General features: G+C 68.7%; 47 protein-coding genes (1 of these 47 running past the window's edge). 30 read left to right on the top strand and 17 right to left on the bottom strand.

Annotated features, from left to right (window positions below):
- The 3 genes from ACFYWS_RS36130 to ACFYWS_RS36120 form a co-directional block, all read left to right on the top strand.
- Nucleotides 1–428, top strand: partial view of a hypothetical protein gene (locus ACFYWS_RS36130; protein WP_389283546.1) — the 3' portion only. The gene continues 226 nt to the left of window position 1, outside the view; only the last 428 of its 654 coding nucleotides appear in the window; its start codon lies beyond the left edge, outside the window; its stop codon occupies nt 426–428.
- A gap of 74 nt (nt 429–502) precedes the next feature.
- Entirely contained in the window at nt 503–1312 is an 810-nt protein-coding gene (locus ACFYWS_RS36125) for a hypothetical protein (protein WP_389283544.1), read from the top strand.
- 6 nt (nt 1313–1318) lie between these two features.
- Entirely contained in the window at nt 1319–2050 is a 732-nt protein-coding gene (locus ACFYWS_RS36120) for an SMI1/KNR4 family protein (protein WP_389283542.1), read from the top strand.
- A gap of 37 nt (nt 2051–2087) precedes the next feature.
- Here the strand turns inward: ACFYWS_RS36120 and ACFYWS_RS36115 are convergent, their stop codons facing one another.
- Both ACFYWS_RS36115 and ACFYWS_RS36110 read right to left on the bottom strand, forming a co-directional pair.
- The gene (locus ACFYWS_RS36115; protein WP_389283541.1) at nt 2088–2774 is read right to left on the bottom strand and encodes a hypothetical protein; all 687 of its coding nucleotides are present in this window, start codon (nt 2772–2774) and stop codon (nt 2088–2090) included.
- A gap of 80 nt (nt 2775–2854) precedes the next feature.
- Entirely contained in the window at nt 2855–3373 is a 519-nt protein-coding gene (locus tag ACFYWS_RS36110) for a hypothetical protein (RefSeq protein ID WP_389283539.1), read from the bottom strand.
- Between the two features lie 530 nt (nt 3374–3903).
- Here ACFYWS_RS36110 and ACFYWS_RS36105 point away from each other — a divergent pair.
- The 4 genes from ACFYWS_RS36105 (at nt 3904) to ACFYWS_RS36090 (ending at nt 7203) form a co-directional block, all read left to right on the top strand.
- Nucleotides 3904–4677: a hypothetical protein gene (locus ACFYWS_RS36105; protein WP_389283538.1), complete on the top strand. Its 774-nt coding sequence runs from the start codon at nt 3904–3906 to the stop codon at nt 4675–4677.
- Nucleotides 4678–5255: 578 nt separating this feature from the next.
- Nucleotides 5256–5915 (top strand): hypothetical protein, encoded by a 660-nt coding sequence (locus ACFYWS_RS36100; RefSeq protein WP_389283537.1) that lies wholly within the window; start codon nt 5256–5258, stop codon nt 5913–5915.
- A gap of 182 nt (nt 5916–6097) precedes the next feature.
- The gene (locus ACFYWS_RS36095) at nt 6098–6757 is read left to right on the top strand and encodes a hypothetical protein (RefSeq protein ID WP_389283536.1); all 660 of its coding nucleotides are present in this window, start codon (nt 6098–6100) and stop codon (nt 6755–6757) included.
- 95 nt (nt 6758–6852) lie between these two features.
- The gene (locus ACFYWS_RS36090; protein ID WP_389283534.1) at nt 6853–7203 is read left to right on the top strand and encodes a hypothetical protein; all 351 of its coding nucleotides are present in this window, start codon (nt 6853–6855) and stop codon (nt 7201–7203) included.
- A 232-nt stretch (nt 7204–7435) separates the two neighbouring features.
- Here the strand turns inward: ACFYWS_RS36090 and ACFYWS_RS36085 are convergent, their stop codons facing one another.
- Genes ACFYWS_RS36085 through ACFYWS_RS36070 form a run of 4 tightly spaced genes read right to left on the bottom strand, consistent with a single transcriptional unit; the run spans nt 7436 to nt 10548 of the window.
- Complete coding sequence (locus ACFYWS_RS36085; RefSeq protein ID WP_389283533.1) at nt 7436–8215, bottom strand: hypothetical protein; 780 nt, start codon at nt 8213–8215, stop codon at nt 7436–7438.
- Nucleotides 8216–8251: 36 nt separating this feature from the next.
- Entirely contained in the window at nt 8252–8938 is a 687-nt protein-coding gene (locus tag ACFYWS_RS36080) for a hypothetical protein (RefSeq protein WP_389283531.1), read from the bottom strand.
- A gap of 11 nt (nt 8939–8949) precedes the next feature.
- A complete protein-coding gene (locus tag ACFYWS_RS36075) occupies nt 8950–10230 on the bottom strand; it encodes a putative T7SS-secreted protein (protein ID WP_389283530.1) in 1281 nt (426 codons plus the stop codon).
- 3 nt (nt 10231–10233) lie between these two features.
- On the bottom strand, nt 10234–10548 hold the full coding sequence (locus ACFYWS_RS36070; protein ID WP_389283528.1) for a hypothetical protein: 315 nt from the start codon (nt 10546–10548) through the stop codon (nt 10234–10236).
- Nucleotides 10549–10989: 441 nt separating this feature from the next.
- Here ACFYWS_RS36070 and ACFYWS_RS36065 point away from each other — a divergent pair, with 441 nt between their 5' ends.
- From ACFYWS_RS36065 to ACFYWS_RS36050, 4 genes are all read left to right on the top strand, one after another.
- The gene (locus ACFYWS_RS36065; RefSeq protein ID WP_389283526.1) at nt 10990–11430 is read left to right on the top strand and encodes a hypothetical protein; all 441 of its coding nucleotides are present in this window, start codon (nt 10990–10992) and stop codon (nt 11428–11430) included.
- Between the two features lie 65 nt (nt 11431–11495).
- Nucleotides 11496–12902 (top strand): WXG100 family type VII secretion target, encoded by a 1407-nt coding sequence (locus tag ACFYWS_RS36060; RefSeq protein WP_389283524.1) that lies wholly within the window; start codon nt 11496–11498, stop codon nt 12900–12902.
- A 92-nt stretch (nt 12903–12994) separates the two neighbouring features.
- Complete coding sequence (locus ACFYWS_RS36055; RefSeq protein WP_389283522.1) at nt 12995–14368, top strand: S8 family serine peptidase; 1374 nt, start codon at nt 12995–12997, stop codon at nt 14366–14368.
- A gap of 123 nt (nt 14369–14491) precedes the next feature.
- Nucleotides 14492–16018, top strand: coding sequence for a S8 family serine peptidase (locus ACFYWS_RS36050; protein WP_389283521.1), 1527 nt, complete (start codon nt 14492–14494; stop codon nt 16016–16018).
- A gap of 12 nt (nt 16019–16030) precedes the next feature.
- Here ACFYWS_RS36050 and ACFYWS_RS36045 read toward each other — a convergent pair whose 3' ends face one another.
- The 4 genes from ACFYWS_RS36045 to ACFYWS_RS36030 all read right to left on the bottom strand — a co-directional run bounded on the left by ACFYWS_RS36045 (nt 16031) and on the right by ACFYWS_RS36030 (nt 19843).
- On the bottom strand, nt 16031–16462 hold the full coding sequence (locus ACFYWS_RS36045) for a PIN domain nuclease (RefSeq protein ID WP_389283700.1): 432 nt from the start codon (nt 16460–16462) through the stop codon (nt 16031–16033).
- Nucleotides 16459–16680, bottom strand: a complete 222-nt coding sequence (locus ACFYWS_RS36040; RefSeq protein WP_389283519.1) for a type II toxin-antitoxin system VapB family antitoxin — start codon at nt 16678–16680, stop codon at nt 16459–16461. The genes ACFYWS_RS36045 and ACFYWS_RS36040 overlap by 4 nt, the downstream gene beginning before the upstream one ends.
- Nucleotides 16681–16907: 227 nt before the next feature.
- Nucleotides 16908–18458: a PQQ-binding-like beta-propeller repeat protein gene (locus ACFYWS_RS36035; protein ID WP_389283517.1), complete on the bottom strand. Its 1551-nt coding sequence runs from the start codon at nt 18456–18458 to the stop codon at nt 16908–16910.
- Nucleotides 18455–19843, bottom strand: a complete 1389-nt coding sequence (locus ACFYWS_RS36030) for a hypothetical protein (protein WP_389283516.1) — start codon at nt 19841–19843, stop codon at nt 18455–18457. The genes ACFYWS_RS36035 and ACFYWS_RS36030 overlap by 4 nt, the downstream gene beginning before the upstream one ends.
- Nucleotides 19844–20394: 551 nt before the next feature.
- Here ACFYWS_RS36030 and ACFYWS_RS36025 point away from each other — a divergent pair.
- The 4 genes from ACFYWS_RS36025 (at nt 20395) to ACFYWS_RS36010 (ending at nt 23057) form a co-directional block, all read left to right on the top strand.
- The gene (locus ACFYWS_RS36025) at nt 20395–20709 is read left to right on the top strand and encodes a hypothetical protein (RefSeq protein WP_389283515.1); all 315 of its coding nucleotides are present in this window, start codon (nt 20395–20397) and stop codon (nt 20707–20709) included.
- The gene (locus ACFYWS_RS36020; protein WP_389283513.1) at nt 20709–21731 is read left to right on the top strand and encodes a WXG100 family type VII secretion target; all 1023 of its coding nucleotides are present in this window, start codon (nt 20709–20711) and stop codon (nt 21729–21731) included. Before ACFYWS_RS36025 ends, ACFYWS_RS36020 begins: the two co-directional genes overlap by 1 nt.
- On the top strand, nt 21728–22348 hold the full coding sequence (locus ACFYWS_RS36015) for a hypothetical protein (protein ID WP_389283511.1): 621 nt from the start codon (nt 21728–21730) through the stop codon (nt 22346–22348). Before ACFYWS_RS36020 ends, ACFYWS_RS36015 begins: the two co-directional genes overlap by 4 nt.
- A 91-nt stretch (nt 22349–22439) precedes the next feature.
- Nucleotides 22440–23057: a hypothetical protein gene (locus ACFYWS_RS36010; RefSeq protein ID WP_389283509.1), complete on the top strand. Its 618-nt coding sequence runs from the start codon at nt 22440–22442 to the stop codon at nt 23055–23057.
- A gap of 142 nt (nt 23058–23199) precedes the next feature.
- Here ACFYWS_RS36010 and ACFYWS_RS36005 read toward each other — a convergent pair whose 3' ends face one another.
- Entirely contained in the window at nt 23200–25881 is a 2682-nt protein-coding gene (locus ACFYWS_RS36005) for an SUKH-4 family immunity protein (RefSeq protein ID WP_389283507.1), read from the bottom strand.
- 185 nt (nt 25882–26066) lie between these two features.
- On the opposite strand from ACFYWS_RS36005, the gene ACFYWS_RS36000 reads away from it, so the two are divergent.
- From ACFYWS_RS36000 to ACFYWS_RS35975, 6 genes are all read left to right on the top strand, one after another.
- Nucleotides 26067–31208, top strand: coding sequence for a toxin glutamine deamidase domain-containing protein (locus ACFYWS_RS36000; protein ID WP_389283505.1), 5142 nt, complete (start codon nt 26067–26069; stop codon nt 31206–31208).
- Between the two features lie 53 nt (nt 31209–31261).
- Complete coding sequence (locus ACFYWS_RS35995; protein WP_389283503.1) at nt 31262–33436, top strand: SUKH-4 family immunity protein; 2175 nt, start codon at nt 31262–31264, stop codon at nt 33434–33436.
- A gap of 86 nt (nt 33437–33522) precedes the next feature.
- Nucleotides 33523–35745 carry an SUKH-4 family immunity protein gene (locus ACFYWS_RS35990; RefSeq protein ID WP_389283502.1) on the top strand — a complete coding sequence of 741 codons (2223 nt, stop codon included), beginning with the start codon at nt 33523–33525 and terminating at the stop codon, nt 35743–35745.
- 53 nt (nt 35746–35798) lie between these two features.
- Nucleotides 35799–38054, top strand: a complete 2256-nt coding sequence (locus ACFYWS_RS35985; RefSeq protein WP_389283500.1) for an SUKH-4 family immunity protein — start codon at nt 35799–35801, stop codon at nt 38052–38054.
- Between the two features lie 55 nt (nt 38055–38109).
- Nucleotides 38110–38679 (top strand): hypothetical protein, encoded by a 570-nt coding sequence (locus tag ACFYWS_RS35980; protein ID WP_389283499.1) that lies wholly within the window; start codon nt 38110–38112, stop codon nt 38677–38679.
- Between the two features lie 54 nt (nt 38680–38733).
- Nucleotides 38734–39105: a hypothetical protein gene (locus ACFYWS_RS35975; protein ID WP_389283497.1), complete on the top strand. Its 372-nt coding sequence runs from the start codon at nt 38734–38736 to the stop codon at nt 39103–39105.
- 34 nt (nt 39106–39139) lie between these two features.
- Here ACFYWS_RS35975 and ACFYWS_RS35970 read toward each other — a convergent pair whose 3' ends face one another.
- The 4 genes from ACFYWS_RS35970 to eccCa all read right to left on the bottom strand — a co-directional run bounded on the left by ACFYWS_RS35970 (nt 39140) and on the right by eccCa (nt 45306).
- Nucleotides 39140–39616, bottom strand: coding sequence for a hypothetical protein (locus ACFYWS_RS35970; protein ID WP_389283495.1), 477 nt, complete (start codon nt 39614–39616; stop codon nt 39140–39142).
- Nucleotides 39617–39642: 26 nt separating this feature from the next.
- On the bottom strand, nt 39643–40665 hold the full coding sequence (locus ACFYWS_RS35965) for an SUKH-4 family immunity protein (protein ID WP_389283493.1): 1023 nt from the start codon (nt 40663–40665) through the stop codon (nt 39643–39645).
- A gap of 139 nt (nt 40666–40804) precedes the next feature.
- Entirely contained in the window at nt 40805–41077 is a 273-nt protein-coding gene (locus ACFYWS_RS35960; protein ID WP_389283491.1) for a hypothetical protein, read from the bottom strand.
- A gap of 287 nt (nt 41078–41364) precedes the next feature.
- Nucleotides 41365–45306, bottom strand: a complete 3942-nt coding sequence (eccCa, locus tag ACFYWS_RS35955; protein WP_389283489.1) for a type VII secretion protein EccCa — start codon at nt 45304–45306, stop codon at nt 41365–41367.
- 284 nt (nt 45307–45590) lie between these two features.
- Between eccCa and eccD the strand changes: the two genes are divergently transcribed.
- The 6 genes from eccD to ACFYWS_RS35925 all read left to right on the top strand — a co-directional run bounded on the left by eccD (nt 45591) and on the right by ACFYWS_RS35925 (nt 52712).
- Nucleotides 45591–47060 carry a type VII secretion integral membrane protein EccD gene (eccD, locus tag ACFYWS_RS35950; RefSeq protein WP_389283487.1) on the top strand — a complete coding sequence of 490 codons (1470 nt, stop codon included), beginning with the start codon at nt 45591–45593 and terminating at the stop codon, nt 47058–47060.
- Between the two features lie 203 nt (nt 47061–47263).
- Nucleotides 47264–47551, top strand: coding sequence for a 30S ribosomal protein S15 (gene rpsO / locus ACFYWS_RS35945; protein WP_326023811.1), 288 nt, complete (start codon nt 47264–47266; stop codon nt 47549–47551).
- 292 nt (nt 47552–47843) lie between these two features.
- Nucleotides 47844–50060: a polyribonucleotide nucleotidyltransferase gene (locus ACFYWS_RS35940; RefSeq protein ID WP_389283486.1), complete on the top strand. Its 2217-nt coding sequence runs from the start codon at nt 47844–47846 to the stop codon at nt 50058–50060.
- Complete coding sequence (locus tag ACFYWS_RS35935; RefSeq protein ID WP_389283484.1) at nt 50057–51433, top strand: M16 family metallopeptidase; 1377 nt, start codon at nt 50057–50059, stop codon at nt 51431–51433. Before ACFYWS_RS35940 ends, ACFYWS_RS35935 begins: the two co-directional genes overlap by 4 nt.
- Before the next feature lie 61 nt (nt 51434–51494).
- Nucleotides 51495–52250, top strand: a complete 756-nt coding sequence (gene dapB / locus ACFYWS_RS35930; protein ID WP_389283482.1) for a 4-hydroxy-tetrahydrodipicolinate reductase — start codon at nt 51495–51497, stop codon at nt 52248–52250.
- A gap of 9 nt (nt 52251–52259) precedes the next feature.
- Entirely contained in the window at nt 52260–52712 is a 453-nt protein-coding gene (locus ACFYWS_RS35925; RefSeq protein ID WP_389283480.1) for a hypothetical protein, read from the top strand.
- A gap of 4 nt (nt 52713–52716) precedes the next feature.
- On the opposite strand, the gene ACFYWS_RS35920 is transcribed toward ACFYWS_RS35925, so the two are convergent.
- A complete protein-coding gene (locus tag ACFYWS_RS35920) occupies nt 52717–53271 on the bottom strand; it encodes a hypothetical protein (protein ID WP_389283478.1) in 555 nt (184 codons plus the stop codon).
- Nucleotides 53272–53387: 116 nt separating this feature from the next.
- A complete protein-coding gene (locus tag ACFYWS_RS35915) occupies nt 53388–53627 on the bottom strand; it encodes a hypothetical protein (RefSeq protein WP_389283476.1) in 240 nt (79 codons plus the stop codon).
- A gap of 220 nt (nt 53628–53847) precedes the next feature.
- On the opposite strand from ACFYWS_RS35915, the gene thyX reads away from it, so the two are divergent.
- The 3 genes from thyX to ACFYWS_RS35900 all read left to right on the top strand — a co-directional run bounded on the left by thyX (nt 53848) and on the right by ACFYWS_RS35900 (nt 57540).
- Nucleotides 53848–54588 carry an FAD-dependent thymidylate synthase gene (thyX, locus tag ACFYWS_RS35910; RefSeq protein ID WP_327661216.1) on the top strand — a complete coding sequence of 247 codons (741 nt, stop codon included), beginning with the start codon at nt 53848–53850 and terminating at the stop codon, nt 54586–54588.
- Between the two features lie 219 nt (nt 54589–54807).
- Nucleotides 54808–55707, top strand: coding sequence for a 4-hydroxy-tetrahydrodipicolinate synthase (dapA, locus tag ACFYWS_RS35905; protein WP_389283474.1), 900 nt, complete (start codon nt 54808–54810; stop codon nt 55705–55707).
- A gap of 147 nt (nt 55708–55854) precedes the next feature.
- Entirely contained in the window at nt 55855–57540 is a 1686-nt protein-coding gene (locus tag ACFYWS_RS35900; protein ID WP_389283473.1) for a ribonuclease J, read from the top strand.
- The last annotated feature ends 131 nt before the right edge of the window (nt 57541–57671 follow it).

Below are 57671 nucleotides of genomic sequence, written 5' to 3'. Positions count from 1 at the left end.
GACGCAGAATGCGCGAACAGGCCGCCGCGCGAGGGGACTTCAACCAACGCACCGGCGGTCGGACCGAATACGACGCGGAAATGGTCCTCGACAGGAACAAGTACCCCGAGTCCGCGCAGCACATCGAGGACGCCCAGAACGGCACCAACTGGCGTGGCGACCGCCAGCGAACGGGCCCTGCCCAGCCCGACATTCTCACCATCGACAGAAGTGGGGCGGACGACAACCGGGCCGACTCGCTCCGCGGGATTCCGACCGACAGCCCGCGAGACCGGGACGAATACCCTCCGGCCATGTACAAGGAGGGAGGAACGGGCGCGAGTGTCCAGTACATCGCGGCAAAGGACAACCAAGGGTCGGGGTCGGCCATGGGAAGTGCTGTACGTGGCTTACCGGATGGCACCAGAGTCAAGATCTCGGTGCGTTAGGCAGGGCCCGGAGGAGAAGGCGCCCCACGCACCAGGAAGCTCCCGTTCCGGAGGCCGAAGGAGAGAATGACCTCATGAACTCTGCCGAAAAGCTGATCTCATATGCCCGTGAGGGGCACTTCCAAGAGGCACTGCCACAACTGCTCGAGATCGCTCGCCGGCCTGGTGGCGCGCGCGGCCCCGTCTGGGAAGCCGCTGCCGCGTCGATCCAGATCCTGCTGTGGCTGGACCGCCCCGGCGAAGCCGCGGATCTGGCCGAGTCGCTGATCCGTGCGGACGCTCCGAGCGGTGGGGAGTTGTGCGACCAGGACATGCCGTTCGACGAGGCGCTCCTGGCGACACCGGAAGCCTCCTCAGAGGCCGTCGCCGGCCGCCTTGCCGCGGTGGCGGGGGCCGTTCCCACCGGGCGCGTCCTGCGGGAACGGCTGAATTGGCTTTCCCAGCAGTTGACGCAGCGCCCATTGGCGGAACTGACGCCCGGGTTCGAGCCGTGGGGTGTACCGCTTCCGCCGTCAGGCGCCAAGCATCGCTCGCCACTCGTGGAGCGTGATTTCGAAACGCTTACCGCAGACGAACAGCGCGTCGTATGGAAGTCGCTCAGGACAGCCAACGACTTCCCGCGCGCGCACGAACTCGTCGCACAGGGTGGGCACACCCCTCCCCAGTACGCCGAGTGCTCCTGGATGGCAGGATGGTACGCGGTCCAGGGAGACATGGAGGGCGGCGAAGCAATGCTGCTCGCCGCACACGGCCGATGGCACCCGTACATGAAATGGGACGCCATCCCGACGGATCCTGTTCTCCAGCCCACTCTCCGCCTGGTCGTCACCGACCGAGTGCGGGAGCACTATCTGACACGGCCCATCGGCCCGGAAGCGAAGTGATTCGGAATGTCCGACGACACAACGCCCGAGGACTCAACGCCTGATGGCGCGACGCCCGAAGGCGCGACGCCCGACGGCGCGACGTCCGAAGGCGCGACGTCCGAAGGCGCACTGGAACAGCTCCTGAGCCGCGCCCGCGGCCCCATGGGCCCGGCCATCGACCTCGACTTCGGCTGGGAGACAGGCCCCCTCGCCGAACTCGGCACGGTCCTCTCCAGCATGAACGGCTTCTTCCTCTTCAACGCCGGCGTCCAGGTATTCCGCGCGGGTGACGAGGGCCTCGGCCCCGACCTCCTTTCCTGGAACGCAGAGGACACCTGGAAAGACACCTACGACGATCTCGCCGACGATATCTTCTGCTTCGGCCAGGACATCTTCGGTACGCAATTCGGCGTCGTCGACGGCGCGAAAGTCGTCACGCTCAACCCGGAATCCGCGGAACTCACGGAACTCGGCACCAGCCTCAACGACTGGGCGGCCTGGCTCCTCGACGACCCCGACGTCAACGGCACGGCGAGCTTCGCGTACGCCTACCAGAAGGCGAACGGCGCGCTGGACCCGGCCGAGCGCCTGATCCCCCGCCGCTTCTTCGTCGCGGGCGGCGGCTACGACTTCGACAACTTCAAGGCCGTCGACGCGGCGACCGCGATGCGGATCCGGGGACCGATCGCACAGCAGGTGTTCGACCTTCCCGACGGAGCGACCCTGCGCCTGCCGAACCCGAACCCCTTCGGCTGACCCGGCCTCTCGGCGCCTGGGGCGACCGTTACGACGCTTACGTAGAAGGCCGTCCTGATGACGACCCCCGCACGTCCATCAGGTAGCGCTGGGTGTGAGCGTGTGCCTCCTGGGCGTCGAGCGTGCCTGCATCCACGCTCAGAACGTGCCACGGGGTCCGCTCCAGGAGACGACAGGTCAGGTCGGCCTCGAAACGGAGATGAGCGGCGGCCGACGCCAGGTCGTGAACGGACCGAGTACCAGGGGAGCCCGCGAGTTTCCGCACGTACCAGTCTTCCCAGTCGTCGCCTTCTCGCTCGACCGCGCGCCGCAGTGCCGTCTCCGGATCGTCGTGGACGTAGACCACGGTGACCTGCGCCGGCTCCACGGCCCGGACCAGCTCTTCCATGACGTGGACGAGAGTCCCCTCGTCATGGCCCCACGCCACAAGGGACGGAACGAACGGCACAAGGGCATCCGTCACCAGGTAGTCCTTGCCCGCCGCGAGCGACTCCGCGACGTAGGCACGCGTGCACTCCACGAGGGTGGCGGGCCGGACGGCGGAATCCCCACCGGCGAACTCTTCCACCACGGGCTGGAACGCCGCCCGCGTGAGGATGTCGGCCTCCTCGAAGTGGTCGACCGATGCGCTGACGCCAGTGAGCCACTCGGCCACCGAACGGCACAGGGTGGACTTGCCGACGCCGGGGCTGTTTCCGATGACGGAGATGAGGTGCATGGGCATGGGGGTAGTTTCGCAGCGAGAGCGAGAGCGATCGCGACGGGCCTGGGCGGGAATCCGGAGGCGGTACGCGGGGTGCGTCCCTAGGTGAACCTGGGCTTGGGCCACTTGCCACTGTCCAGCCCGGGTTGCCGCGCCAACTCCGCTGCCGCAGGCCCACGTTCTTGACGCCGGGGCTCGAACTTGTCCCCACTCAGCCGCATCGTGGCGGGATTTGAATTGTCGGCGCTCATGGTGAGTAATTTCCCTTTAGGCTCGGGCTGTGTCGGCGGCTTGATACCTTCCTCACTTCCATGAGGTTCCCCCCCCGCCGGGAAGGGCCAGGACCCCCGGGCCCCAGTCGTGCGCTTCAGGTACAGCTGACAGAGGTAGACCAGGTAGACCAGGAAGACCACCGCCCCGACCGGGCCGAGCAGGTTCCGGAATTCGTCGAGCAGGCTCACCGCGATGAACGAACCCACCCAGAAGACCGTCCAGAGCGTGAGGCGTACCCGCACCTTGCGTCTGGTTCGCGTCCAGGTGGCGCGGGTGGCGGGATCCTCGAAAGCGCCGTCTGCCAGGGGGAGTTGTACCCCTTGAGACCCGCTGGACGCCGCGTGCATGCTTGACTCTCCCCGTCGCTCGACATCATCGGCACCGGGCAGAGTGGCTCAAGCCGGTACCCGGGCCGTGCGTGATCAATCAGCGGCCGTCGCCGCCACGAAACCCTGTCCAGATGGGGAAGCGAGTCCGTGAACCCTGACCACAGCGGCCTCTGACCTCTGACACCCAAGGGCACGTGCTTCGGCGTGACTCGTGCCTCGGCGCAAACGCTCGTGGCCGTGAGGGCGCGTGCTCTTCGTTCTCCTTCGGATTCACCATTTCAAGGCACAAGGGGGCTCGTCCCGACGTTCGCCGCAGTCTCGCTGTCGTCGAGCCGGGCGCAGTTGTAGGCGGGAGCGCCCATGGGGCCGTGCCCGGCCGGCCGACGCATCCGAACCGGGGTCCGCGCCCCACCCCGACAGGGCCGCGAAAGATTCACACCGTGGTGACCGGGCCTCCTCGGAATCGACGAGACGTCACCCGCCCCGCTGATTGAATGACACGCGCCATTCACGGCAACCGCACACTCACGGGGAACAACGGGGAACTCATGAAGAACACGCACGTCCTGTCTGCCCGCCGCGCCGCCACCGCACTCACCTGCACCGCCGCCCTGCTGTCGCTGGCTGCCTGCGGCAGCGGCAAGGACAAGGCCGCGGACAGCAAGCCGTCGAAGGCATCCGCCGACAGGCCGGCCAAGGCCGACGCCAAGCCGAACGGTGCCGAGAAGCTCGCCGCCACCGCGCTGCGTGCGAAGGGCCTGGAGACGAAGGCCGCCGCAGGTTCGGTCCACGAGGTCATGTCGCGCTCGGACGCGAAGTCCGACCTCCGGCTCTCCGCCACGGAGTGCGCCGGTACGGTCGACCTCAAGGACATGGGAACGTTCGAGGTCATCCGCAAGGGCAACGACGTCTGGGGCAAGGTCGACTCCACGTTCTCCACCTGGGCCAAGAAGAACGGGGCCGGCACCATCCGGGCCGGTCAGTGGATGCACGGCTCGCCGACCGCTTCGCTCACGAAGGTGCTCGTCAGCTACTGCCACGGCGAGCAGTTCGGCCAGCAGGAGAAGGGTTCCCTCAAGCTGACGAAGGGCTCCGCCGCCGAGGTGACGGGGCAGCCCGTCGCAACGGTCGTCGGCAAGGGCACGGACCCGACAAAGAAGGCCACGTACAGCATCGCGACCATGGGCGAGCCCTACTTGCTGCAGCAGGAGACCCCGTACACCGACGGGACCGGCACGCAGACCATCACGTGGTCCGAGTTCGGCACGACCGTCGGCGCGAAGGCACCGACCGGCAAGGTCACGGTTGCCCCGAACATCTGATTCCGGACAGCTACCCGCGGCCGAGGGCCGTGCTCTCGGCCGCGGGTAGCCGGATCGGTCTGATCGCTGGCCTGGGGCAGAGCCTGCCCATGCTCCCCTGGATGGCGAGGCAGCGGCGGAGGGCTACAGACGCCGAGATTGCCCAGCAGGGGCACGCGCAACAGCCCGCGCACGAAGCACTGTTGTCCGAGCCAGGAACCCAGGAGCTACTGCGACGACAGTCAAGCCGGCTCCTCGACGTGGTGGCTGTTCGTGGCACACTCGCTGATCACTACGATCGACTTGCATCGCTCACCTGCGGCGACTGGTCCGCCCGAGGTCTGCTCTCTTCCAGAGCCGTCCGGAACTGCTGGCGAATTCGAGATCTCCCGGCGCCGCAGGCTGCTCAGCGGTCAGAGTCATGGCTTCATCGGTCCGCCTCCCGGGACGCCGTATTTCAGGGCGGAACGTGCACGGTGGCGTTCACCACCAAGTGCCCCCGCGAAGCCGCCGCCTCGGCGTCAACGCCCTTCGGCTAGTCGCGCCCAAGGACCACCCGAACTCGCTCATTTCGAACGCACAGGAGCTGCACCCAGACCATGGATCCCTTCGCAGACGGGAACGTCGATGCGGTGCGCCCGCGTGTTGTCGCCCTCCTCCCGCCGGGAACTCCCGTCACCGGCCCCTTCACCGTCAGCCGCCTGGATTGGTCGAGAGAAAGGGAGCCTGTTGCTCCGTCCGACCGGCGGCCGGAGGTATTCGGTGACGCCTACGGCCCCGTAGGCACGGGCCAGAAGGCCAAGTTGGTGGTCACGACATTGTTCTGGGGAGATGAGAACACCCCGAAAAGTGGACCGAGGAACATCTGCGACGACCCGGAGAAGCGTGAGAAGTTCAAGCGCCGGAATCGTGGCTTCTGGGGAGGCTGGGACAGTTTGGCCGGACAGCTGGAAGCCGCGATTCAGCCCCGTTCCCGCTGGTGGTACGTGTACTCGTTCCTCGTCTTGACCCCCGACGGGATACAGGTCTTCTACGCACCGAGCGGCGTGATGCCTCCCTCTGACATCGCCGATGAAGGCGCCGAGGCCGGCTGGCACTGCCCCCGTTCTCAACTGGCGTGGATCCGTCATCAAGAGAAGGAGGAGTTGTTCGAGTTCGGCTTTGCCGACGGATCCTGGGCGACTCTCCACCTCCCCAATCCCGAAGCGTTCACGACTCAGGTGTCGGGCATCCTCCAGGCCGGCGCCCCAAGGCCGTAGGGCCGGTGCGCCTGCTGCGACACCGGGCGGTGGCGGCCCGCGTGCCACCCACGGCCCGTCGGCGATGTGCCCGTGCCGCATCTATTGATCGCCCCGCAATGCCATGCTGTCCTGCAATGGGATCGGGCCTTTGTGCTTGCGGGGCCTTTGCGTGGGGTCCCAGACAGGAAGGGACGTTTGCGGTGAGCGGATCGGACCGCAATCAGACGTCGGTCGTGCGGGCGCGGGCGGTCGCGCCGGGTGGTGAGGTGCCGCGGGGAGAGCACAGGGTCGCCCTGGCTGCCCGGGCGCCCGAACCCGGCTACTTCCGCCGCACCCGCGGTTTGCGATCGGAGCGTCGGACTCCCTGGAGTTGGTGCCTGCTTCCGGTGCATGCGGTGGCCAGGCTGGTCTCCATGACCTGGCATCCGTTCGAGGCGTTCTTCGAGGCGGTCTTCTGGCGTGGGGAGAAGAAGCCCGGGAAACCGTTCTGCGGTGACTGGAATTCCATGGCGGGACACCTGGCGCGAGCCATAATGCCCCGGACCAAGAACGGCGCGGACGTGGTCATGCAGGTCACCGGACATCACCTGCAACTCGCATACGTGTCGTGCGCCGGCTCGCTCACGGGCAGGCACGGCCCGGTGGAAGTGGGCTGGTCGACGGAGCTCGGCAAGGTGAGTTGGGTCCGTGACCGAAGCGACGTCGTGGGTGGCTGTCACGAAATCGGTTTCGTGGATGGTTCCTGGTGCTCGGTCCAGTTCATGGGGCAAGGCTGGCGACGTATGGCGGAGGCGTTCCCGTTCAGGTTGAGTCACCTCGACCGCATGCCGGTCGGGCTGGGGTCCTCCTCGTCCTGGTGACAGTTTCGGTGGCGCCTTGCCCTCCCGGGACGGCGCCTGGGGTGTGGCGGAACGTAGACGTGGCCGAGTCCTCGAGCCTGTAGAGCTCAGAGAAGTTGCCCCAGTCGCCAGTCCACCTCACCCCGACGACCGGCCGGGGCTCCCGGAGAACCTGGCCTACAGCCTCACCCTCCCCGCCGGCCGCACTCACCTCACCGTCCCTCGCCCGCGCGGCGACCCACGCCTTCCTCGCCGCGCACCACCTGGCCGACATCCTCGACCCGGCCCTCCAGGCTGTCGGCGAACTCACGGCGGCTGCCTGCCGGTTCACCACGGACGCCGACATCTACGTCTCCCTGCACTACCGCGGCGACGCGCTCCGGGTAACCGTCTACGACGGCCACGCACCCCACGCCAACCACCACCTCGCCGCAGTCTGCGGCGTTCGTCGCCGCGCAACGCTCTGACTCCGCGCCCGCGTCCTCCGCGCCTGCGGCGGCGACTGGGGACACGGGCCCGCTCCCGAACCCGGAGGCGGCACGCCGGACGTGGGTCACGCTGCCGCGGGCGGGTGTGGCGACGTCCGGGGTGAGACGGACGCCGACGCCGGGGCACTCGGTGCGCCAACGTCGACGTCCCCAGCCGATGTCCGCGGCCGGCCGGCGGACAGGGCCGACCCACGTCCCGGCCCTGTCGCGGTCACATCTTGGTGCGCTTCAACAGCCCTGCCCTGCTTGCTAGTTGAGTGCGCTCGGGCCCGGCCGCCTTGCGCGCGGGCTCGGCCTCGTCCCAGTCCTTGGGCTGGGCGAAGATCAGCATTCCGGAATGCGGCAGCATCACGGTGCCGCCGAAGGTGTCGTCCCCGGCGAACCAGACCCAGTCTTCGCGGCGCGCAGGCCAGCGGTCGTGGAGGAGGGGGTCCATGCCGACCATGATCGGCGACTCACCGGAGCCGATGTCGCCCAAGTAGAGGGAACGCTTTCCGTTGCCGCTGAGGTTGAGCGGGTGGAACGGCCGTACGGCAAGCTTGAATGTGCGTACAGCACGAGCGCACTTCCAGGTCCAGTACAGCCCCATTCCTGTACAGCCCAACGCCATGAGTGCCACGACCATGGAAAGCGGCAGGAGCGGGAACAGGTACGTGGCCCCCAGCGTGGCCTGGGCGACAAGACCGACCACTACGACGGCGGCCTGTACGGCGAACCAGCCCATGACCGCCCCGAAGTGGGCCTTGATCGCGGCAGCCGGATCGGGCTGGTTCAGATCGGAGGCGCCACGGCCAGAGGCCTTCGGGTATGTCGCCAGCGCGAGCGCGATGTAGCCGCCGATCATCACGAAGATACCCAGGAGTCCCAGGAGGAAGACGCCGTCGCTCCTAAGGAGGAACGCGAGAGCGTATCCGGCGATGATGGCGATCAGGGCCTTGCCGACCCTGCGTTTGGGAGCTGTCGTGGACGTGGTGAGTGGCTGTCCTGTCACTGTGGATTCTCTCTCGTGGGCGCGGTGCGTCTCGGCTCAGCCGAAGACGTTGCGGACATCGCCGGTCTCCGGGACGAGGTGGGGTGGGGTAGCTGTCGTGCCCGCCTGAGGGTCTCCGAAGGTCACTGTGCGCGCCACCCCCAGGAGTATGTCGCGGTAGTCAGCTGCCTGTGCGATCTCAGCAGTTACCAACTGCACAAAGTAGACGGCGGATGAGTGGGGGGCAGGGATGGCTACGGTGCCTTGCCATACCGGCATTTCCTGGAATTCCTGAGTTAGGGGGTTCTGCCTGGGCGATGCGGTTCGCCGCTCTTGCTCGAAGACGAAGCCCAGCCCGCACGGCAGCTCAACCGGTCGCACGCCCTCGCGGGGTGAGGCATCGGCGGACGGGGGGACGGATCGGGTGAGTGCAGCCTTCGCACCACCGCTCGGGACGGACATCGTCGACACTACGAGCGTCGACATTGCGGGGGACTCGCTGTCCTGCCCAGGATGCAGGCCTAGCGCACACCCCATGACCTGGTGGTTTCGCATGGACAGCAAGGTGGCGGCATACACCCGCAGTGCGGAGTCCGCACGGTCACGTTCCTCGCCCTGGGGCAGGTCACGGATCTGCTCAGCCCTCTCACTGAGATCGCTGAGGGAGGGGGCCAGATCGAGCTGGTGGAAGCCGTGGGGGATCGCCCACCACAGGGCGGGCGCTGGAGTGTCATCGCGCTTCATGTGCGATTCCATTACAGACGGCCCCCTCGAAGCAGCTCGCCGGTGTCCGTGATCATCTCGCCGATGTCTCCTGGTGCGTTCGGCAAGCCGGCGGCGATCTTGGAGTACTCGTTGGTCTCGTGCCCCACTCCGTCCTCGGGGAGAACTCCGAAACTCTCCATGGAGGAGACTGCGTTGACCGCAGTGTTGGCGCCATCAATGGCGAACTCCTTGACCCCGGCGGATGTGGCTGCGTCCAAGGCCTTGTGCTCGAAAGCGGGGACGACGCCCTTGATGAATTGATCTGCCTTGGCTCCCACGGTCAGCGCCTCGCCGCCTTCCCTGGCTACGGCCGCGGCAAGACCGACCTCACTCCCTGACCGTGCGAGCGCGCCTACTCCAGGCACCACCCCGAGGGAATCGCCGATGACGCCGGCCCACGCCTTGACCCCCTCACCCACCCCGTACTCCCCGGTCAGCGAATCTCTGAAGTCCTCACTGGAGAGGTTGTTGGCCAGGGACAGAGCGCTGGCCCCCACAGCGATGGCGAGGAACACGGGTGCGGCTGGGGTAGGCAGCAGTGCCAGGAGCCCGGCGATCGCTCCGATCGTGCCGGCATGCTCCACGATGCCCTCACCGATCGCCTTTAGTGCATCACCGATCGCGGAGACCGTCTTGCCGAGCCAGCCGGGCTCCTTCGGCGCGAGCTTGTCGTCGGCGTCGTCGAGGCGCTTCGCGACCATCTCAGCCTTCGCCTCGTGCTCGGACTCCAGCTCCTTCGCTTTGGTGATTACGTCCTGGTACGCCTGGTTGGCCTGCTCGAGCTTGGTGGAGGCATCGTTGAGGGCGGTCTCGGCGGCGCGCAGCTTCGCCGTAGCCGCGTCGGCCTCAGCCTGGTTGGGGTAGGTCTGGCCGCCGAGGCCAAGGCCCGGATTTTCCTTGGCTCGCTCGTAATGCTGCTGTGCGGAGTCGGCGGCAGACTTCCTCTCCCCGGCTTCATGGTCGTACTTCTTCGCCAGGTCCCGGTGGGAGGTGAGTTCTTGCTCCCAGCTGGTCAGCGCGGCGGCCGCCTTATCCAAGGAATGGGCCGCGTTCTTGACGTACGTGGGGATGTCGCCATCGAGCGCGCCACGGAACGCGTCAGCGGCGTCGCCTTCCCAGTAGCTGCTCTCGCCAAGCAGCTGCTCGATCTGTCGGTGGGTCGAGGTGAGTGTCTTCGAAGCGGTCTTGACCTTCCGCTGCAGTTCGGAGACTTCGGAGGGGGCGCCGGGAACGGGATTCCAGCCGAGGTGAACGTAGGGGTTGGCTGCCACGGGTCACTTCCCAGCCGAGGTGGACGCCTGGAACTTGGTCAAGGCATCGGCGAGATTTTCTTCCAGCTCCTCGTAGCTGAGCTTGTTGTCCTTTACCCCTTCGGAGATGTCGCCGATCTGCTCGCTGAGCTGCTTGGTCGCGTAACGCCACCGGTCTTGGAAGGTGTCGCACGCCTCGTCGAGGCGTGCCGTTCCGATCTGGTCCCCGCGGATGTGGGAGAGCGCGGTGCGCGCCGCACTCAGCTCGTCGATGCTGGCTTCCAGCGAGGCGACGAACTTCCCCAATGCGTCGATATCGGTCTTGTAGTGACTACCCATGCGGCATCCCCCTGTGGTCGGCGTCTGGGGCTGAGGGGTCACGATAAGCCGATTGAAGCGCTCTGCCTTGAGCGGGGCGGGGCCGGAACGCGGCTGTTGCGGCCCGGTTGTCGCTGGCGTGCGGCCTGTGGGTGGGCGGCTGCGGCTACGTGCAGCGGGGCAGCGGAGAGCCCGGATGAATGAACTGCGTCTCCAGCCGGACGAGTTGGCTCAAGGTCGGGTGGGTGCGGTGGCCGGGACCCGTGTGCGAGATGGTTACGCGTCCTATGTCTGATAAAGGAACCTATCCGCCGTACCTGTCGCGGAGTTGTGACGGGTAGTACCGAGCGGGGTGTGGGTGCCGTTCGATAGACTTAAGGACAGGCTTGTGACAGGGGACCGGACTTATCGCCCCCAACGGGAAGAACGGGACTAGCGGGATGAACGGGGAGGGCCAAGCGCATGGCCAGTGACGGGTACAAGGTCGATCTGAGTGCGCTCGACCAGGTCATCAAGAAGCTGAACGCGATTATTGGTGACCTCGGCAAGGCAAACGGGGACACGAAGAGCAACACGTACCTGCCGCCAGGCGCATTGGGTGCGAGCGTGGCTGGGCAGTGCACGACGGGCGGGAGCACGTCGGGCGGCCGGTTCGAAGAGGCGGAAGCGCTGACTTCCGCTCATGCCGAGATGAAGGACTACCTCGAGGCCGTCGTCGCCCACCTGGAGTCGGTGATGGACGACTTCGGGACAAAGACGAAGAAGGCGCACGGGGCGTATCAGGACGCTGAGGCGGACACCTCGAACGCCGTGCATGGGGCGAACCAGGCGTCGACTTCGTCCTCGGGGTCGGGGTCGGGGATCGGTTCGGGTTCGTCGGCGGGGTCGATGTCGGGTGTCTAGAGGCATTGAGGGCGGCGGCGGACGAGTAGGACACGAAGCGAGAGACGAAGGGGGCCTGGGGCGCAATGAGTGACCAGGGCGCGGACTACACCTACCAGGCGCCGACGCAGTGCTACGTCGGCGACAACACGACCGACTTCAAGAACCTGGACATGGACACCATGAAGGCCATGGTCCAGGGCGCCAACCCTGAGAACGTGCACACCGCTGCCAGGGGCTGGAAGGGTGTCCACGACCAGCTTGTCGCGGCCAAGGAGGCCTACGAGCACGCTGTTGCCGAGGTGATGGAGCACTGGCAGGGCTCGTCCGCCGACCAGTTCCAGGCTCGGTCGAAGGTGATCTCAAAGAAGATCCATGACACGTCCACGTATGCGACGCAGGTCTCCACTGCGATGACGAGTGCGGCGACGGTGCTCGGGGAGATCCAGAAGCAAGTCCTGGCTATGCAGAAGCCGTCCGCGGGCGACAGCAGGTCCGACCGTCTCACCGATATCAACCGCGATGAGGACGGCCTCAACAAGGACCTCGCCGACAAGAATGTCACTGCGCAGCAGATCGCTGACGGTCGCGAAGGCGACATGTCGGCGGGGCGCGAGGCGCAGATGGCCATGGCTGTGAAGATGGAGGAGCTGGGGGCGGCTTACAACTCGCAGACCAAGTCGATGGGGTCGTGGTCTCGGAATGGGCGAGTTACCGATAACGAGGACTATCCAGGCGAGCCTGGTGGAGTATCTCCTGTGCCCATCGTCGCTGGTTCCGTAGGCGGTCCCTCTGGCGGTTCCGGCGCTGGCAATCTCAGCCGCTCAACAGCGTCGGGCTCGGCGGTGAAGGGTATGAAGTCGCCGACCACCAACGGCATTAGCGGCGGTATCGGCTCGCAGAAGCCGACGGCCGGCTCGCAGATCGGCGCCGGCAACCTCAGCTTCAATGGCGGCACGGGAACCGGAGCCGGCGGTATCGGTGCGGGGGCCGGCGCTGGTACAGGCGGCATTGGCGGCGGTATGGCTGGTTCCGGAGCCGGTGCTGGCGCGGGTGGTGCCGGAGGAGCGGGGATCGGCGGCGGGATCGGTGCTGGTGCAGGCCTCGGCTCGGGTGCTGCGGGTCGTGGCGGCGCAGGCGCTATGGGGCGCGGCGGCCTCGGTGGTGGTGCGGGTGCCGGAGCTGCCGGCAAGGATGCCGCGAAGGGTATGAAGGGCAATTCGCTGGCCCGTACCAAGGGCGGCGAGATCGGCAAGTCTGTCGTCAAGCCGGGCTCCGGACAGCAGGGCGGTTCCGCTCTGCGTCAGAAGCCGAAGACCGCGACCGGTGGTGCTGGAAAGGACGCCGGCCGTAATGGTCTCGGTGGGCACGGTGCCCAGACGGGCAACGGCAAGGACAAAAAGCGGCGTGACAGCTCTCGCCCGGACTACCTGGTCGAGGATGAGCAGACCTGGGCAAACGGTCGGACTGTTAACCCCAAGGTCGTGGAATAGTCAGGCCTACTGGTTAAGTATGCGGTGAAGACGAGACGGGGCCCGCAGCCTTCGGGCTGTGGGCCCCGCCCTGCGAGGGAAGGTGTTACGGCATGAGCTTCACGCGAGCGCTGCGCGCGGTGAGCGCTGCAGCGGCGGCGGGAGCGCTGCTTTTCGCGGCCGCGCCGACGGCGTCGGCGGACCAGGTCAGAGATGACCAGTGGGCGTTGTCGGCGTTCTCCGCCGATAAGATCTGGCAGGTCGCGACTGGCGAGGGCGTGACGGTTGCCGTGATCGATAGTGGCTTCAAGACCAGCCATCCTGACCTCAAGGGCAAGTTCCTCCCGGGCAAGGACTTTATCGATGGGGACACGTCGATTGAGCCTGATCCGCAGGACAACGATAACCCTGGCCATGGCACAGCGATGGCCAGTATCATCGCTGGCCATGGCCACGGTGCGGGTGGCGGCAACGGAGTAAAGGGCCTGGCGCCAGACGCCAAGATCCTTCCGATCCGTGACGATGGCGGCAAGGGTATGTTCGGTCCGGCGATTCGATACGCCGTTGACCAAGGCGCGGACGTCATCAACATCTCTCAGATCAATTGGACCTCAGAGAGCGCCGATTCAAAGGGAGTTCAGGAGGAGCGGGAGGCCGTCAAATACGCCTTGGATCAGGGCGTGCCTGTCGTCGCAGGCTCTGGCAATGATGGCAAGACGGGCAGCGGTGCTCAAAACCACCCTGCGGTCGACCCGGGGGTTGTAGCGGTCGGCGCCATTGACTCGAATGGCCAGATCTGGGATGGCTCCAACTACGGTTCGCACCTCATGCTTACCGCTCCCGGCGTCGATATCGTCACTGCTGGCATCGACTCCGATGGCTACGACGGCGGCGATGGCACCTCCGACTCCACCGCCTATACCTCCGCCGCCCTTGCCCTCCTCAAGCAGAAGTTCCCTGACCTGGCTCCCGGCCAGCTGGTCAACCGCCTTGTCAAGACAGCCGGCCTTCCGGCTTCTGCGAAGGGCACGTCACTCCCCGACGAGCACTACGGCTATGGCTATATTCAACCGTTGGCCGCCCTCACTAAAGACGTCCCGGCGGGCTCCAAGAGCGGGCCGCTGAAGATCGATGAGCTGAACGCCGCCGTCGGCAAGGCGAAGGGCGGCGATGCCGCGGCTCCGTCCTCCTCGGCGCCCGACGCCGCCTCCGATGCCTCGGACTCGGACGGCATCAGCACCGGCCTGATCGTCGGCATCGCCGCCGGTGTCCTCGTCATCCTGGTGATTGTCGTGATCGTGATTGTGCGCAGCCGCAAGAACAATGGCGGCGGCCCACCGCCCCCCGGTGGTGGTTGGGGCGGTGGTGGTCACCAGCCGTATCCGACGCAACAGCCGTACCCGGGCTCGTACCCGCAGCAGGCGCCTCCCGCGCCGGGCGGTTCGTACCCCCAGGCTCCCTCACAACCACCGTATGGGCAGCAGTAGTTACGGTTACGAAGCCCGCCTGGCCTAACGTGCCAGGCGGGCGATTCACGTTGGTACCGGAATGAGACGGGGCCTGCAGCCTTCGGGCTGTGGGCCCCGCCCTGCGAGGGAAGGTGTTACGGCATGAGCTTCACGCGAGCGCTGCGCGCGGTGGGCGCTGCAGCGGCGGCGGGAGCGCTGCTTTTCGCGGCTGCGCCGACGGCGTCTGCGGACCAGGTCAGAGATGACCAGTGGCCGCTGACGGCGTTCGCTGCCGAGAAGGTCTGGAACGAGGCGACCGGAAAGGGCGTCACGGTCGCGGTCATCGACGGCGGCTTCAAGAAGGACCACCCTGATCTTGCCGGGCAGTTTCTCAAGGGTAAGAACCTCGTCGATGCCTCGGACGAGTCGACCGTGGACCAGGAGGACGTGGCTCACGGCACCGCGATGTCGGGCATCATCGCCGGACATGGTCACGGTGCGGGAGGCGCGAGCGGTGTGAAGGGGCTTGCTCCCGATGCCAAAATCCTCCCCATTCGGTCGATTGGGGACCTTTCCGCATACTTCGCGAAGCCGATCAGGTATGCAGTGGATCACGGCGCAGACGTCATCAATATTTCTCGTGGCGCGGACAATGGAAGTGACGATGCGACGGTTGCCGCGGCGGTGAAGGAGGAACGCGAAGCCATTGCCTATGCGCTGGAACACGGCGTGCCAGTTGTGACCGCGTCCGGAAACCAGGGGAAGACTGGCGTCGACAACCTGCTGTTCCCAGCCAATGAGCCAGGTGCGGTGACTGTTGGTGCCGTTGATTCGCGGGGCGAGATCTGGGACAAGTCCAACTACGGGCCCCCACTTATGCTGGCAGCTCCTGGCGTGAAGAACGTCGTCGCAGGTCTCGACGCCGACGGCTACGACCAGGCCGATGGCACCTCCGGCTCCACCGCCTACGTCTCTGCCGCCCTCGCTCTCCTTAAGCAGAAGTTCCCCGACCTCTCCGCAGGCCAGCTGGTGAACCGCCTCACCAAGACTGCCGGACTCCCCACCTCTGCGAATGGGACGTCGCTTCCTGACGAGCACTTTGGCTACGGCTTCATCAAGCCGTACTCCGCGCTCACCGAGGACATCCCGGCCGGCCCCAAGAACGGCCCGCTGAAGGTCGATGAGCTGAACACTGCCATTGCCCAGGCCAAGGGCAGCGACGCTTCGGCACCCTCTTCGTCGCCCGATGCTGCCTCCGACTCCTCAGACTCCAGTGGCATCAGCACGGGCATGATCGTCGGCATCGCCGTCGGCGCCCTCGTCGTCCTGGTGATCGTCGTCGTGTTGATCGCGCGTAGCCGCAAGAACAATGGCGGTGGCCCGCCCCCGCCCCCCGGCGGTGGATGGGGTGGCGGCGGCCAGGCCCCGTACCCCGGGCAGCAGCCGTCTCCAAACCCGTACCAGCAGCAGCCGCCCCCCCGCGCCGGGTTCGTACCCGCAATCCCCCTCGCAACCGCCCTACGGTCAGCGCTAGTTCGTAGCGCAACAACGGGACCAACGGGCCCAACGCGTCGCGCCAAGTGCCCCGCACCCAGGAGGGTGCGGGGCACTTCGCGCGTGAGATGCGCATACGGAGCCGTGGCGGGGATTGGAAGCTTGGGCCGGGCTCACCACCACGAGATCGGGTGAGATTGCAGCCGGTCATCCAGGAAGCGTGAGGTCCGCCGTGCCCGCCGGGGCGACCCATTCCATTGGCTGTCCGGTCACTTCGGCGATCATGTCGTAGTCGCCGTCGTAGTGGAGCACGGTCGCGCCGTGGCGCTCCGCGGTCGCGGCGATGACGAGGTCCGTACCGGAGACGGCGCGCCAGTTGCCGTTGGCGGCGAGGGTTCGCTGGACTTCAGCTGCCCGGTCCCAGACCTCGTCCGGGGTGGGGAGCCAGTCGAATCCGCGGAGGCCTTCTTGGATGCGGTCGACGTCTGCTTTGGATCGGGCGCTGTAGGCGATCTCGATCTCGATGGCCCCGCAGATCGCCAGCAGTCCTTGGCGGGACAGGCTGTCGAGGCGGGGTGCGACGTTCGGCTTCGGCCAGCGTGCGAACGCCGACTTGTCCAGGAGATAGCGCACGCTCAGGCGACCTGCTCGCGTCCCGTGCCGTCCGAGTTCTCCGTCGGGCCGGTGAGGTCGGGGAGTCCTCCTGACTTCAGCCACTCGGTGAACGACTCGCGCTTGCGCAGCTTGATCAATTCCTCCAGCGCGCCGTTCACGGTGGCCACCTTGGTCTGCGTACCGAGCAATTCGGCGGCCTGGGCCAACAGCTCGTCATTGACGTCGATGACGGTTCTGGACATACGCACCTCCCAAGGTGATATCAAGTTCTCGTTGAGATGATATCGCCGCGAGGGTGGGGGGTGCAATCCAGGTCAATCCAGGTGGCACTCACTGTGTCGACGGGTGCGCTTTGGGTGAGTGGCGCCTGCGTTCGAGTACGGCGGCGTTCTGCGGGCCGGTCAACGTCAAGCTGTCCGTGCCTGAGGCGGGCGGCCACCGGATGGTCGCCGCCCGCCCCCGCGAAGCGTCAGTCGCCCATCTTGATGAGCGATGCCTCGTGCGCCTCACTCGCCACCGAGCTCTTGCCGGTGTTGGAGACCGACGCCAGGAACACGCTGTCGTCGTGCGTGTAGGGCATGGCGAAGGAGTCGTTACCGAGGGCGCCGTCCATGTGCCCGTAGTACTGCTCTTGCGTTTCGGAGCCGGACTTGGGGTCGAGGCTGACGAGATACATGGGGGATCCGTCGCCGCCGAAGTTGTCCTCTCGCCAGCCGCTTTCGTCCTGCTTCAGCGCCAGGAGCTCGTTCCCTGACCCCTGGACGAGCGAGTACTGCACGTCGTCGCTGATTCCGGTGGACCAGACGCGCTTGCCGCTGTCGAGGTCGTACGCGTCGATCGCGGTCCCCAGGCTCGAGTTGCCGTGCTTCTCGGCGATGTAGAGCGTGTCGCCGATGACCTTCAACGCGGCCTGCGGGTCGCCTTCCGTCGCGGCCTCCCGCTGCGAGAAGTACATGTCGGCGGAGGAGTAGTTCTCGAGGTCCTCTCCAAGAACCATGGTGTTTCTGGCCCTGCCGTCGTCCTGGAGGACCGTGTACCCGTTCTTCTTCACGTCCTGGGGGACCCCGACGATGACCGGAGAGGTCGACACGACCGTCGCGTCCTCTCCGTATTCCCACTCGCCGTCACCCATGGCATAGGTCCACTTCGCCTTGCCGGTGGCCGGATCGACACCGGCCGCCGTCGAGCTCTGGCCGTCCGGGGAGCCATAGGCCCAGCGGGTGGTGCAGAGCTGCACCCTCACCAACTGCTTGCCGCCGACGTACCCCTGGCCCTGGCACGCCTTGCCGCCGTACGTCTCCTTCTTGCTGTCCTTCCAGAGCACCTTTCCGGTGCGCAGGTCGTACGCGGTTTTGTCGTTGACGACGACCGTGCCGCCGCTCACCGCGGTGGCGGGACCGTCCTGACGCTTCGGGACCGTGTGCTGCCACAGCTTCTTGCCGGTCTTGAGGTCGAGGGCGAAGAGGCCGTTGCAGTCGTGGACGGCGCCGACGGCGAGGACCGCGATGTCTTCGCTGGACACGGAGGACGCGTGGCAGATCGTGGAGGCTCCCTTACCGGGGGCGGCCATGCCCCATTGGAGGTCGCCGCTGTCCGTGTCGAGCGCACTGACGCCGTCGGTCTGGGCGCGGACGACGTTCTTCCCCGTGAACCACGTGCCGAGGTAGTTCTGGGTGTCGGATTCGCCCCCGTAGTACGGAAGGCTCCACTCGACCTCGGTCTTGGAGGGGTCGAAGAGGATCCAGGCCACCGAGCCGAAGACGGCCGACATGATGACGCTGAGCACCAGGAGGGAGATCAGTACGCCCTTGCCCCGCTTCTTCCCGGGAGTGGAGGACGGCGGGTGCATGGGCGCGAACTGCTGTGGCACGGAGCCCTGTTGGGGGTGCTGTGGCGGGTAGGGCTGCTGCGGTGGATAGGGCTGCTGGGGTGCGTAGCCCTGTTGGGGCGGATACGGCGAGTTGTAGGGCTGCTGTCCCGGTACGGGCGGCATGCCGTTGGAGTAGCCGGGCGTCGTCATGAGATCTGCTTCCTCACGTAGTCGGCCCAGGCGTTCTGGAACTCGTCCGAACCCATCCCGGTGGCCTTCGTCAGTTGCGCGTCCATCCCCTTGGGGTTCTTGTACTGCTCGGCCACGAACGCGAGGGCCTTGTCCTCGCCGTACTTCTCGGCGATGAAGCGGATGGCCAGCCAGCCCAGGGTGTAGTGCGCGCTGTTCTCCGCGTCGTCCGCGCTGTGGAAGTCGTCGCTGAGGGGGAGCTTGCCGTCAAAGGGGTCGACGTAGCTGCCCGAGTAGTACCTCTTCAGGGCGCGCAGTTCCTTGGTCGCCGACGAAGGAGCGTTTCGCATCGCCATGTATTCGGCGAAGCCCTCCACCACCCACACCTGCGACTGGCCGTCGGGGCCCGTCAGCGGCTCCACCAGGGTGTGCGCCAGTTCGTGGTGGCTGATCTCGAGGACGCTCGCGGCATAGTCGGGGCGATTGAACCGGCTCTGCGCGGTGTCCATGACGATCCGGGCGCCGCCGTTCTGGACGTTCACCTTCGCCTTGGTCCCGCCTGCGGTCACCGCCGGCATCTGGATGGACACGCCCGCCTCGGCGATCGACTCGTCGTCCTCCTGGCCGGTGCCCGCGCGGTACATGTGCTTGTACACCTTGCGGTTCTTCTCGAGCGTGACGACGAAGCCGGGCATCGTGTGGCCGCTCTTGGGGCCCTTGGCCGCCCAGACCGCGAGATTGTCCGTCGCCGCCTTCTCGATGTACGGGGCGTAGCGGCGGGCGTCGGCCGCTTGGGCGGAGTCCGACATGATCACGGTGTGCGGCTTGATGGTGACGGCCATCGAGTCGTAAGCGTCCCAGGGGGCCGGGTAGTTGGTCATCTCGCCGTAACCGGGGATCTCCGGAGTGGACGGTCCTACTTCAGTGACCTTCAGGTCCGAGTCCGCAGTCTTCTTCTCTACCGTCCAGCGGTACAGCTCGGCGACGGGGCTGGCGTCGGCCCCCTTCACCTGGTGGACGAACGCCACTTCGACGGAAGCCGACGCGCCCGCTCCGTAGTGGTCCACGGCCCGGCCGTCGATCTTGAGGTACTGGTACTCGGACACCGCGAACGGGACCTTACGAAGGTTCGCGAACAGTGAAGCCTGCTTGGTCTTCAGCGTCGACGAACCGCCCTCGAACGGTGCGAGGTAGGCGCCCTTGTCACCGCCAGTGAGCGCCTCGGAGTGGTTCTTGAGGAGATCGGACATGTCGGCCTGGGTGATCTCGGTTGCCTGCCCGCCATTGCCGGCCACGGGCAACGGGTCGTCGCTGACCGCCTGGACGATGCCGAACACCATCAGGCCGAGCGCGATCACGGCGATTCCGCCGAAGGTCACGGTCACCCACTTGAGGACCGGATTCACGGTGCGCGGTGTATCGCGCTGCGGCGTGACCGGGGGTCTCGGGGGTGCGGGCGGCGGAGACGGTGGCCTGGGTGGCTGTTGCGAGGGATACGACTGTCCGTATCCCTGCGGCGGTTGAAACGACATGGATCCCTCGTTAAAGGGGGGACACACGTCTGTCCCCCGTGACGACGCTTGTCATGCATCCGATGAAGGGGACGCCGCATATTCTTATCAGACGTTTACTTAGGGCGCGGAGGCGTCATCTGTGCCCTTGAGGCGCGCGCGGGTGCGTAAGCGGCAACTTGCCTGTGGTGTAAGGACTTTCGGTGAGGACCGGCGTTGATGTGAACCCCGTTCGACGGCCGGGGCGTTCGTCGTGACTCACAACACGTGTCACAAGGTTGTAGCGTCCGACGGCCGGTTCCTAGGATCGTTCAAGGTCATTTCGCGGCGGCACGAGAGCACAACTCGGCCCGCACGTCGGCACGGTCGTACAACTCAGCGGTGGCGTCGGCCGGTTACGTCGGACCGGGCCGGTCCTGCCGGGAATCCACCTCAGGAAGGGTCTCATGTCCGGGACTGGCTTCGACGTCGAGAGCGCGGCGCTTCGACGTTACGCGCAGGCGGCCGAACAGGCGGCAGACAAAGTCGAGAGCATTCGCAGAAGACTGGCTCCGCTCGACCTCCACCAGCAGACGTTCGGAAGGCTCCCCGAGTCGGACGAGCTCAAGGCCGACTACGACAAACAGTCCGAGGAAGCGGCCACCGACCTCAAGGATGTCCAGGACGCCCTGACGGTCATCGCCGAAACCGTTCGCGGTTCGGCCGATGCCTACGACCAGGGCGAGGAAGCCCAGACCCAGTCGTTCGGGGGCGCTTCCTGATGCCCGACGTACTCGACCGCATCGGCTTCTCGGTCGATTGGAGCAACCCGCTCGCCGACGCGCTGGACTCCACCATCCGCGGCGCCGTCAAGGAACTCGGCCTCGACGACCTCATCGAGAAGGTCAGCGGGGACAACGAACTCCTGACGCGGACCGCGGTGGAGTGGCGCTCCGCCGCCCGTGACATGCAGGGAGTCGTCGACGACCTGGAGGCCGAGCGCAGGACGCTCATCGCCTCCTGGACGGGTGACGCCGCGCAGGCCTTCAGCGGAAAACTCGCCGCATTCGAGGAGGCGCTGCGCGGCGAGGCCGAGGACATGAACACGGTCGCCGAGCTGCTCGAGATGGCGGCGGAGAGCTGCGCCGAGGCCGAGCAGGTGATGCTCGACCTGGTCGTCGAGATCGTCGAAGCACTGCTCGCCGCGGCGGCCACCGCGGCCATCGTCGCCGTCCTCACGGCGGGCGTCGGCGCGGCCATCGGCCCGCTGATCGGCGCGGCCGGAACGGCGAGCCGGATCATGAAGGCCACCCGGATCACCGCGAAGCTCGCCGACAAGCTCAAGGACCTCGCCGAAAGGATGCGCGCGCTGCGCAAGCTGCGTCAGCTGCGCGTGGCTGCCAAACGCGCCTGGCGGCACAAGGACAAGAACTACAAGATCGTCAAGAACGCGGTGAAGTACCCCGTCAAGGTCGGCCTGGGCGCGCAGCTCGGCGGGGCCGCCATGGATGCCGCGCCGCTCGCCAACGACATGCTCAGGGATGCCACGGGCGTGGACGTCGGCGCCAAGGTCTCCGCGGCGGCGGAGGGCGCCGAGCGCACCCTGCACGAGGCCACCGGGCTGGACTCCGTAAGGATGGGGGACAAGACCTGGGACGTCGCGCACCAGACGCCGGACGGCGAGGAGCCCAAATCCCCGCAGGAACAGCAGTACGCGAACCGGCCCGAGCCGGAGACCTTCCGGGACCGCCTCGTTGAACAGGTGCCCGAGCAGCAACGCCCAGTGAAGGATGTCTTCGGATGAGCCCCGGAAACCTGCTCAGCGGGCCGACCCACTCCGACATCGAGCAGCGCGCCGTGAACACCCTGCCACCGGGCACGCCTGTGCACGCGGCGACCGTGGTGCACCCGGGCCCTCGGCTGCGCAGGCCCGCACGCCGGCACCGGCCACGGGTACTGGTGGGTGAACGACTGCCCGGCGACCGCTGGGCCGGATTCAAGCGCGGCATCTGGGGAATCTTCCGTCTCTACGACATCGTCGCCCCGGACCTCGACCTGTTCTGGTGGATGCACCGCAACCGCACCCGCCGTGCCGGAAAGCCCCTCACGGGCGGGCGCGGAAGCCTCGCGGGCCGCCTCGCGTCGGCGCTCTACCCGAGAGTCCCGACCACCGGCGCCGCGACCGTTCTCCTGCTCACGGACCGGGACGCCACCCTGGTCTACGTACAGCGGTCACGCCGCGGCGACCGGCTCGGCGTGGCCGAGGCCGGCTGGAGCGTCCCGGCGCGAGACCTCTTGTCGGTCACCCACCAGCCGCAGGCGGGCGCCGATGCCTGTGACCTGACCTTCACCGACCAGTCGGTCGTACGGGTCAACTGCCCCTGGCGGTCGGGCCCCAGGCTTTGGGAGTTGGGGCGGTAGGCCCGGGAGGTTCATGCGGCCCACCTGCTGTGCGTGAGTATGTGACCATGTGGCGTCGGACGTAGCGACGAGACGCTGAGGAGCACCACGAGTGAAGGCCACGGCCCCCCTCCCCTTGAGCAAGGTCGCCTTCGACGACCCCGGCACGCGGCAGGTCTATGAGCGCGCCAAGCGGCGAGCTCTCAGGAGTCTGCTGATCAGGGGCGTGGTGTGGTGTGTGCTGTTGGGTGTCGCGACTCTTGGACCCGACGAGGAGACTCAACTCGTGCAGGGTGTCGCGTCGTTCGGCGTCATGGTGTGGTCGTTCTTCCTCATCGGGCCGGCCAACTCGGTGCGCTGGTACGCGATGGTCGGGCGCGTGCTGAAGTCGGGACCGTGGCAGAACGCGGTCGCTGTTGTGCGTCCGGACGTCAAGGTGGGCGCGGGGCCGGCCGTTGAGCTTCAGGTCGGATCGGCGGGCGCGGGTGCGGGTGCGGGTGCCGGTGGGGGTGTGGTGGGTGATGGACAGGTGAGTGCTGTTCCGGCGTCGACCACCGCGACCGCCAAGACGACGGCTCCGATCTTCGCCGTGCGGGCGCCGCGGCGTCACAGGCGGCGGGTGTCGGAGCTGGAGCAGGGGGCCTGGTTCGTGGGGGAGCCGGACTGGGTGGGCGTGATCAGCGAGCCGGGTGGGGACAGGTTCATGGTGCTGCAACTGCACCGTTCGTAGGTGAGGAACGCCCCGCGTAGCAAACCACAGCCAGCCACGGGCAGACCCTTCACAGGGGGCGACCCCACGCAGTCCGAACCGGTCGCCCTCGCCGGAGACAACATGGTCGTGCCCCAGGGGGCCTCCATTTTCCGGGGCACGCTCAGAACAACCCGTGCCACATCTGCTCGATGATCAGGGACCACCAATTCGTCGGTTCCGACAGGGCGTTCGGGTCGATGGCCAGGAGGCGGGTCTGGAGGTCGGCGACGATGTTGCCTGCCGTGTGCGGGTTCGCGTCGAGCATGTGGCCGCGCGTCGCGTACAGCGTGGCGAGGGAGTACGCGAAGGCGGCGACCGAGGAGTTGACGTACTGGAGGCTGCCGTCCAGGGGCATGGCCGCCCAGACCTGGCCGCTGTCGCGCTGCACCGTGATCACGAACATGCCGTCGGTGCCGATGCGGGTGTGTGTGGCGAGGGTGTTGGCCGCGGCAGGGGGCAGTTGGGCGCCCGTGCCAATGAGGTGGTTGCGTGCTTCCGCGAACATGCCGCCCATGACGGGCGGGACGCCGGGCGCGTCGGTGTCCGCCAGGAAGAAGAGGGGGACGTCGGCAGGGAGGCCGACGGTGGCCAGTGTTGCGCGGGCGGAGTCCGGGAGAGCTGCGGTGGCCAGGAGTGGGGGAGCGTAGCGGCGGACCTGCTGCTCGCCGAAGACCTGTGTGAGCAGCGGGCCCAGTTCCGCGTCCGGCAGGACATGCGTGGGCGGTACGGGGTGGGGGAGCGGTGCGCGGGACGGTTGTGGGGGTGCTGGCTGGCCCGCGAGTTGGGCCATCTGTTGTGCGTGGGAAGTGAGCGCGGTGATGCCCTCGGTGCGGGAGGCCTGGTCCCGGCCGTAGGGGTGGGCGTGCGAGTGGGAGGCGTTCGGGAACGTGGTCAACAGGACGTTCGCCGTGTAGCCGCCGGGGAAGTAGCCGGGGCACAGGTCCGTGTGGATCGCCACGACGTTCTCCACGGGCACCCGCAACTCGCCCAGCTGCGCCATGCCCTGGTACTCGGCCGGCGGCTTGCCGGGAGCCGAGGTGGCCGTGACGTAGGCCTCCTGGCCTGTGCGCGGGTCGACGTAGGTGAAGACCGCGGTGTTGCCCGGGCCGGTGGCCGGGCGGCCACCGCCACCGCCACCGGCAGGAGCGGGTGTCGGCTGGTGCGGCTGAGGGGCTGCCGTGGGCGGTGTGGGTGGGGCCAGCGGGTAGTCCACCACGGTGGGGGTGGGCTGCGGGGCCGTGGCGCCCGAGACCCCCGAACCAGAGCCTCCCGAACTCTGGTCGGCCGAGCCCAACACGCGCGCGTACTGCGTCAGTCCGTCCTCCTCGAACGCCGACGCCAGCATCCGCGCGCGCTGCGCCGGCCCCGCCTGCGTACGCGTCAGGAGCGGGGCGATCCGCAGGTACGTACGTCCCGGAGCGGGCAGCTCGGACGAGTGGGAAGCGTCGGCGGCGACCTCCTCAACCGCAGCCCGCAGCACCACCGGGTCCGTGTGCACCAGCAGCCACGGGTCCTTGAGCAGGCGGGGCAGCTGGCCCGCGCCCAGGAGGTGGCCGACGATGCCGTCCCGTACGTAGGGGTCGGCATGCTCCCAGCCCTCGGCGGGGACCCGCTCCAGCAGCTCCATCGCGAGGCACAGGTGTGCGGCGCGTACATCGGGCAGTGTGGCGCGGATCGCCTCGCCGAGCGCCGGGTGGGTGAGGGTGATGAGGGTGGGTTCGGTTGCGTCCTCGTCGTTCACCGTGGTGACGAACGGGCCGGCGAGGGGCATGCCGTTGGCGATGTCCTGCGACAGGTCGCGCGCGGCCAGCGCCGAGGCCAGTGGTGCCCACAACGGCAGTGGCAGTCCCTCGCCTTCGGCGAGGGCGAGCGGGGCGAGCATCGCGGGCAGGAGGGCCGGGTCGGCGCCTAGGCGCTGGGCGTGCATGGCGACGGCCTCGGCGGGACCGGCGGGGAAGAGGGCGGCGTTCGGCGGCGGCTCCGGGGCCAACAGGTGGGCGCTGACGGCCAGTTGAGCGGTCAGGCGGCTGCCGCCGGGGCCCGTGGCCGTGCGCGACGCGATGCCCTGCGCGAGCCAGAGCCGCATCTGGGGATCGTCGGTGAACGGGAGTCGGGGCGCCCCGAAGTTCGGGTCGAGCGCGATCTGGGTCTGCAGGGTGAGGCCCTGGAGGTCGGCGTGCTCGGGCGCGTCGAGATCGATGACCTGCGCCGTCCCTGCGGGGAGCGCGGCGGCGATCTCGGCGGCCACCGCGCGCGGGACCTCGGCGAGGAGACGTACGGAGGGGAGCCCCGCGAGCGGCAGCAGCAGCTCGCGCGCCATCCGCTCGGGCCCGCGCCCGGCCCGTACGGGACCGGCCTCAGCCACATCGGGCACGACGATCACGCGCTCGCCCGCGCCCAAGGCCTCGTACACCTGCGCATCGCGCGCGACGTCGAAGCCGTAGTGGTCGGCGAGCAGCCACAGCACCTGGGCGGGCGTGCGTCCCGCGGCGCTCGGCACCGCGGGCGCGGGCAGTGGCGGCGGGACGGTCCACGGGTCGAGGCGCGCGAGGTCGATGCGCTCGCGGTGGCCGGGGTCGCAGAGCATCAGGAAACCGGTCAGCAGGCGCGAACTGCCGCATCCCGGCGAGCCGGTGAGGAGAACGACGCGCGGCGCGTCCGGAACGGCGGCCCGCCAGGCGGCGAGTGCGCGCAGGGCGGAGGCGCGGCCGCCGATGAACGGATGCGGCTCGTAGGCGACCTGCTGCGGCCCTGCCATGGGGTGCTGCTGCGGCGCCGCCATGGGGCTGTTCTGCCAGCTCACGACTCTCCCTGGTTCCCCGTAAACACGTGCCTGCTCACTCTACGGGCGAGCTCTGACAACGGGGTACGTGAGGCTGGCGGGGGTTGCCCGGGTGTCAGGGTGGCTTGGTAAACTCGGCGCAAAATTACGTCTGTTGAGGCACACGGGGTCCTTCGGATGTACGGCGACACGGGGGAGATGCCGCCATGGCGATGATGCTGCCGGACGAGTTGGCCTGGCTGCTGGAGATGTTGGGCTTCGATTGGCCGACGGCCAATGAGGACCACATGATGCAGGCCGCTCAGACGTGGCGGGATTTCGGGACGCAGGTCGGCGACATCCAGTCGGATGCGATGCGGTCGGCCGGGAACGTCACGTCGGACAATTACGGCGAGTCGATCGACGCGTTCGTCGAGAAGTGGGAAAAGTTCTCGGGCGGGTCGGGGTATCTGGACGATGCGCGGCAGGCGGCCGAGGTGATCGCGTCGGTCTTCGATGTCGCGGCGATGCTGATCATCGGGATGAAGATCGCGGTGATCATCCAGCTGATTGTGCTGGCGGTTCAGATCGCGGTGGCGGCGGCGACGGCGGTGGTCACGTTCGGGTTGTCGGCGGTGGCTTCGGCGGGGATGACGCAGGTGGCGCGGCTCGCGGTCCGCAAGATTTTGAAGGAGGCCGCGCAGGCGTTGCTGGAGGCGGCGCTTGAGGCGGTGAAGGAACCGTTCGTCTCCGCGTTGGAGGAGATGAGCAAGGATCTGGTCGCGCAGACGGTGAACCAGAACTTCGGTGCGCAGGACGGCTACAACCTGGGCCGCACGGCGGATGCGGGCAAGACGGCGGTCAAGGACGGTTTCGACAACTTCGGCGCCACGCTGGGTGAGTCGCTGCGGGACGGGGCCGGGGGCCGGGCCGGGGCGCATGCGCGGGGCGGGTTGGACAGTGCGGCGGGGAACGGGTCGTCGTCGGGTGGGACGGATGCGGATGCGGATGCGGGCGCGGGGGGCGGTACAGGGTCCGCGACGGGTTCCGGTTCAGGGGCCGGGGCCGGTGCCGGTGCTGGTGCGAATGGTGGCACCGGGGCGGGTTCAGGTGCCGGTGGTGGTTCCGGCGGGGATGGTTCCGGGGGTACGTCGGGGGGTGACGGGGCGGGGGCTGGTTCCGGTGGAGCGGCGTCCGGTGGGTCCGGGGTCGGCTCGGGTGGTTCCGGTTCCGGTTCCGGTGGGTCAGGGGCTGGTTCTGGGTCGTCCGGGTCCGGGGGTGGCGGAGGCGGTACGGCTGGCGCTTCGGCTTCTGGCGACACCAGTGACACCGGCGGCGCAGGGACAACAGGCAATGGCAGTACGGGAGTCGGATCGCAGGCGGGCTCGAACGGTGACGCCGGATCGACGTCTACGCCGACCCCCTCCCCGGCGCCGTCGTCCGATCGGCCACTGACCCCGTTCGACGAGGGCTACAACGAGCAGCAGCCCGCGTCCGGGTCTTCCACGTCGTCCGATGCCGGCGGCTCCACGGGCCCGTCGAGCACGCCGGACGCCGCACCGTCGTCCGGAACGCCGGACGTGTCGACGGGTACGGACTCTCAGCGCGACGGTAGCGAGACGGCCACGCCCGCGCCCGCCGCGCAGTCGGACCCGACCACCTCCTCGGTCCCGCACGCGCGCGTGGATTCGGACACGGCCACACCGTCACCCGCACCGACCCCCACGCCGGACACGGCGCCGCCCACCACCGGGCAGCCCGATCCGTCCCAGGGCATCAACACGGCCTCGGAGAGCGCCGCCGCCCCGGCGCAGGAGTCCAACGGCCCTGCCGCACAGACCCCTTCGCCCGACCGCGGGAACGATCCGTCGACCGCGACGGACCCACGTGCCCAGGGTCAGCAGCCCGCCACTCCCACGGCGACGCCGGCGGGCACCCCCACGCCCACCGACACCTCATCACCCACCTCCACGTCCACCGGTACGTCCGCGACGTCGGGCTCCATACCGAGCGCGGGCGTCGGCGCCGGTGCGCACGGCGGCTCTTCCGACTCACCGTCGCGTACGTCGTCGTCCAACCCGACGTTCCACTCCCAGAGCGCCACGGCCACCGAGGCCCACCCTCGCCCTACCCCTACGCCAACACCTGCGGGCGACCCGAACGCCGCGACACCGAACCCCAACCAGACGCCGAACGCGGCACCGACCGCGACCCCGGGCCCGGTCGCGAACGCCTCCACCACGCCGAACCAGGGTCCGACACGCCAGCCCAACCAGTCGACGACGCCGCCCCGTACGGACACGCCCCGCAACGAGGCCCCCGGCCGCGCGACCCCTACGACGACCCGCTCCGAGCCGACAACCGCGTCGACCCCTCGCCCCAACACCCCCACCAACAACAGGCCGGGCACCACCACGTCCAACCCCTCCACGACCCCGAACCAGCCCGGCATCGCCTCGACGCCCACGCCGAACCAGACGCCGAATCAGGCTCCGGGGCAGACACCTACGCAGCCGGCGAACCAGGCCCCGAGCCAGGCAACGTCCCAGACGCCGAGCCAGCCTGCGAACCAGACGCCTAACCAGGCTCCGAGCCAGGTCCCTGGGCAGACGCCGGCCCAGCCTGCGAATCAAGTCCCGAATCAGACGCCGAGCCAGCCTGCGAATCAGGCCCCGAACCAGGCTCCGAGTCAGACGCCTCCGCAGCCGACGCCCCAGGTCCCGAATCAGGCAACGCCCCAGACGCCGACGGCCAACAACCCCGGCGCCCAGCAGCCCAGTTCGAACGACCAGCCCACGCAGGAATCATCCGAGAACACCCCGCCGAAGCAAGAACAGCCAGCCCCCCTTTCCCAGGGCCAGAGCCTCCAGCAGATCCGCGACAGCCTCAACCACGCCCCGTACGGCCTGCTGACGCCGGACCCCGCCCACCAGCAGGCTCTGGCCAACGCCGTCCCTCGCAGCGAGGACGGCACCCCCCAGCGCCACCCCGACCCGAACGGCGAGTGGGCCCAACTCCAGAACGATGGCGGTCTCTCGCAGCCGGGCCGTTCCAACAACTGCCTCGACAACGCCCGCGCAGGCCTGTCGACGTGGTTCGGCGACCCTCAGGTCTCCGCACCCCGCACCCCGGACAAGAACCAGGACGGCTCGCTCGACACGATGTCGCCCGAGCGCGACTCGTACAACAACCTCGACGCCTGGGCTGGCCGCCCCCAGATCTGGGCCGGCGCCGACCACCCCAACCCGTACGCGCGAATAGCCCAGCACCTCCAGGAGGCGGGTCCCGGCTCGGCGGCCGTGGTGGGCGTGCAGTGGCCGGGCGGCGGCGGTCACGCCTTCAACGTCTACAACCACAACGGCCAGATCATCTGGGTCGACCACCAGACCGGCGAAGTCAGTCCCAACCCCATCCACACCGGCGCCGCCGGCGTCCGCTACGTCCCCTTCGACTCCAACGGGCAGACCATGGACGCCCCTTGGGAGAAGCAGGACGACGCGGAGAAGGAAGAGGGTCAGAAGCAGGAAGACTCGCAGTCACAAGAGGCGCAGCAGCAGAGCGAGGACCAGGCGGCACAGTCGCAGGGAGACCAAAAGCAAGACGAGAACCAGACGCAGCACCAGCAGAGTCCGTCGGTGAACGAGACGGACAACTCGCAGCAGAGCCCGTCGGCGAATCAGGCTGACAACTCGCAGCACAGCCCGTTCTCCAACGAGACCGACAACTCCCAGGACAACCCGTCGGCGAACCAGGCGGACAACTCCGAACAGAGCAATACGACCGCCACCACCTCCACGGCACCGGGCTCTCATGGCGATACCCCGGCCAACGGTCCGGGACCCGAATCCCCGGCCGGGAGCACACCGCAGGTCGGATACGGCGCGGCGTCTCCCGAAGCCGACGGCAACGGTTCCTCGCAGGCTGACCCACCTGCCTCGGACACGCCTGAGTCGGATGACGTCAACACCCCTGGTCCTGAACAATCCGCCAACTCCACTGGCACGGACGACGCCAGCACTTCTCCAGCCTCTGCTGATTCCACCCAATCCACGCAGACCATAGGGGCACACCCGGACGACAATCAGCCCCGAGTTCACCGTGAGCACGCCGGTGCACGCCTGCTTCCGCTGATGCCCGGGGACCAGCAGCGCGTCGAATCGGTCCGTGAGCGAGAGGCCAAGTCGCTTCGGCGGCAACTGAACTCTCAGGCGAAGCGGGTCGAAAAGGAGATGGCCCAGGCCAAGAAGGATGGGGCCCCTCCGGAAGAGATCGACGCCCTCAAGGAAAGGGCCAAGGACCTCCGCCAGCAGGCCAAGGACGTCACTCCGCGGAAGCTGGAAGACGATGAGCGGACGGACGTTCCGCCGGATGAAGCTCAGGACAGGATGCGGCAGGAGAACCCTGTCTACCGGATTGAGCACGACGAGGTGGACCAGCGGCTGTCGGCATGGGCGGACCCGAAGCATCCTGACGCCGTGAACGGGGTCAGCCCGCTGGCGAGGGTCCTCAGGACCGCTGCGGGCCAGGATTCACATGAGAACTCTGCCGACCACAAGCCCAGGACCTTCACCCGCGACGGATTGGAAAAGGCGCTCCCCGGTTTCGCGGAACTCAACCGAGGTGAGCAAATGCATGTCGTGTCGACACTGGCACGCATGAGTCAGGCCGTTCATCACGAATATGGAGTGGGAAACAATCCGGGAACAAGCTCCAAGGATCCGATCGGTGGTCTCCGTGCACGTCTCGACCGGGTCCCCAAGAAGATCGCCGAGGAAGCCGCCGCACGTAAACTGCAGGACACTCCACATGTGCCCGACCTGGGCGGCGTGAACTACGCCGTTATCGAGATCGAACGTGACGGGGTCGTGGAGTACATCGTGGACTCCTCGGTTCCGAAAAAGGACGGAGTCAGCGACAAGCAGCGGCATTCCGAGGACCACCTGCTGGATTGGATCGTCGACCGCAACGAGGCGCTTCAGGCTGCCGGCGAGTCGGCCTATCAGGTGCGCCGCTTGTACACCGAGCGTGAACCCTGCGGGCTGGACAAGGGTGGTCGGCACAGTTCCAACTGTTCGGATCAGCTGAGGTCGAGAATTCCTGGAGTGCCGGTCTACTACAGCACGGCGTACCGGGCTCATGAATCGCGGGCCGCGGCGCGTGAGGAGTATCGGAACGCCAACCGTGAGCAGTTCAAAGCGGACAGAGGGATTTCGACCATGCAGCAATCCGACAGGAACGCATTCGACCGGGAGGTCATGCGGGCGGTCCCCGAGTCGCGCCAGGAAATGCAGATGAACCGGGACTTCGACCGCGTCATCAAGGAAAAGACTCGCAGCCTGTGGCGTGCAGTTGCCGGGCAGCTACGATGACGCGATCAGTTGACCGAGCGGGATCGCAAGAACCAGATGGGGAGCCCACAGCCATGTACGAGAGCGTCACCCCGGACGCTGCGATCGAGCGGATCGTGGAATGGCACCGGGAGGGTGCCCGCCAGGTCGTCGAGCTGATGGGGACCGCGGGTTCAGGTCGCACCGGAATTCTCGCGCGTGTGGAGGGCGACGAACACACCGAAGCCGTGCGCCTGGACGCCACGGGCCTGGGCGCCCAGGAGTTGGTGGACCGCGTGCGGGCGGAGCTGGGGGCGCGCCCCGCCGGCGAGCAGCGGCCGCTGGTGCTCGTCGCGCAGGGACAGCAGATCGTGCGTGAACGTACGCCGGGCTACCCGGAGGCTGCCCTGCGCCTGCTGGACCGCGAAGTCGCCCAGGCGTTCGGCGTTCTCGTTGTCGTCGAGGTCGACTGGTCCGAGCCGCCGCGCGCGTCCCGGCCGCGACTTGAGGTGGCGGTGCCGGAGCGCGGGCCCGACCCGTCCCGGCCGGCGGAGACCTCGCGGGAGTGGGCCTTGCAGGCGCTCGCGCTGGCGCAGCGGCTGTCCGTGCCGGTGGAGGTGTGGCGGCAGCTGTGCCTGTTCCTCAACCACGAGGATCTCGAACTGCCGTTGGACGCGCCCGAGATCGAGGTCGACGAGGACGGCGAGGTGGGGTTCCGCGAGTCCGGGCGAGCCCAGGAGCTGCGGGCCTCGGTGGACCGCGCGCTGGCTCGTCGGGTGCACGCGGACATGGTGCGCCTGCTGACCGATCACGTGGGGGAGGCCACCCCTATGGGCCTGTACGCGCACATCGCGCTGGCCGGGCACGCAGCGTCCACGGGTCGCTATGGAGAGCTCTTCCACGAGCTGAAGGCGCGGCCCGACCTCCTTGCCCGGCTGTCGTTCAACTCCCTGTCGGGGGCCGACCGGGCGACACGCGATCTTCTGCCCTACGCGGCGGCCGATCCCGCCGTGCGGGGCCGGGTTCCCGCCTGGTCGCGGCCGTCGGTGGCGCGCTGGGCCGACCAGTTGCGGCGCGCCGGCCTGAACTCGTACAACTTCCGTACGTCGGCGTCCTGGCTGCACCTCGTCGCCGTGGCTCAGGGGGACGCGGCCACGGCGCAGGCGATCGCCGAAGCGGTGCCGGAGCGCCCCTGGGCGGTGCGCTGGGCCCACTGGCGTGCGCCGGGGCTCGTCGACGCCCGGCGGATCGTCCCCGGTTCGGTAGACCGCCTGGAAGCCGCTCCGCCCGGCTGGGCGCCGGACGGCCGAACGGCGGTCGTGGCCGTCGACAAGTACGGGGCCTGCTCGCGTACGTGGGTGTTCGACGTGGCCACAGGTGAGGTGCTGGCATCGGCCTGGGGCACCGACATCCCGGAGTGCGGTCGCAGGGAACCGCTGTGGCGGGACGTGTCGGACGGTGTCGGCGATCCGCTGCGGCCCTGGGCGGCGTTCGACCCGTCCGGCGGCCAGCTCCTGATCCAGGACCAACTACGCATCGGTGGCGCCGTGGTCGTCGCCTCGGCAGGTGGGGTCTTCGCCGTCGACGGGCTCGGCGAAACCACGCTGTCCCTCGGCAAGAAGTTCGGGGACGACCCGGGGAGGCACGCCCCCTTCCCGCTGGACCACGCGGTCGTCCAGGAGGGCGGCTCCCCGGTGGTCCCGCTGCCCGGCGACGTCTTCGGCCCCGAACGGGTCGTACACCTCCCCGAGGCACTCCTGCCGGACGACCTGCGCGACGAGGACGCCCGCGCGACCCTCACGTCCGTCGGCCTGCCCACGCTCCGCGCCGCGGAGATCGACCTCGCCCTGCGGCCCGACGCGCCGCTGCCGGGCGTTGCCGGCCGCCCGCAGCTCTACGCCCTGGGCGCCTTCGGTGGCGGCGTCATCGCGCTGCACTGCGTCACCGGCAGGGTCTACCGGCTTCCCGAGCACGACGACTGGGACCCGGCGGAGCTCGCTGACACCGCCCCGCTCGGCGACGACTGGGATCCCGACTGGCACTCCGGCCGGTGGAACGTCGACCGCGACCGCCCGCACGTCATGGCGGAGAACCTCAGCACGTTCGTGCGGCTGGTGACCGCCTGGGCGGTGCTGCGCATGCACCTGCCCATGGCGTACACCAAGGGAGAACTTCTCGCCATGCGGGACGAGATCGACGTGACGCTCGGGAGCATCAGCCGTCACGCGGCGACGAGTTGGTGGACAGAAAACCTTCAAGAGGTGCTGTGAGCGCGCGCCCAAGCGCGGGTGACGCAGTCGACGGCGGTGCCCAGTGGGGTGGGAATGGCACGTGCGGACAGGCAGGTGGAGCGACCGTGACCAGTCTGTCCGTGAGTGACGTGATCGAACGGCTCGTCGGCGGGGACGCGGGCCTCACGGGCGGAGGCGTGAACTGCGTCGTTGACCCGTCCGGCCGGCACGGCGAGCAGGTCCTCCACGCCGTGCGGGAACGGGTGCCCGACAGCGTCCTCGTCGACGTGGCCGGCCGCACCGCGGACGAGGCGCTCGCCAAGGTGCTGGACGCTCTCGGGGCTCGGGTCAAGGCGCCCCGTTCCTGGGCTCGGCAGGTGCCGAAGAAGCCTGCGCGGCTGGTTCTCGTCTCCCACCTGGAACTGGTGGGCCACACCCGCACCAGCGGGGAACCGCAGCGGCTGCTGCGCGCCTTGGGCAGGATCGGCGGCAAGGGCCACGCCGTGGTTGTGGCGTCCCGGGACGCCCGCCTCCCCGGCAGCGGCGACCGCCCGCTCCAGCTGTCGGTGCAGGCCGAGGCGGTGCGCGAAGTGCCCGTAGAAGTACATGCGTTGGCGCAGGCGGAGGCGCGTACGGTGCCGTACAGCGTCTGGCAGGAACTGGTCATGGGCGTGACCGGCCGGTTCGTCGAGGTCGACCACTTGAGCCGGGTGGTTGAGCAGCACGGAGAACTTCTGGCCTCCGAGGACGATGGCCAGGCGGTCTCCTTCCGGGACGAGTCCGTTGTGCGGGAGCTGCGCGGGCAGCTCCCGTCCGAAGACCGGAGACGTACCCATCGTCACCTCTACGGCCGGCTCGCGGAGTTGAGCACGCAGTGGTCGAATCCGGAGGGCCGTGCCGACATCGACCTGCTGGCTCGATACGCCGCGACCGCGCTCGCCGCCCATTGCGCGGTGGCGGACGCCGCCACTGGCAACACGGGCTTCCCTCTGTTCACCGCGTTGCTGAGCGACACCCGACTCATCGTCCACGTCCCGCCAACAGCCTTGCTGGAGGCTGCCGAAGGCGTAGGCATGGAGGAAGCGCCTGCCGGTTCGGTGCTCGCCGATGCGGTGCTGGCCCGGGACTACGCCATCCTGCCGTGCACCCAGCCGACGTGGGTGGCGTGGCTGCACCTGCAGGCGACGACGAGGGGCGATACGCAGCTGGTGGAGGGACTGGAACGCAGCGGTGTCCGATTGCCGTGGCGGGTGCGGTGGTCGCGGTGGCGGCCGCCGGCGGGCCTGCATGTGTCGTATCTCGGCTTCTCCGATGTCTACGACCTGATGGAAATGTGCCTGCACGACCGTCCGGTGTTGGCAGCGCTCGCCCATCAAGGCCGGGAACGCCATGTGACCCTGTACGACCCGCAGAGCGGGGACGTGCTGGCCACCGGTACCTGGGTGCGTAACCAGCCTCCCGAGGAGGCGGTGCCGGGCCTGCGCTGGCCGACCCCGGGGGGCGAGGACGACCGTCCAGAAGTGGACCCGGCGAACCGCTACCTCCTGGAAGCGGGCCCGGTGACCATCGACAACACCGTCGTACTCGGCGGCTGGGGCGGTCTGTTCGGCATCGAGCCCGCGTCACGAACGACGCCCTTCACCGGTCTCAGCCTGCGCCACCGCTCCGAGGCGCTGTGCCCGTCCGTGCTCACCGCCCCGGCGACCGTCCCGGCCCACGGCCCAACGCCTCGCCCCGAGGACCTCGATAAGATCTTCGAGGCCGAATCCGGGACCCTGTACCGGGTGCAGGAGCCGCTACTGCCCGACGGACTCACCGATGCGGCCACCCGCGAGCTCCTCGTCGTACAGGGACTGCCGTCCTTCCGCGACGTACACGGCCTCGGCTTCTACGGCCTGGAACCGGACCACCGCTGGACCGACGTCGCGCAAGGCACGCACACGGGCCCGCTTCCGCCACTCCCGGAACATCTCCTGCGCGAGGTGCCCTGGCCCACCGATGTCCCGTGCGCCGATTACCAGCACGAGCCGATCACCCTCACCGGTCCGTACTACGCCATCGGCCGCTGGATGGGCGACGACGTGGTGATCGACGGCCCGACCGGGCGGATCCTCCACCTGCCCGGCGAGAACCGCGAATACTCCAACAGGGCGGAGACCGTGGGCCGGAACCTGCACGACTTCCTCGCGATGGTCTCCGTCTGGCTGCTCGGCGTCCAGGTGTTCACGGGCTCAGGTGACGAGATCGAGACGCGAGACGTTGCGCGCCGAGTGAAGGACCTGCAGGCCACCATCGATCCGGTCGGCGCGGCGGCAGGGATCTGGGGTGTGGCGTTGATGGATCACTAGGTACGGCCGGGCACGGCCAGGGGTTCAAGAGCGATGGGGAGAAACCGGCAGTCATGCACGAGAGTGTCACAGCGGATGCGGCAGTCGAGCGGATTGTGGACTGGCAGCGGGACAGTGAACTGCACGTCGCCGAGCTGATGGGGTCGGTCGGCTCGGGGCGCAGTGAAATCCTCCGGCGGGTGCAGGACTTGTTGCCTCGGTCCGTATGGATCGACGCCACGGCGCTCACCGCGCAGGAACTGCTGGGGCAGGTGCGTGAAGCGCTGGAGCGCGTGCAGCCGGGCGACGGGCCCGCCGTCGTGCTCATCGCTCAAGGCCAGCAGATGGCTCCGGAAAGCACGTCCGGCTACCCGGAGGCCGTACTGAACCTCCTGAACCGTGAGATCGTCAGGATGACAGGTGCGTTGGTCGTGATCGAAGTGGGCTGGTCCGACCGGCAGTTCGTGTCCCGACCGCGCCTGGAGGTCGAGGCCCCGTGGCGGCAGCCCGATGAGGACCGCTCCCCGGCCGAGCTGCGCGAGTGGGCGCTACAGGCGCTCACCCTGGTGCAGTCGTCCTCGGCTTCCGTCGAGGTGTGGCGCCAACTCTCCAGTCTGCTCAATGGGGGCGATCTTGAGTTGCCCCTGGACGCATCGGAGATCTCGGTCGCCGAGAACGGCAGTGTCTGGTTCGACGATTGGTCGCGTCGAGATGAACTGGCAGGCTTGGTGGATCGCGGCCATGCACGACGTGTCCATGCCGAGATGACGGCGTGGCTGCGGGACCGGATCGACGAGACCGCGAACGGTGTGGGGCGCTACGCCGTCTTCGCGTTGGCCAGGCACGCGGCGCGGGGAGGAAGGTACGGCGAGTCCTTCCATGAACTGAAGGGCGACCCAAGGCTGTTGGCGCGGCTTTCGCCGCACAGTCTTGTCGAGGCCGAAGGGGTGGTGCGTGCCCACCTGGACGCCGTACGGATGGATCCCGCCTTCCGCGACCGCTATGCCGCATGGTCGGCCCCTACGTTGGCCGGCTGCGCGAGCGATCTGGAGGCGGCCGGGCTGCGCACGTTCGAGTTCGATGAGAGGGCGTCGTGGCTGGCCCTGGCGGCGCGGGCGCAGGGTGACGAGGCGACGGCGGAGGCCGTGGCCGAGGCGCACCCGGACCGACCGTGGACGGTGCGCTGGTCGCACTGGCGTCCGCCGGGCGTCATCGACCCGCGGCGGGTGTTCCCCGGCCCGGTGACCGGGCTGGAGCTCGCGCCCGAGGGCTGGGATCCGGAGGGGCGGACGGCTGTCGTCGCGCGGGACGACACTCCGTCGAAGCCGCGCTACTGGGTGTTCGACGCGGCCACGGGTGACGCTCTCGCCGGCCCGTGGACGGGCGCCGTGCCCGCCTACGGAGAGCGTGAGCCGTTGTGGCAGGGCGGGAGTGGCCGCTTGCGGGCGTGGGCCGCATTCGACCCGTTCCCTGCGGAGCCGGGGCTCGTGCGGGACCGGTTGGCGGTGGGAGAGCTGGTCGTGGTGGCGTCGACCGGCGGAATCTTCGCGGCCGAGGCCACGGATCCAGAGCGGTTCACAGACGGGTTCCCGGGCCCGCAGACGGTTGACGAGGATGACGAGTTCGACGCGGACGAGGACTGGGACGGCGACCTGGACGCCGATGAGGACGACCTTCTTGGCCTCGCCATGGCGTCTCCGGACGCGGCCGCGCTCATCGACGTGCATCCCTGCCATGTCGCCCCAGGCCAGACAGACTTCGCGTCGTCCCCGGAGCTGGCGTTCGGTACGCAGTCCATGACCCGCCTCTCCGAGCCGCGGCTCCCCGCGGACCTCAGCGACTCCCACGCCCGCCACACCCTGACCGTGACCGGACTGCCGGTCCTGGCGGCGGCCGAGATCGATCTGGGCGTCGACCTGGAGACCCCGCTACCGCGCGTCCGCGACCTGCCCCTCTACGTTCTGGGCGACTGGAACGGTGGCCCCATCGCCGTGCACGCGACCACCGGCAGGGTCTACCGCCTGCCCCGCAACGGCAACTGGACCGAGACGGACCTCCCCGACGCCGCCCCGCCCGGCGACGACTGGGACCCCGACTGGGACTCGGGGAAGTGGAACGTCGACTACGAGGCCCCCCACCTCATGGCCGAGAACCTGGACGTTTTCGTCCGCCTTGTCACCACCTGGGCGGTCATCCGCGGCCACTTCCCGATGTCGTACACGCACAGCGAACTCTTCGGCCTGCGCAGCGAGTTGGAGGACCGCCTCCGCGATATCAGCCCGCACGCCGCCTACGGCTGGTGGACCGAGGGGCTGCAGGAAGTCATCTGATCAGCGACCACGCCGCATACAGCTGTTGGACCGAGAACCTTCGGAGTCCGTACGAATGGAGCAGCCCTTGTCCCTCGCGATCCTGAACGACCCCACCCCCGCCGCCGTCATCGCCCGGCTCCGCACCCCGTCCCAGGAGTGGGTAGAGGCGTGCACCGGCGACTCGGGGACGTTCTTCCCCGTGATCGACATCGAGAACGGCGGCTACCAGGGGAAGGGTGGCGCGGCCGGCTGGGCCGCCGAGCCTGCCGAGATCTTCGCCGGTCACTACGGCAAGGACGACGTGATCCCCGCGTCCTGCGACTGCGTCGGCGTCTACGGCAGCGAGTACCACCTCATGGAGCTGCCCACCGGCGAGATCTCGGTCTACGACCCCAACGGGTGGGACACCGCCTCCGGCATGGCCTCCGCGCACGAGTTCGCCTCGGTCGCCCACGCGGGCGCCGCCATCGTCAAGGAAATGGACCAGCTCGACGACCTCGACGACGAAGACGTACGCGAGGAGGCCCTGGAAGCCGCCCTCCAAGAGTTCGGCGACTTCGTCGAGGCGCTCCCGCGGGTCCTGGGCGGCGCCTACTTCTGGGAGGCGGCGACGCAGAGTCTCGTCGACCACTACGAGCCGTAGCCCCGGGCGGGCTCGGGATGAGCCGCGTACCGCTGGTCGGTTAGGGTCGCGGGCATGACACGTACGGGTGGAGACGGCACCGGCCTGCAGTGGGAGGCGGACTTCTCGCGGAAGTGGGAGACCGAGCTGCCGCCGGAGGAGCGCGCGCTCGCCGAGGAGCAGACGAGGGTCGCCGAGGCGGCGCGGCGCGAGCGGCTGCGGGGGATCGTGTGCGCGGGCGTCTTCCTCGCGGCGGCCGTCGCGGCACTCGTCGGCCAGGCCGTGGGGAGCGCCGGTGCGGTAGCGGTCGGCGCCAACGCCCTTGGTGTGGTGGGCGGTTGCGGCGCGCTGTGGCTCGCCGTGCGGGGCGCGGGCGGTATGGGTCGTACGGGGCTGTGGCTGATGGTCGGCGCGCTGCTGGTCATCGGAGTGGGCCAGGCGATCTGACCCCCGCCTCGGCCCCGCCCCGCAGGCCCGCCTCTCACGTCACCTTGCTGATGCTGGAGGTCGTGCCGCCCCCGCCCGCCGCGAAGTCGACGTCGTTCTGTTCCTGGCGGATCAGCTGCTCGTTGAAGGACTCGTTCTCGTTGTGGTTCTTGGCCATCGCGCCGAGCGCGCCGCCGATGTTCGTCAGCTCCTGAGCCAGGTGCTTCATCGACTCGAACATGCCGGTCTGCAGACCCTCGTAGGCGATGCCGAACTTCTCGCCGATCTCGTCGTCGCCCCACGGCGGCATGTCCGCCTTGTCGGCGAACGTGGTCAGGCCCTGGACGAAGCCCTCCACCTGGCCCTTCTCGGGCGCGGGGGCCTCGCCGCTGGTGGGGGCGCAGGCGTTCACGGATGCCAGGCCGTTCTGCAGGGCGGCCGCCGCCCTGGCGAACGCGGTCCCGAAGTCCTGGAAGTTCGTGCCTTCGGTGGCCAGGGACGTCGTATCGGTACGGAATCCTTCGCGGGGCATGAGGGTCCTCTCGGGTGTCAGAACGGTCAGAACAGGCCGTGCCACATCTGCTCGACGATCACCGACCACCAGTTGCCGGCGTCGTCGAAGCACGTGGGGTCGAGCTCGAACAGGCGGGCCTGGAGACCGGCGACCGCCGCACCCGCTTCGTACGGGTTCATGCCCGGCATGAGGTCCCGGGTGGTGGCGAGCGTGGCGAGGCAGTGCGCGAAGGCGCCGACCGAGGCGTTCACGTAACGGCCGCTGCCCGAGGCCGGGTTGGCCGCCCATACGCTGCCGGCCTCCTGCTGCACCGTGATCACGTACTGGCCGTCCGTACCGATCCGGGTGTGCGCGGAGAGGATGCCGACGGCGGCGGGGGACAGCTCGGCGCCCAGCTCGCGCAGGTGGGTCGCCGCGTCGACGAACAGGCCGCCGCGCGGCGGGGTGTCGGGCTTGTCGGCGGTGAAGAAGAAGCGGACGTCGGCGGGGAGCCCGGGCCCGGCGAGGGCGGTACGCGCGGACGCAGGGAGCGCGGCCGAAGCGATCAGCTCTTCGCCGTAGGTCTGAACCGGGAGGCTGCCGGGGAGGTCCGTCGGCAGCGGCGTCGCCGAGGCCGGGGCGGCGGGCAGCGGTACGCGGTGCGGGCGTGGCGGCGGCGCCTGACCCGCGAGCTGTGCCATTGACTCCGCCTGCGCGGTGAGCGCGGCGACGCCCTCGGCGCGCTCGGCGGGGTCCGTGCCGTACGGGTGGCTGGACGAGAGCGCGGCGTTCGGGAAACCGGCGGTCAGCGCGTCGACGGTGTAGCCGCCGGGCAGAGAGGAGGGGCTGAGGTCGGTGTGGACCGCCACCACGTTGCCCTCGGGGACGTCGGCGCGACGCAGGTCCGACCATGCCTGGTACTCGACGGGCGGCAGGCCGGGGCCCGAGACGCGGGTCAGGTACGTCTCCTCGCCGGTGCGCTGATCGACGTACGTGAACACGGCGGTGTTGCCGGGGCCGGTGACGGCGGGGGGACCCGCACCGGCCGGTTGTCCGGCTTGCCGTTCGTCCTGGTCGTGCGTGGTCACGGCTGGTCTCCATCGGAATCGGACGGGGCGGTGAACGGTCAAGGAGTGCGTCGAGGCGGCCGACCGCTCGGCACGGCACCCGCAAAGTCTAGTGCCGCCCGGTGACAGTGGGCAGGGCGAGACCTGGCGGCGTCCCGCGTCAGCCCTGCCCAACCTGCCGCCGATAAAGGCTGATCGCCGACTCCGGCGGAAAGTTCGGGACGTACATCGTCGAGCCGTCGGCCTTCGAGACGACCAGGTGGCTGCCTCCGTACGAAGGCGGTTCGGTCGGCGGGAAGGTCGCGTAGACCAGGAAGCCGAGGTCGAACTCCTCGACGTTCAGCGTCGCCGGGGTTCCGTCCGCGCATTGCGGCTGGAACGTCGTCCGGGCGATCGCGAGGGCCTCATCGGCGGTGCGGGGCGGCGTGCTCAACTCTCGTCTCCTTCACGTCGGTTCGGGCAAAAGCGTACGGCGCCGGGGGTCGGTCCACCCGATCCCCGGCGCCGTACGGTACGCGTCACCTAGGCGGTCGCTAGCGCCCTTCTGACGGATCTTGCCGGAGTCGCGGGCTCTGGCACGCACATCTGTGGCGTTGTCGTCGGTTGCCAACGCTCCGCGTTGACGCCCTCCTCCGCCTTGCAGCTGCACCCACCAGAGCCCGCTTGCCTGCACCGATCGCCGACGGCCGACCGCATCCGGCCTGGTCCGTCAGAAGGACCCTAGTTGCTCCGCATCGGCAGCCAAGCCGTCTGCACCAGCTGCGCCCCACCCTTGCGGGTGACGAGCATGCCTCGGCCCGGGGGCAGCCTCTGCGGCTTGAGCGGACCGAAGATCTGGCCCTCGGCCGGGTCGCCGGAGAGGACGAGGCCCGTCGCGCCGAGTTCCTTCATGCGCTGCATGACCGGCTCGAAGGACGAACGTGCCGCACCGGAGGAGCTGCGCGCGATGATGATGCGCAGGCCCAGGTCCCGGGCGAACGGCAGGTACTCGAGCAGCGACTGGAGCGGGTTGCCGGAGCTGGTGGCCACCAGGTCGTAGTCGTCGACGATGATGAACGCGTCCGGCAGGTCGTACCAGGAGCGGTTGCGCAGCTGCTCCGGCGTGACGTCCGGACCCGGCATACGGCGGCCCATGGAACCCGCGAGGCTCGTGACGACCTCCTGGAGCTGCGGTCCCGAAGCGCAGTACTTATAGAGGTGCGACTCGGGCATCTCGCTCAGGTGCGCGCGCCGGTAGTCGCCCACGACGATGAGCGCCTTGTCCGTCGCGTACCGCTCGGAGATCTGCTTGGCGATCATCCGCAGCATCGCCGACTTGCCGGACTCGGACTCTCCGTAGACCACCATCAGCGGGTCGGTCTCGAAGTCGATGAACGACGGCGACAGCGTCGTCTCGTCGACACCGATCGCGACGCCCCGCTCGGGGAAGTCGTTGCCCTTGGGAACCTCGCTGATGTGCAGCTTGGTCGGCAGCATGCGCACTGGCGGGGCCGGCGGGCCCTGCCAGTGTTCGGCGACCGTCGTCACCATGTGCTCGATGGCCTGGCCGAGGCTCTCCACGTCGGAGGAGGCGTCGATCCGGGGCAGTGCGCCGAGCGAGCTGAGCTTGTCGGGGGTCAGGCCGCGGCCGGGCATGCCGAGCGGCACGGCCTCCATCTTCTTGCGGTCGAACTCCGACTCCATCGGGTCGCCGAGCTTGAGCTCCACACGGTTGAGGAGCTGGTCGCGCAGGGCGGGCCGGACCTCGGTGTAGCGGCCGGAGCCGATGATCAGGTGGACGCCGAAACCGAGGCCGCGCGAGGCCAGGTCGAGGATGACCGGGTCGAGCTGCTCGTAGTCGGTCTTGAAGGCGGCCCAGCCGTCGATGACGAGGAAGACGTCGCCCCACCGCTGGTCCGGATACTGCCCGGCCGCGCGGCGCGTCCGGTACGTACCGATCGAGTCGATGTTGTTGGCGCGGAAGAACTCCTCGCGCTCGTTGAGGATGCCGCGGACCTCGGCGACCGTACGGCGCACCTTCTCGGAGTCGAGGCGCGAGGCGGCCCCGCCGACGTGCGGCAGACCCTCCATCGCGAGCATGCCGCCGCCACCGAAGTCCAGGCAGTAGAACTGCACTTCGGACGGGGTGTGGGTGAGCGCGAACGAGGTCATGATCGACCGGATCAGGGTCGACTTGCCGGACTGCGGACCACCGACCACGAGACCGTGACCGGACGAACCGGAGAAGTCCAGGTACTGGATGTCGCGCCGCTGTTCGAACGGCTTGTCCACCAGCGCCATCGGCACGACGAGCTTGCCGAGCGCCGGGTAGTCGGCGGCGTGCAGGCCGCGCTCCGGAGTCGTCGAAAGCGGCGGAAGCAGCGAGTCCACCGACGGGGACTCCTCCAGCGGCGGCAGCCACACCTGGTGTGCGGGCGGGCCCTGGCCGACGATCCGCGCCACGATCACATCGAGCACGGTGTCCGCGAGCGCGTCGTCGACCTGGTCGGGAACGACCTCGGGCTCCGGCTCGTGGATGATCTGCTCGGTGACGGGCGCGGCCGTGAAGAGCACCGGCTGCCGGTGGGTGCGCGAACCGCCGCCACCGCCGCCACCGGCCCGGTAGACGCCACCGACGTACGCCGCCTTGAACTGGATCATCGTCTCGGTGTCGTACTTGAGAATGCCCGAGCCGGGGACGTTCGGCAGGTGGTACGCGTCCGGGACACCGATCGCGGTACGGGACTCGGCGGCCGAGAACGTACGCAGACCGATCCGGTACGAGAGGAAGGTGTCCAGACCGCGGAGCTTGCCCTCCTCCAGGCGCTGCGAGGCGAGCAGCATGTGCACACCCATGGAACGGCCGATGCGGCCGATCTGGATGAACATCTCGATGAAGTCCGGGCGCGCGGTGAGGAGTTCGGAGAACTCGTCGAGCACCATGACGAGGGACGGCAGCGGTTCCAGCGGGGCGCCGGCCGCGCGGGCCTTCTCGTAGTCGGTGATGTTCGCGTAGTTGCCCGCGGACCGGAGCAGCTCCTGGCGGCGCTGGAGCTCACCGGTGATCGAGTCGCGCATGCGGTCGATCAGTGTGAGGTCGTCGGCCAGGTTGGTGATCACGGCGGCGACGTGCGGGAGTTCGGACATGCCCGCGAAGGTCGCGCCGCCCTTGAAGTCCGCGAGGATGAAGTTCAGGGTCTCCGAGGAGTGCGTCACCGTGAGGGCGAGCACGAGGGTGCGGAGCACCTCGGACTTACCGGAACCGGTGGCGCCGACGCACAGGCCGTGCGGGCCCATGCCCTCTTGCGAGGCCTCCTTGATGTCGAGCATGACCGGCTGCCCGTCGCGGTCCACACCGAGCGGCACACGGAGCCGCTCGTGCAGGGTGCGGGGCCGCCAGGTGCGCGCGACATCCACCGAACCGGCGTCGCCGATGCCCATGAGCTCGGTGAAGTCCAGGTTGGCGAGAAGCGGTTCGTCGCCGTCGGCCGACCCGGCGCGCAGCGGCGCGAGCTGGCGCGCGAGCGCCTCGGCCTCGGTGAGCGACAGGGTGTCGCAGGTGCCGCTGTACTGGGTGCCGCCCTGCGATTCGAGCAGCAGGCTGTCCGGCTGGACCTGCACGGAAAGCGATCCGCGCAGCTCCTCCACGACGCCGGGGACCACCTCGACGATGGTCACGCCCTGCAGTCCCTCGGCGCCCGCGATCAGCGAGTCGTCGGGCACGGTGCCGCCGTCCATGACGACGACGAGGTGCGGCTGGTCGACCACCGGCGAACCCTGCGGGTTGAACCGGCCGCGGCCCTCCAGCTCGTCGGCGAGCATCTCCTCGACCTCGCCGAGGTCACCCACGATCACCCGCTGGGAGCCGGCGCCGTCGGTGCCGCTGTGCTGCACGTGCGGCAGCCACTTCGTCCACTCCCACTCGGCCATCGCGCCGGGCGACGCGACGACGACGACCCGCAGGTCCTCGGGCGAGTGCAGGGTGCACAGTTGGGCGATCATCGCCCGGGCGGCCCCGTACGTGGTGTCCGGATCACCGGAGACACTCACGTGGTAGAAGGAGCGCAGCGATACGGCCAACGGCAGTGCGTCCAGCGTGCCGTGGGTCTCCAGGAACGACTTCATCGCGTGCGCGGTGAGCGGTTCCAGCTCGTCGAGAGGCGCGGTCTCCGGCGCCATCAACGGAGTTGCCAGCTGCTGCGGGCCGAGCCCGAGCCGCACCTGCGTGAAGTCCGAGTCGCTGCCGCGCCGTTCCCACACCCGGCGGCCCTCGGCGACCAGCGCCCACAGCTGCTCGGGGTTGGGGTGCAGGAAGTACTGCCCGTCGCGCTGCATGCGCGCGGTGGTCCGCACGTCACGCCGGATCTGGGTCAAGTACTTGAGATAGTCCTGGCGTTCCTGGGCCATCTCGGCCCCGCCGCCCTGCCGGGCCTTGATCAGCTGGGCCACCGCCATGGCCAGGGTGGAGACGATCATGACGCCACCCATGATCTTCATGATCGACTGGCCCGAGGTGAAGAAGAACGCCGAGGACGTGCCCATGCCCAGCATGGGCAGCAGGCTCATCATCAGGTTCTGGTCTTCGGGCCGTGCCAGCTCCGGCGGCGGCTCAAGACGCACCTCGTCCGTCGGTACATCGGGTGGCAACACCCGAGGCGGTCGCTTGACGATGACCACGCTCACCGAAGCACCAGTCCTTAAATCTTCAGTCGTCGATCAGTACAGCGCGCACGGATGTCGTGCACATCGGGACATGTCGGACCGCCCCCGTTACTGGCGGTACCCCCAGGCCGAAGGCAAAGAGCTCCGGCGTGCCCGGTGATCCTACTGACTCTCGTCAAGTACCGGGGCCTGTGGGGTGAGATGGGCTCAGGACGCTACGCTGTCGCACCGCGCGTGACGCCGTCCGGACGCCGCGCGGCCGCACCGATACCACGCCAAGTCATGACATTAGGGGGAACCGCGAGGTGAGCACCACAGCTCTTGCTGGAGGCGGGACCGGCTTCTGCCGGGTCACCGTCGCCGCACCGGACGCACGTATCGATGTGGCCCTGCCCGAAGATGCCGCTCTGGCCGACATCTACCCGGAGATCCTCCAGCTCTCCGGGCAGAGCCAGGCCGAGGGCGACCCCACCGGGTACCACCTGGTCCGCAGGGACGGCACCGTCCTCGACGCCGGCCGCTCGCTCGCCGACCAACGGGTCCTCGACGGCGACGTGCTGCTGCTGCGCCCATTCGCCGAGTCGCTGCCCGCGGCCGTGTTCGACGACGTCTCCGACGCGGTCGCCTCCGCGGTCCGCCGCGACCGGCGCCGCTGGAGCGACAACCTGATGAGCGTCGTCGGCCTCGGGGCGGGCGTCCTGCTGCTGACGCTGATGGCGTTCGCCCTCTGGTTCTCGAACCCGATCGATCGCGACATGCACAGCCTGCCCGGCATCATCGCCGGTGTCGTCGGCGTCCTGCTCGTGTCCCTCTCCGTGGTCCGCGCGCGGGTGTACGACGACCGCGCCGCGTCCACCTCGCTGGGCCTCGCCGCCCTGCCGCACCTGCTGATCGCGGGCTCCGGGATCTTCCCGGCCGAGGCCGGCGCGGGCCCGGGCCGGCTGCAGCTGCTGTCCGGCTGTGTCGTGGTGCTGATCGCCTCCGCGCTGCTCGTGGTGCTGCTGCCGCACGGCGACGCCGTGTTCGTCGCCGCGGCGCTCGGCTCGGCCGTCGGCGCACTGGCCACGTTCGGCGCACTGGTCACCGAGGCCTCGCCGAGCGAGGTCGCCGCCGTCACCGCGGTCGTCGCGATCATCGCGATGGCCTGGCTGCCCGGCATGTCCTCCCGCTCCGCCCGGCTGCCCATCGGCTACCGCTCGCCCGACCAGATCTCCCAGGGCCGCGACTACGGGCGCGACGAGGAAGAGCACATCGACTTCGACCGCATCGGCGCCCAGGTCCGTCGCGCGCACGAGCTGCTCCTCGGCCTCGTCATCGGCTGCGCGGCCCTCGCCGTCGCCTCGGCCGGCGTGGTCCTCGGCTTCTCCGACAACGTCTGGGCGCAGCTGCTCGCCCTGGCCGCCGGTATCGCCGTCATGCTGCGCGCCCGTCTGTTCGACTACACCGCTCAGGTCGCGTCCCTGGTCGTGGGCGGCCTGGTGATTCTCGGTCTGCTGATCCTCGGCGTGACCCTGAACACCCCGCCCGCCCTCCTGCAGAGCTTCATCCAGGGCGACAGTGCCCCGCTCAACATCCACATCCTCTGGTTCGCCGCCGCGATCGGCGCGGGAGCGGGCCTGCTCGTGATCGTCGGCCTGTCCGTGCCGCGCAAGGGCGTCTCCCCGTTCTGGGGTCGCATGCTCGACCTGTTCGACGGCTTCGTCCTGCTGACCCTCGTACCGCTGTGCCTCGCGGTGCTCGGCCTCTACACGCAGGTGCGCAGCATGGTCAGCTGATCCGGGGCCCGGTCGGCCGCCGTCAGGGCGGCCGCCGGGTGGCTGGTACGCTGTGTGACGGCCGCTTGTGTGCGCGCCTCCCGGCATAGCAGGACTCACCTGGGAGACAGCGCCGAGCGGATCCCGCCTCCGAGTTACAGAAGCTCTCCTGAGATGTAGACCAGGGGCGCTCGGTGGCAATCAAGACTCTACGAGGAGTAAGCGTGGCTCTCGACACCGCTACGAAGAAGCAGATCATGACCGAGTTCGGCACCAAGGAGGGCGACACCGGCTCTCCCGAGGTCCAGGTCGCCATGCTCTCCCGCCGTATCTCGGACCTGACCGAGCACCTCAAGACGCACAAGCACGACCACCACTCGCGTCGGGGCCTGCTCATCCTGGTCGGCCAGCGCCGCCGCCTGCTGCAGTACCTGGCCAAGAAGGACATCGCGCGCTTCCGTGTGCTGGTCGAGCGCCTCGGCATCCGCCGCGGTGCGGCCGGCGCCCGATAAAGACGCTGTGAGAGGGGGCGGTTCCCGATTGAGGGGGCCGCTCCCTTTGCCGTACGTGCGCACTGTCACCGAGGCTTTGTAGTCTGGTGACGTACGACTACGCAGATGAGGAGAAGCGGCACCTCGCCGCCGCCGGTCCTCGGTAGTGGCCCCCGGAGACGCAAGAGGATCCCCGGGAGCTTCGATCGAAGACCGGCCCGCACCCAAGGCGCGCTTCTCCACCCCGTCCCTCTGCCACACGGGCAGCAGCGGACAAAAGACGTATCAGACGAAAGTAACGGAGAAAACGCTAGTGGAGAACGAGACCCACTACGCCGAGGCCGTCATTGACAACGGCTCCTTCGGCACCCGCACCATCCGCTTCGAGACGGGCCGTCTGGCCCGCCAGGCCGCCGGCTCCGCCGTCGCCTACCTCGACGACGACACCATGGTGCTCTCGGCCACCTCGGCCTCGAAGAACCCCAAGGACAATCTCGACTTCTTCCCCCTCACGGTGGACGTCGAGGAGCGGCAGTACGCGGCCGGCAAGATCCCCGGCTCCTTCTTCCGCCGCGAGGGCCGGCCCTCCGAGGACGCGATCCTCACCTGCCGCCTCATCGACCGCCCGCTGCGCCCGTCCTTCAAGAAGGGCCTGCGCAACGAGATCCAGGTCGTCGCCACGATCATGGCGCTCAACCCCGACCACCTGTACGACGTCGTGGCGATCAACGCCGCGTCCGCGTCGACGCAGCTGGCCGGTCTGCCCTTCTCCGGCCCGGTCGGCGGCGTCCGCGTCGCGCTGATCAACGGCCAGTGGGTCGCGTTCCCGACGCACACCGAGCTCGAGGACGCCGTCTTCGACATGGTCGTCGCCGGTCGCGTCCTGGAGGACGGCGACGTCGCGATCATGATGGTCGAGGCCGAGGCCACCGACAAGACCATCCAGCTGGTCAAGGGCGGCGCCGAGGCGCCCACCGAGGAGGTCGTGGCCGCCGGTCTCGACGCCGCGAAGCCCTTCATCAAGGTCCTCTGCAAGGCCCAGTCGGACCTCGCCGCGAAGGCCGCCAAGCCGACCGCCGAGTTCCCGATCTTCCTGGACTACCAGGACGACGTGCTCGAGGCCCTGACCGCCGCGGTCAAGACCGAGCTCTCCGCCGCCCTCACCATCGCGGGCAAGCAGGAGCGCGAGGCCGAGCTGGACCGCGTCAAGGGTCTGGCCGCCGAGAAGCTGCTCCCGCAGTTCGAGGGCCGCGAGAAGGAGATTTCGGCGGCGTACCGCTCGCTGACGAAGTCCCTGGTCCGTGAGCGCGTCATCAAGGACAAGGTCCGCATCGACGGCCGTGGCGTCACGGACATCCGTACGCTCGCCGCCGAGGTCGAGGCCATCCCGCGCGTGCACGGCTCGGCCCTGTTCGAGCGTGGCGAGACCCAGATCCTGGGCGTCACCACGCTGAACATGCTGCGCATGGAGCAGCAGCTGGACACCCTTTCGCCGGTGACCCGCAAGCGCTACATGCACAACTACAACTTCCCGCCGTACTCCGTCGGTGAGACGGGCCGCGTGGGCTCCCCGAAGCGCCGCGAGATCGGCCACGGCGCGCTCGCCGAGCGCGCGATCGTGCCGGTCCTGCCGACGCGCGAGGAGTTCCCCTACGCGATCCGTCAGGTCTCCGAGGCCCTCGGTTCCAACGGCTCGACGTCGATGGGTTCCGTCTGCGCCTCCACCATGTCGCTGCTGAACGCCGGTGTGCCGCTGAAGGCCCCCGTCGCCGGTATCGCCATGGGCCTGATCTCGCAGGAGATCAAGGGCGAGACGCACTACGTCGCTCTCACCGACATCCTCGGTGCCGAGGACGCGTTCGGTGACATGGACTTCAAGGTCGCCGGCACCAAGGAGTTCGTGACCGCGCTCCAGCTGGACACGAAGCTCGACGGCATCCCGGCCTCCGTCCTGGCCGCCGCCCTCAAGCAGGCCCGTGACGCCCGCCTCCACATCCTCGACGTGATGATGGAAGCGATCGACGTCCCGGACGAGATGTCCCCGAACGCCCCGCGGATCATCACCGTCAAGATCCCCGTGGACAAGATCGGTGAGGTCATCGGCCCGAAGGGCAAGATGATCAACCAGATCCAGGAGGACACCGGCGCCGACATCACGATCGAGGACGACGGCACCATCTACATCGGTGCCCAGCAGGGTTCGCAGGCCGAGGCCGCCCGCGCCACGATCAACGGCATCGCCAACCCGACCATGCCGGAGGTCGGCGAGCGCTACCTGGGCACCGTCGTGAAGACGACGACCTTCGGCGCGTTCGTCTCGCTCATGCCGGGCAAGGACGGTCTGCTGCACATCTCGCAGATCCGCAAGCTCGCCGGCGGCAAGCGCGTGGAGAACGTCGAGGACGTTGTCGGCGTGGGCCAGAAGGTCCAGGTCGAGATCGCCGAGATCGACTCCCGCGGCAAGCTCTCCCTGATCCCCGTGGTCGAGGGCGAGGACGAGGACGACGCGAAGGACGACACCGACAAGTGACGTCCCGTAGCACCGAGACGACGGCCCGCACCTCTTCGGAGGGGCGGGCCGTCGCCCGTACCCAAACACTCATCAAGGGCACAGGCGGTATCGGCACGGTCCGCAAGACGACGCTGCCGAACGGCCTGCGCATCGTCACCGAGACCCTGCCCTCCGTCCGCTCGGCCACCTTCGGCATCTGGGCGCACGTGGGCTCGCGCGACGAGACGCCGACGCTGAACGGTGCGACGCACTACCTGGAGCACCTGCTCTTCAAGGGCACCAAGAAGCGCAGCGCGCTGGACATCTCGGCCGCCATCGACGCGGTCGGCGGCGAGATGAACGCCTTCACGGCGAAGGAGTTCACCTGCTACTACGCGCGCGTGCTCGACACCGACCTGCCGCTCGCCATCGACGTCGTCTGCGACATGCTGACCGGCTCGCTCATCGCGGAGGAGGACGTCGACGCGGAGCGCGGCGTGATCCTCGAAGAGATCGCGATGACCGAGGACGACGCGGGCGACGTCGTGCACGACCTGTTCTCGCACACGATGCTCGGCGACACCCCGCTCGGCCGCCCGGTCCTCGGCTCGGTCGACACGATCAACGCGCTCGGCCGGAACCAGATCACGCGCTTCTACAAGAAGCACTACGACCCGACGCACCTGGTCGTGGCCGCGGCCGGCAACGTCGACCACAACAAGGTCGTACGCCAGGTCCGCGCCGCCTTCGACAAGGCGGGTGTCCCGCAGGACGTCGCGGCGCCGGTCGCCCCGCGCACCGGCCGCAAGACCCTGCGCGCCGCGGGACGCATGGAACTCCTCGGCCGCAAGACCGAGCAGGCCCACGTCATCCTCGGCATGCCGGGCCTCGCCCGCACGGACGACCGCCGGTGGGCCATGGGCGTGCTCAACACGGCGCTCGGCGGCGGCATGTCGTCCCGCCTGTTCCAGGAGGTCCGGGAGAAGCGCGGGTTGGCGTACAGCGTGTACTCGTACACGTCGGGCTTCGCCGACTGCGGACTCTTCGGTGTCTACGCGGGCTGCCGGCCGAGCCAGGTGCACGACGTGCTGAAGATCTGCCGCGACGAGCTGGACCAGGTCGCGCAGCACGGCATCAGTGACGACGAGATCCGCCGCGCCATCGGCCAGCTCGCCGGTTCCACGGTCCTCGGCCTGGAGGACACCGGGGCGCTCATGCACCGCATCGGCAAGAGCGAGCTGTGCTGGGGCGAGCAGATGTCGGTCGACGCGATGCTGGAGCGCATCTCGGCGGTGACCCCGGACGAGGTGCGCGCGGTCGCACGCGACATCCTGGGACAGCGCCCGTCCCTGTCGGTCATCGGCCCGCTCAAGGACAAGCAGGCGTCGCGCCTGCACGAAGCGGTCGCGTAACACCGTTCTCCGTACGCTTTTCCGTACGCATTTCAGCACGCACCGAAGGAACTGGGAGATCATGAGCAAGCTGCGCGTGGCGGTCATCGGGGCCAAGGGCCGCATCGGCTCCGAGGCCGTTCGGGCCGTCGAGGCGGCCGAGGACATGGAGCTGGTCGCGGCCCTCGGCCGTGGCGACAAGCTGGACGTCCTCGTCGAGTCCGGCGCCCAGGTCGCGGTCGAACTGACCACGCCCGACTCGGTGATGGACAACCTGGAGTTCTGTGTACGCCACGGAATCCACGCCGTCGTCGGCACCACGGGCTGGACCGACGAGCGCCTCGCGCAGCTGAACCAGTGGCTGGCGGACTCCCCGGCGACGGGCGTGCTCATCGCCCCGAACTTCTCCATCGGCGCGGTCCTGACCATGAAGTTCGCGGAGGTGGCAGCGCCCTACTTCGAGTCCGTTGAGGTCATCGAGCTGCACCACCCGAAGAAGGTCGACGCCCCGTCCGGCACGGCCGCCCGCACCGCGCAGCTGATCGCGGCGGCGCGGGAGAAGGCGGGCAGCGCCCCCGCGCCCGACGCCACGGCCACAGCGCTCGACGGAGCGCGCGGCGCGGACGTCGACGGCGTCCCGGTCCACTCGGTCCGCCTGCGCGGCCTCCTGGCGCACCAGGAGGTCCTCCTGGGCGCCGAGGGCGAGACGCTGACGATCCGGCACGACTCGCTGCACCACAGCAGCTTCATGCCGGGCATCCTGCTCGGCGCCCGCAAGGTCGTCGCGGCCCCCGGCCTCACCTTCGGCCTGGAACACTTCCTCGATCTGAACGGCTGACCTGCTGCGATGCGCGCGAAAATCACCTATGTCGTCACGGCCGTCGTCCTGGTCTTCTACTTCGTCCTGGCCGGCGACCGCGGCGTCATGCTCCTCAGGGAGGGCACGGCGCTGACGGTCACCTTCGGTGTCGCGGTGCTGGTCATGCCGGTGATCGGCGTGTGGTTCCTGTGGGCGAACACCCGGTTCGTCACGAAGGCCAACCGCCTCGGTGAACTCCTGGAGGCGGAGGGCGGGTTGCCCGTCGACGAGCTCCGCCGCGACAGTTACGGCCGCATCGACCGCGACTCCGCCGACGAGGTCTTCGCCAGGCGCAGGGCCGAGACGGAGGACGCGCCGGGGGACTGGCGCTGCTGGTTCCGCCTCGCCGTCGCCTACCGGGACGCGCGGGACACCCCGCGCGCGCGGAAGGCGATGCAGCGCGCGATCGCGCTCCAGGAAGGCCGCTCCGTAGGCGTCTGACGCGTCAGCGCAGGGCGCGGTACTCCTCGGCCCAGACCTCGACGGTGTCGGCGGCCCGGTCGAAAGCCGTGCCCCGCCCCAGGAAGTCCGCGCTGTGACTGGTGAGCAGCGTCGTCCGATCCCCCTGCTGATCGCGCTGTACGAGGATCAGCGCCTGCCCCTGCACGGTGCGGGGCAGGCCGAGCCAACGCACGGGCTGCTGCACCGTACGAGCGGTGGCGACCCGGTCCCACGGCGCCGTGCGGGTGAAGAAGAAGCCGACGTGCCGCAGCCCGCGCGCGCTCACCCAGGTCCCCATGCGGAGCAGCCGCAGCGCCGACGCGATGATCAGCACGGCGAGCACGCCGCAGACGGTCGCGGCGGACGTGTCACCCGCGACGGCGATGATCACCGAGGCGAACAGCACGTACGACGCCAGGAGCAGCAGCAGCGCGGCCGCGCCCACCCGGTACGGGCCGGGGCGGTAGGGGCGGCGCCACTGGTCGCGGTCGTCGAAGGGCAGCGGGATGTCCGCGGCCTCGTCCAAAGCACGGTCGGCCGTCAGGAAGGGCAGGGGCACGACGGGTCCTCACTCGGTCCACGCGGTATGGGGGCTGTGCCCGGTGAGGCTATCCGGGGTCGTACCGGCCTTCCACCCCAGGGGGGCCGGAGGTGGACAGGGCGCGGCGGCGACCGTCAGTGACCGTCGGACGCCTCCGACTGCTGTACGTGCTGCGTGGTCTGATCGATCGACAGGGCCGGCATCCCGATCAGCAGGGCCCCCGCGAGGCCGGCCACGACGGTGAGGCCGACGAGCGCGCGTGCGGCGCGCTGCCCGACAGAGGGGCGCTCGCGCTGGGGCGGTGCGACGTTGCTACGGAACTTGTCGGCTTCGGCTATGAAGGCGAACGGTACGGGCTCGCGCCGACGGAACATGGGGCTGGGTCTCCTCAAGCGACTCATGATGCTCGAACAAAGTGTGTTCATCTACACAGACGAGCGATCGCCTCAAAGGGTGCCCTGTTTCACCAAATTCACCAAACTTCGCGCCTCTTCGCCGGAGATCGTCGTGAGAAGCGATCGAATGCCCTGTTGTCAGTGGCGGCCCGTAGAGTGGGCGCCGCCCTTGCGAAGTGATGGGAAGGACCCCGGCAGCATGACCGAAACCCCAGCTGAAGACCTCAAGCCGACGTTCCGCGGCGATGTGACCGTCGAGCTGGTGAAGCACACCGCGAGCGACACGGACGTGCTGTTCGCGGCCCGCGTCTCCACGCTCGGCGAGCAGTCGATCGACGAGCTGTCGAAGGACCCCGAGCGCTCCAAGGGCCTGATCAACTACCTGATGCGGGACCGGCACGGCAGCCCCTTCGAGCACAACTCGATGACGTTCCTGATCAGCGCCCCGATCTTCGTCTTCCGCGAGTTCATGCGGCACCGCGTGGGCTGGTCGTACAACGAGGAATCGGGAAGGTACAGGGAACTCCAGCCGACGTTCTACGTCCCGGACGCCGACCGCAAGCTGGTCCAGGAGGGCCGCCCGGGCAAGTACCGCTTCGTCGAGGGCACGCAGGCGCAGCAGGAGCTGACGGGCCGCGTGATGGAGGACTCGTACCGCCAGGCGTACGAGGCGTACCAGGAGATGCTGGCCGCGGGCGTCGCCCGCGAGGTGGCCCGTGCGGTGCTCCCGGTCGGCCTGTTCTCGTCGATGTACGCGACGTGCAACGCGCGGTCGCTGATGCACTTCCTCGGCCTGCGCACGCAGCACGAGCTGGCCAAGGTGCCGTCCTTCCCGCAGCGGGAGATCGAGATGGTCGGCGAGAAGATGGAAGCGGAGTGGGCCGCGCTGATGCCGCTCACGTACGCGGCGTTCAATGCCAACGGCCGTGTGGCGCCGTAGTCCGGGTATCGGCACAGATGTGCGGGCACCCGACCGAAGTGTCCGTATTGCGGCTTTTCGGAAAGTTCATCTAGCCTGATCAAACGGACCCGGCACTGCTTGAACCCCCGAGCAGGCAGTGCCGGGCTCCACCTTTGTCAGGCCTGTCGGCGATTCGTCCCGACTTATCGCATCCCCCGAGGGGGGACCCGGTACTGAGCAGCGAGTAGCGTGTTACCCATGGCTCCGACCTCGACTCCGCAGACCCCCTTCGGGAGGGTCCTCACCGCCATGGTCACGCCCTTCGCGGCGGACGGCGCACTCGACCTCGACGGCGCGCAGCGGCTCGCCGCCCACCTGGTGGACGCAGGCAATGACGGCCTGGTCGTCAACGGCACCACCGGCGAGTCCCCGACCACCAGCGACGCGGAGAAATCGGATCTCGTACGAGCCGTCGTCGAGGCGGTCGGTGATCGCGCCCACGTCGTCGCGGGCGTCGGCACCAACGACACCCGCCACAGCATCGAGCTCGCCCGCCAGGCCCAGCAGGCCGGCGCGCACGGCCTGCTCACGGTGACGCCGTACTACAACAAGCCCCCGCAAGAGGGCCTGCTCCGCCACTTCACGGCGATCGCCGACTCGACCGAACTTCCCGTGATGCTCTACGACATCCCGGGCCGCAGCGGCGTACCGATCAACACCGACACGATCGTCCGGCTCGCCGAACACCCGCGCATCGTGGCCAACAAGGACGCCAAGGGTGACCTCGGCCGCGCCTCCTGGGCCCTCGCGCGCTCGGGCCTCGCCTGGTACTCCGGCGACGACATGCTCAACCTGCCGCTGCTCTCGGTCGGCGCCTGCGGCTTCGTCTCGGTCGTCGGCCACGTCGTCGCGCCCGAGCTGCGCGCCATGCTCGACGCCTTCTCGTCGGGCGACGTGCACAAGGCGACGGAGATCCACCAGAAGCTGCTCCCGGTCTTCACCGGCATGTTCCGCACGCAGGGTGTCATCACGACGAAGGCCGCACTCGGCCTCCAGGGTGTCCCCGCAGGACCGCTTCGCCTGCCGCTCGTGGAACTCACCCGGGAAGAAACGGCCCAGCTCAAGATCGATCTTGCCGCCGGCGGGGTACAACTCTGATCACAGACTTGGCAAAGCTTCACAACTGAATGAACAGAATTACCAACTGAACAGCAAGACCCAGGAACCACCACAACTGTTATTGCACGAACGTCATGCGCGCCACGTGCCTATAGGTACGTGGCGCGCATGGTTGAGGAGAGTCTTTTGAGTCATCCGCATCCTGAACTCGGCGCCCCGCCGAAGCTTCCGAAGGGCGGCCTGCGCGTCACCCCGCTCGGCGGCCTCGGTGAGATCGGGCGCAACATGACCGTCTTCGAGTTCGAAGGCCGTCTGCTGATCGTCGACTGCGGAGTGCTCTTCCCCGAGGAGGAGCAGCCCGGAATCGACCTGATCCTGCCGGACTTCACGTCCATCAGGGACCGCCTCGACGACATCGAGGGCATCGTCCTGACGCACGGCCACGAGGACCACATCGGCGCCGTCCCATATCTCCTCCGCGAGAAGCCGGACATCCCGCTGATCGGCTCCAAGCTGACCCTCGCCCTCATCGAGGCGAAGCTCCAGGAGCACCGGATCCGCCCGTACACCCTCGAGGTCACCGAGGGCGAGCGCGAGCGCCTGGGCCCCTTCGACTGCGAGTTCATCGCGGTCAACCACTCCATCCCGGACGCGCTGGCGGTCGCCATCCGCACGCCCGCCGGCATGGTGGTCCACACCGGCGACTTCAAGATGGACCAGCTCCCGCTGGACCGTCGCCTGACCGACCTCCCGACGTTCGCGCGGCTCGGCGAAGAGGGCATCGACCTTCTCCTCACCGACTCGACGAACGCCGAGGTCCCGGGCTTCGTCCCGCCGGAGCGCGACATCTCGAACGTGGTCCGTGGCGTCTTCGCCAGCGCGCAGAAGCGGATCATCGTCGCGTCCTTCGCCAGCCATGTGCACCGCATCCAGCAGATCCTGGACGCCGCGCACGAGTACGGCCGCAGGGTCGCCTTCGTCGGCCGCTCGATGGTCCGCAACATGGGCATCGCCCGGGACCTCGGCTACCTGAAGGTCCCCGCAGGCCTGGTGGTGGACGTCAAGACGCTCGACGACCTCCCCGACAGCCAGGTCGTCCTGGTCTGCACGGGCTCCCAGGGCGAGCCGATGGCGGCCCTGTCCCGGATGGCCAACCGCGACCACCAGATCCGGATCGTCTCCGGTGACACGGTGATCCTGGCGTCGTCGCTGATCCCCGGCAACGAGAACGCGGTCTACCGCGTGATCAACGGCCTGACCCGCTGGGGCGCGAACGTGGTCCACAAGGGCAACGCCAAGGTGCACGTCTCGGGCCACGCGTCCGCGGGCGAGCTCCTGTACTTCTACAACATCTGCAAGCCCAAGAACCTGATGCCGGTCCACGGCGAATGGCGCCACCTGCGGGCCAACGCCGAGCTCGGCGCCCTGACCGGCGTCCCGCACGACCGCATCGTCATCGCGGAGGACGGCGTCGTCGTCGACCTCGTCGACGGCAAGGCGAGGATCTCCGGCAAGGTCCAGGCCGGTTACGTCTACGTGGACGGCCTCTCGGTCGGCGACGTCGGCGAGCCCGCGCTCAAGGACCGCAAGATCCTCGGGGACGAGGGCATCATCTCGGTCTTCGTGGTGGTGGACTCCAGCACCGGCAAGATCACCAGTGGTCCGAACATCCAGGCCCGTGGCTCCGGCATCGAGGACTCGGCGTTCCACGCCGTCATCCCGAGGGTCCAGGAGGTCCTGGAGAAGTCGGCCCAGGACGGCGTCGTCGAGCCCCACCAGCTGCAGCAGCTCATCCGCCGCACGCTGGGCAAGTGGGTCTCGGACACGTACCGCCGACGCCCGATGATCCTGCCGGTCGTCGTCGAGGTCTGAGGCACGTAAGGAGCGGGGGGGGGGGGGGGGGGGGGGGGGGGGCCCCCCCCCGCGCGGGGGGGGGGCCCCCCCCCGGGGGCCCCCCCCCCCCCCCGGGCGGGGGCCCAACCCCCCCCCCGGGGGGGAGAAGA

This window comes from Streptomyces sp. NPDC002795 (genome assembly GCF_042888725.1).
Lineage (GTDB): Bacteria > Actinomycetota > Actinomycetes > Streptomycetales > Streptomycetaceae > Streptomyces.
This window is presented reverse-complemented; position numbering and strand designations above follow the sequence as displayed.

Excerpts from the sequence above, each read along its gene's own strand:
- ACFYWS_RS35995 (WP_389283503.1), top strand. The coding sequence starts at position 31,262 with ATGTACGAGAGCGTCACCCCGGACGCTGCGATCGAGCGGATCGTGGAA.
- ACFYWS_RS36080 (WP_389283531.1), bottom strand. The coding sequence starts at position 8,938 with ATGAAGCGCGATGACACTCCAGCGCCCGCCCTGTGGTGGGCGATCCCC.
- ACFYWS_RS36065 (WP_389283526.1), top strand. The coding sequence starts at position 10,990 with ATGGCCAGTGACGGGTACAAGGTCGATCTGAGTGCGCTCGACCAGGTC.
- ACFYWS_RS36020 (WP_389283513.1), top strand. The coding sequence starts at position 20,709 with ATGCCCGACGTACTCGACCGCATCGGCTTCTCGGTCGATTGGAGCAAC.
- ACFYWS_RS36035 (WP_389283517.1), bottom strand. The coding sequence starts at position 18,458 with ATGACGACGCCCGGCTACTCCAACGGCATGCCGCCCGTACCGGGACAG.
- ACFYWS_RS35925 (WP_389283480.1), top strand. The coding sequence starts at position 52,260 with ATGCGCGCGAAAATCACCTATGTCGTCACGGCCGTCGTCCTGGTCTTC.
- ACFYWS_RS36115 (WP_389283541.1), bottom strand. The coding sequence starts at position 2,774 with ATGCCCATGCACCTCATCTCCGTCATCGGAAACAGCCCCGGCGTCGGC.
- ACFYWS_RS36055 (WP_389283522.1), top strand. The coding sequence starts at position 12,995 with ATGAGCTTCACGCGAGCGCTGCGCGCGGTGAGCGCTGCAGCGGCGGCG.
- ACFYWS_RS36105 (WP_389283538.1), top strand. The coding sequence starts at position 3,904 with ATGAAGAACACGCACGTCCTGTCTGCCCGCCGCGCCGCCACCGCACTC.
- ACFYWS_RS35985 (WP_389283500.1), top strand. The coding sequence starts at position 35,799 with ATGCACGAGAGTGTCACAGCGGATGCGGCAGTCGAGCGGATTGTGGAC.
- ACFYWS_RS35915 (WP_389283476.1), bottom strand. The coding sequence starts at position 53,627 with ATGTTCCGTCGGCGCGAGCCCGTACCGTTCGCCTTCATAGCCGAAGCC.
- ACFYWS_RS35970 (WP_389283495.1), bottom strand. The coding sequence starts at position 39,616 with ATGCCCCGCGAAGGATTCCGTACCGATACGACGTCCCTGGCCACCGAA.
- ACFYWS_RS36120 (WP_389283542.1), top strand. The coding sequence starts at position 1,319 with ATGTCCGACGACACAACGCCCGAGGACTCAACGCCTGATGGCGCGACG.
- ACFYWS_RS36070 (WP_389283528.1), bottom strand. The coding sequence starts at position 10,548 with ATGGGTAGTCACTACAAGACCGATATCGACGCATTGGGGAAGTTCGTC.
- thyX (WP_327661216.1), top strand. The coding sequence starts at position 53,848 with ATGACCGAAACCCCAGCTGAAGACCTCAAGCCGACGTTCCGCGGCGAT.
- ACFYWS_RS36040 (WP_389283519.1), bottom strand. The coding sequence starts at position 16,680 with ATGTCCAGAACCGTCATCGACGTCAATGACGAGCTGTTGGCCCAGGCC.
- ACFYWS_RS35980 (WP_389283499.1), top strand. The coding sequence starts at position 38,110 with ATGGAGCAGCCCTTGTCCCTCGCGATCCTGAACGACCCCACCCCCGCC.
- ACFYWS_RS36050 (WP_389283521.1), top strand. The coding sequence starts at position 14,492 with ATGAGCTTCACGCGAGCGCTGCGCGCGGTGGGCGCTGCAGCGGCGGCG.
- dapA (WP_389283474.1), top strand. The coding sequence starts at position 54,808 with ATGGCTCCGACCTCGACTCCGCAGACCCCCTTCGGGAGGGTCCTCACC.
- ACFYWS_RS36000 (WP_389283505.1), top strand. The coding sequence starts at position 26,067 with ATGGCGATGATGCTGCCGGACGAGTTGGCCTGGCTGCTGGAGATGTTG.
- ACFYWS_RS36015 (WP_389283511.1), top strand. The coding sequence starts at position 21,728 with ATGAGCCCCGGAAACCTGCTCAGCGGGCCGACCCACTCCGACATCGAG.
- ACFYWS_RS35975 (WP_389283497.1), top strand. The coding sequence starts at position 38,734 with ATGACACGTACGGGTGGAGACGGCACCGGCCTGCAGTGGGAGGCGGAC.
- ACFYWS_RS36100 (WP_389283537.1), top strand. The coding sequence starts at position 5,256 with ATGGATCCCTTCGCAGACGGGAACGTCGATGCGGTGCGCCCGCGTGTT.
- ACFYWS_RS36110 (WP_389283539.1), bottom strand. The coding sequence starts at position 3,373 with ATGCACGCGGCGTCCAGCGGGTCTCAAGGGGTACAACTCCCCCTGGCA.
- ACFYWS_RS36025 (WP_389283515.1), top strand. The coding sequence starts at position 20,395 with ATGTCCGGGACTGGCTTCGACGTCGAGAGCGCGGCGCTTCGACGTTAC.
- ACFYWS_RS36125 (WP_389283544.1), top strand. The coding sequence starts at position 503 with ATGAACTCTGCCGAAAAGCTGATCTCATATGCCCGTGAGGGGCACTTC.
- dapB (WP_389283482.1), top strand. The coding sequence starts at position 51,495 with ATGAGCAAGCTGCGCGTGGCGGTCATCGGGGCCAAGGGCCGCATCGGC.
- ACFYWS_RS36060 (WP_389283524.1), top strand. The coding sequence starts at position 11,496 with ATGAGTGACCAGGGCGCGGACTACACCTACCAGGCGCCGACGCAGTGC.